The sequence below is a fragment of the Lentzea kentuckyensis genome (assembly GCF_002150765.1).
GTDB classification, from domain to species: domain Bacteria; phylum Actinomycetota; class Actinomycetes; order Mycobacteriales; family Pseudonocardiaceae; genus Lentzea; species Lentzea kentuckyensis.
In genome coordinates this window covers 1-53,790 of sequence record NZ_MUYM01000042.1, presented here as the reverse complement: position 1 = coordinate 53,790, position 53,790 = coordinate 1, and the positions used below count along the sequence as shown (strand labels likewise).

Sequence of the window (53,790 nt, the reverse complement as noted above, 5' to 3'; positions counted from 1 at the left end):
AAGTTGTGTCCGTTACTCGTCTGGCGCTCTGCCCTGGGCTCTCATGGCGTCTGCAAGTACCACCAACTCAACATCAACAGGCGTGTTTCTACACCCAACAGGGGTCGCTTCCCTCTGAGAACACCGCAGCGGCTCGACAGGCGGCGACGAGATCGGGTGTAGTTGACGGCGATTCGATCAAGAGTTGGTGGTACTTGCAGGACACTGTGGGCACCCAGCGAGGCCAGAGGTTTCGGATACCACTTTCGGCCAGGTGCTTAGCGGCGGCGTCCGCGTGGACCGATCCGACGCCCGTTGGCCAGGTCGAAGAAGTGCAGCTGTTCCAGGCACAGGTGCACGCCGACGTGTTCGCCGTGCACGGGCCGCACGTCCGGACGCACGCGCAACACAAGTTCGCCGGTCCGCAGCTCGTGCAGCCCACACGGCTCCACGCCGGACGCACCGACGTCGACCGACACCAGCGTTTCGTGGCCGTGGTGTTCCAGGTGCCGCACCTGGCCGGTCAGCACCGGGCCGGGCGAACCGGCGGCGGCCGGGCGCAGGGCCTCGGTCCGGGCGCCCACTGCGATGTCCTCGCCGTCGTAGTGGGCGACGGCACGGGCGCGCATGTCCGGCCACGGCAGGTCGACGGTCTGGCCGCCGATGTGCAGCGCCACATGGCTGTCGACGACGACCTGCACATACGCCTTCAGCAGGCTCATGCGAGGGCTGCCGAGGAACGCCGCCACGTGCATGGTCGCGGGGTGCCGGTAGACCTCGTCGGGCAGGCCCTCGTCTTCCAGGACGCCGTCGCGCAGCACCGCGATGCGGTCGGCCATCGTCTGCGCCTCGATCTGGTCGTGCGTCACGTACAACACGGTCAGTCCCAACGAACGCGCCAGACCGACGATCTCCGCGCGCAGGCCGGAGCGGAGCACCGCGTCCAGATTGGACAGAGGTTCGTCCATCAGCAGCACGCGCGGACCACGCACGATCGCCCGTGCCATCGCCGCGCGCTGACGCTGGCCGCCGGACAGTTCGGCGGGGCGGCGGGACAGCAGGTCGCCGATGCCGAACGCCGACGCCACCCCGGCGATCCGTTCCGTCCGCTCGGCCCGCGAACACCCGCCGACGTCCAGCGGAAAGCCGATGTTGTCCGCCACGGTCAGGTGCGGGTACAGCGCGAAGTCCTGGAACACCATCGACACACCCCGGGAGCGGGCCGGCACGTCGTCCGCCGCCACCCCGCCCAGCACCACGTGGCCGGACGAGGGGCGTTGCAGGCCCGCCACCATGCGCAGGATGCTCGACTTGCCGCAACCTGACGGGCCCAGCAACACCACGAACTCCCCGTCCGCGACGGAAAGGCTGACGTCTCTCACCGCGACCGTGCCGCCTGGGTAGACCAGGCTCACGTCCCGCAGTGCGACGGCGGTCATTTCGTCGACCCTGCCAGCACGCCCTGCACGAAGTACTTCTGGAACACCAGGAACACCGCCAGCGGCACGATCATCGACAGGAACGCGCCGGTCGCGAGCAGGTCGATGTTGGTGCCGAACTGGCGCAGCTGGGCCCGCAGCGCCACGGTGATCGGCGCCGAGTCCTGGTCCGCGAACACCAGCGCCACCAGCATGTCGTTCCACACCCAGAGGAACTGGAAGATCGTCAGCGACGCGATCGCCGGCTTGGCCACCGGCAGCACGACCCGTTTGAAGATCACCCACTCCGTCGCGCCGTCCATCCGCGCGGCCTCGATCAGGTCGCGCGGGATGCCGGTGAAGAAGTTGCGCAGCAGGAAGATGGCGAACGGCAGGCCGAAGGCGACGTGGAACAGCACCACGCCGGTGATCGTGCCGAACAGGCCGAACGCGCCGAACAGCTTCGCCACCGGGATCAGCGCGACCTGGATCGGCATCACCAGCAACCCGACCACGACCACCGTCAGGGTCTCGCGGCCGGGGAACTCGATCCACGACAACGCGTACGACGCCAGCGACGCCATCACGACGACCAGGACCGTTGCGGGCACGGCGATGTAGAAGGTGTTGAGGAACGACTGCCACACCGCCTGGTTCGCGACCAGCTCGGCGTAGTTGGCCAGGGTCAGCTCGGCCGGCTTGGTGAACACGGTCCACCAGCCGCTCCCGGTGTTGGCCGACTCGTCGCGCAACGACGCGATCAGCAGGCCGAACACCGGAACCAGCCAGAACACCGCGACGAGCGCGAGCAGCACCTGCACGAACCCGTCGCCGAGCCGCCCGAACACGCGGGACAGCACGCCCCGGCGAGGTGCGCCGGACACCGGCACGTCGATGCGGACCTCTTCGGCCACCAGGGTCATGACCGCTCCCGTCGGAATCTGCGGATGTTGAACAGCATCGCCGGGGCCACCAGCAGGAACAGGATCACGGCCAACGCACTGCCCGCACCCTGGTCGCCGCCCGTGCCGAACGACACCTGCCACATCTGCAGGGCCAGCACGTTGGCCTCGGACTGCACCGAACCCGGCGCGATGACGAACACCAGCTCGAAGATCTTCAGCACGTTGATCACCAGCGTCACGAAGACCACCAGCAACACCGGGGACAGCAACGGGATCGTGACGCGGCGGAACACCTGCCACTCCGTCGCGCCGTCCACCCGCGCGGCCTCCAGCGCGTCCCGCGGGATCGCCGACAGTCCCGCCGCGATGAACGTGATCGCGAACCCGGTCATGATCCAGATCCAGGACGAGATGATCACCGGCGTGATCAGCGCCGGACCCAGCCAGGTCAGGCCGCGGAACGGCAGCTGGAAGTTCGTCCGCGGCAACCGCACGGTGACCTCGCCGGCGGTCAGGTCCGGGAACGTGAACCTGCCGTCGTCGCCCGTGGTCGTGTGCGCCACGACTTTCCCGTCCCGCACGGCTTCCACCGCGATGCCGGGCAGTCCGCGCTCGATCGGATCGACCTTGCCCGCGTTGCCGTTCGCCGACACGTCGAGCCACACGAGGCCGCGCAGTTCTCCGGCACCCGCCTGAGGCGCGGACGCCGGCAGTGCCTGCGCCGGCACCTGCTGCGGACTGAACCCGATGAGCGGCAACATGACCGTGTCGCCCGCCCGCACCGGCCTGGTCGCGCTGAAGCCCGCTTCCGTTGCGGTGTAACCCTCACGCGGTCGCGCACCGGGATACTGCGAGGAAGGGCTGAACATGTCGTGCACGCCGACCAGGGCCGCGTTCACCACGCCCTGGTTCGGCTCCTCCGCGTAGACGAGCCGGAAGATGATGCCCGAGGCGAACAACGAGATCGCCATCGGCATGAACAGCACCAGCCGGAACGCCGTCGCCCACCTGATGCGCTCGGTGAGCACGGCGAGGATCAGGCCGAGCCCGGTGACGGCCGCGGGGGCGACCACCACCCAGATCACGTTGTTGCGGAACGCGGTCAGCGTCCGCGGGTCGGTGAACGTGTCGACGTAGTTGCGCAGGCCGACGAACTCGTCACCCGTGGCGTCGAAGAAGCTGCGGATCAGCGAGAACACCAACGGGTAAAGCACGAGCGCCGCGAGCACGACCAGCGCGGGCAGCAGGAACGGGATCGCCTGCCGGGGCGAGCGCCCCGGCGCGACGTCCACGCTCGTCCGAAGTTTCATTTGCCGTAAGCCTTCGCCGCGTTGGCCTCCAGGCGCTGCATGATCCCGTCGACGTTCTTCGGGTCGGCCAGGAAGTCCTGCAGGTCCTTCCACTCCCCCGCGCCCTTCGTGCCGCCGAACGCGGCCGGGGCGAGGTCGGACATGTCGAACCGGACGTTGTCGCCCGCGTCGACGATCCGCTTGGCGAGGTCCTGGGTCACGTCGTCCGGGTAGGACGACTCCGGGATGTCCTTGTTGGGCGAGAGGAAACCGCCGAGCTCCGCCCAGATCTTCCCCGAGTCCGGCGAGGCGAGGAACTTCATCAGCTCGGTGGTCGCCTTGTCCTCCTTGAACTGCACGGCCATGTCACCGCCGGCGACGACCGCGTCCTTGCTGCCCGCGACCGACGGGAACGGGAAGAACTTCGCGTCCTGGCCGACCTTCGCCTTGGTGTTCGTGCTGATCACGCTCGCCACGAAGTCAGCCTCGAAGACCATCGCGGCACCGGCCGGCTCGCCGAAGACGTTGATCACGGACTTGGGGAACTCGGTCTGCAGCGCGCCACCGGCGATCAGCGTCGGCTCGCCCCACAGCTTCGCCAGTTCCTCCAACGCCTTGCGGACCGTCGGATCGGTCCACGGGATCTCGTGCTTCGCGAGCTTGTCGTAGTTCTCCGGGCCCGCCGTGCGCAGGTAGACGTTCTCGAACCAGTCGGTGAGCGTCCAGCCGTCCGCGCCGCCGACCGACACCGCGGCCAGGCCCGTCTCGGCGATCGCCTTGCTGGTCTTGACCAGGTCGTCCCACGTCGCCGGCGGCGTCGCGCCGACCTGCTGGAAGGCCTTCTCGCTGTACCAGAACGCCGACTTGTTGGCGGTCTTGAAGGTGAAGCCGTAGAGCTTGCCGTCGACACTCGCGAACTGCTTCCACACGGCCGCGTTGTGGTCGGTGACGGCCTTCTCGACGTCGGCGTTCACCGGCTTCAACGCGCCGGCCTTGGCGAACTGCGCGACGAGGCCGGGCTGGGCGATCAGCGCCACGTTCGGTGGTGTGCCGCCCGAGATTCTCGTCTGCAGCACGGTCGGGAGCTCGTCACCGGCGGGCGTGTACTTCACCTCCGCGCCGGTCTTGGTCTTGAACTCGTCCAGCACCTTCTCGAAGTTCTTCTGCTCGTCACCGGTCCACGGCCCGACGACCTCGACGGTCTGGCCCTTGAGGTCCTCCGTGGTGCCGTTGGTCCCCGCGGCACCTCCCGTGCACGCGGCGAGTCCCGAGGTGGCGAGCGCGAGCAGAGCGATCAACTGCTTCTTCATTGAAGCCCTCTACTTCCAGATGGAGGACCCGGTGGCCGGGTCGAAGAAATGCAGCCGGGAGGTGTCCACCCAGGCGGCGACGGGTTGTCCTTCGTAGATGCGGGTGCGGGGACTGAACCGTCCGACCAGGACGGTGCCCTTGCCGGAGGGGTTGGGCAGGTCGTCGGTGCCGGCGTCGCGCGCCAGCTCACGGGTGTCGTCGGTGACGACGGGCGGGACGTCGACCGGGAAGTGCACGAGGACGTCCGACCCCATGGCCTCCACCAGGTCCGCGACGGAGTGCAGGATCTCGCCTTCGCGGGCGTCTGCGAGAGCGGTGTCCTCCATGTCCTCGGGCCGGATGCCGACCACGACCTCGCGGCCGACGTACTCGCGCAGCGCAGGCCGTTGCCGCAGCACGGATTCCGGCAGCAACAGGGCGTCGGAGTTGAGCGAGACCCAAAAGCGGCCGTCGTTCTCGTCGAGCCGCGCGGACACGAGGTTCATGCCCGGCGAACCGATGAAGCCGGCGACGAACAGGTTCACCGGCCGGTCGTAGAGCTCCTGCGGTGGCCCGACCTGCTGCAGCACGCCGCGTCGCATGACGGCGACGCGATCGCCCAAAGTCATGGCCTCGGTCTGGTCGTGCGTGACGTACACGGTCGTCACGCCGATCTCGCGCTGGATCCGGGCGATCTGCGCCCGCATCTGCACGCGCAGCTTGGCGTCCAGATTGGACAGTGGCTCGTCCATCAGGAACGCCTGGGGTGCCCGCACGATCGCCCGGCCCATGGCCACGCGCTGGCGCTGGCCGCCGGAGAGGTTGCGGGGCTTGCGGTCGAGGTGCTCGGTCAGTTCGAGGACCTCGGCGACCTCGCGGACCCGGTGGTCGATCTCGGTCTTGGCGAGCTTGCGCAACGTGAGCCCGAAAGCGATGTTGTCGTACACGTTCAGGTGCGGGTAGAGCGCGTACGACTGGAACACCATCGCCACGTCGCGGTCACGCGACGGCACGTCGTTGACGACCTGCTCGCCGATGCGGATGGTGCCCTCGGTGATCTGCTCCAGCCCGGCGATCATCCGCAGCGCCGTCGTCTTGCCGCAGCCCGACGGACCGACGAGCACCAGGAACTCACCGTCGCGGATCTCCAGGTTGAGGTTGGTGACCGCAAGGGTGCCGTCACCGTAGGCCTTGCCCAGACCCGTCAGAACGACTTCTGCCACGCCAACTCCCTGGTTCGGTGTGATTGCAGACCGTAGGCCCGCGCGCCCTAAGGGAGATTTAAGGACGAAACACGATCTCGATAAGTGAGTGGCGTAGCCCGAACGTGGGCGGGGCATTCACGCTCAGCAGGACGCCTCGTGGCACCGCCCCCGCGCCCCCATACGTCCAGTATGAAGGCGCGGGGGCGGCACCACGATGCACCCGTCTGACCGCGAATGCCCCGGCAACGTTCGGGCCACACCACTCAAAACACCTCTCCCAATCGGCGGGTTCGCTGCTTACGCTGCGTGTATGTCGAAGGTGCTGGTGGTCGAGGACGACCCGGTGGTCCAGGCGGCGCTCGTGCACGCGCTGACCGACCTCGGGCACGTCGTGCAGGCCGTCGGCACCGCCGTGGCCGCGTTGCGCGAAGCGAGCACGAACGAGCTCGACCTGGTGATTCTCGATCTCGGACTGCCTGATCTGGACGGTGTCGCGGCCCTGCGGATGCTGCGCGGGGTGAGCAACGTGCCGGTCATCGTGGCCACCGCCCGTGGGGCCGAGCACTCGGTCGTGAGCACGTTGAACGCCGGCGCGGACGACTACATCGTGAAGCCGTTCTCGTCCGAACACCTGGCCGCGCGGATCAACGCGCTGCTGCGGCGAACGGGTGGTTCTGCCGTGGTTTCCACATCGGACGTCATGGTGCTGGGCGAGTTGTCGGTCGATCTCGGTCAGCGGATCGCCACGCTCGGTGACTGCGCGCTCTCGTTGAGCAGGCGGGAGTTCGACCTGCTCTCCTACCTGGCGGCACGGCCGGGCCGGGTGATCTCACGGCGGGAGCTCATCCAGGCCGTGTGGGGACATCCGTACGTCGGTGACGACAAGACGATCGACGTGCACGCGTCGTGGTTGCGGCGCAAGCTCGGCGAGACGGCCGCGCACCCCCGTTATCTGCACACGATCCGGGGCGTGGGGTTCAAGCTGGCGGCGCCCGAATGAGGTCGGTCATCACCCGTGCGCTGCTGCTGGCGGCAGGACTGGTGACGGTGGTTTTCCTGGCCACGGCTGGGTTTCTGCTGCACGAACGGGCTGTTTCGGCTGCGGCGGGGGCTGATCAGCGCGACGTGGCCGTCGTCGCGGCGGTCCTCGCGGTGTCCGCGGACCCCGACGCCGTCCGGGGGACGATCGCGCGTACGTCCGCCGGGGCCGAGGGGCGGTTGTCCGTGGTGCTCGCGGACGGCACACGGCTCGGCGCCGGCGGCGGTTCCGCGACGGTTTCCGTTGGCGGAGCGGTGGTTTCGGTGGTGCCCGCCGCTGTGCCGGTTCCGTTCGAGGCGGCGCTGGTGGTCGCCGGAGTCGCGGGTCTGGCGTTGGCCGGTGGAATTTTCCTGGGACATCGGCCTTTCACGCCGGTGATCGCCGCTTTGCGGGCGCTGGCCTCGTCTTCCGGGCGGCGGGTCCGGCTGACCGGGCCCCGGGAACTGGAGGCGCTGGCTGAGTCGATCAACGAGGCTTCGACGCGGACCTCGCAGCTGGTCGCGAAGGAGCGGGAGATGATCGCGGACGTCTCGCACCGGTTGCGGACCCCGTTGGCCGCCTTGCGACTGGACGCCGACGCGGTGGGGACCGGGCCCGTCGCCGGCCGGATTCGCAGCGCGGTCAGCACCCTGGGACACGACGTCGACCGGATCATCCAGGAACTGCAACCGGTGGAAAGCGAGTCGCCGAGCACCTGCGACGTGGCATCGGTCGTCGAGGCGCGCATGAAGTTCTGGTCGGCGCACGCGGACGACCAGGGGCGGCTGTGCGAGATCGACGTCGGTGAGCCGGCCTGGGTGCCGTTGTCGCCCGACGCCCTGGCGGCCGTGGTGGACGCGTTGCTGGAGAACGTCTTCCGGCACACTTCCCCGGCCGCGCCGGTCGGGGTGTCGGTGGTGCGGCACGCGGGCTGGGTGACGCTGGTGGTCGAGGACGGCGGAACGGGCGTCGCCGATCCGTCCTCCGCGCTGCACCGGGGCATCAGCGGCGGCGGGTCCACCGGGCTCGGCCTGGACATCGCCCGCGCCGCCGCGGAGGCCACCGGTGGCACGATCCACCTGGAACGCGGACGGCTGGGCGGCGCGAGGGTGCGGTTGCGGTTCGGGGAGGCCAACAGCCACCACGCCCCGGCGAGCCCGCGGGCGTGGCGGCTGTGGCGCGGACACCCCTGAATCAGGCCGCGTCCAGCTTGAACGGGTCGTGCTCGGCCAGCAGCTTGTCCAGCCTCGCTCTGTCCACCCGGCTGCTGATGGACGTGTCGTCCTGCCGGTCCCTGATCACCTTGGCCAGCGTGAACGCCGAGGTGATCGAGTAGAGCATCGCTATGCCCAGAAACGCGCGCACCCATCCGTCGACGGGCAGGAACACGACTCCGAGGCCGACGGCGGTCAGCGAGAGCCCGAACGAGAGGACCGCCTGCACGTAGAAGGCAGCGGTCGTCGGCGTGTGCGAGGGCGTGGTGGAAGTCATGATCCTGAGAGTCCTGGGTCAGGAGTCGGGCTGTCATGAGTACGGCTACTCAGGTTCTGGTCACAGGTCGAGCAACCGGGCGCACCGGATGAGTCCCAGGTGGGAGTAGGCCTGCGGATGGTTGCCCAGCGACTGTTCCGCGACCGGGTCGTACTCCTCCGGCAGCAACCCGGTCGGTCCGCACAGCGCGACGAAGCTCTCGAACAACTCCTCGGCGTCGGCGCGGCGGCCGACCTTGAGGTAGGCCTCGATCAACCACGTCGCGCACAGATGGAAGCCGCCCTCGTCACCGGGCAGGCCGTCGTTGCGCAGATAGCGGTACACGGTCGGGCCGCTGCGCAGGACCTCCTCGATCGCGACGACCGTGGAACGGAACCGTTCGTCCGCCGGATCCAGCAGACCGGACAGGCCGACGTGCAGCGAGGCCGCGTCCAGATCCGTGCCGTCGTACGCGGTGCTGAAGGCGCCGACGTCCGGGTTCCAGCCGTGGTCGAGCACGTCGTGGGCGATGGTGTCGCGCAGCACCGGCCAGTCGGGGTCGAGCGGCCGGCCGAACGCGCGGGCGAGCGCGATGGCGCGGTCGAGGGTCTGCCAGCACATCACGCGGGAGTAGACGCGATGGCGTGGCACGTGCCGTTCCTCCCAGATGCCGTGGTCCGCCCACGACCAGCGGCGCGTCACGGCCTGGACCATCGCGGTGACCACGTCCCAGTCGCGGTCGGCCAGGGTGCCGCGGGCCAGTGCCAGGTCGTGCACGAGATCGCTGATCGGGCCGAAGACGTCGAGCTGCACCTGCTGGTCGGCGAGGTTGCCGACGCGGACCGGGCCCGAGCCCGCGTAGCCGGGGAGGCTGGAGATGACCTGTTCCGGGCCCAGTGCGGTGCCGTGGACCGTGTAGAGCGGGTTCAGGTGTTCCGGGCCTCCGACCGTGGCCAGCACGCGGTGCAGCCAGCCGAGGAAGGCCTCCGCCTCGGACAGGGAACCCAGTGACACCAACGCCTGCACGGTGAGGGCGGCGTCGCGCAGCCAGCAGTAGCGGTAGTCCCAGTTGCGGATGCCGCCGATCTGCTCGGGCAACGAGGTCGTGGCGGCGGCGAGCACGGCGCCGGTGTCGCGGTGGCACAGGGCGCGCAGCGTGAGAGCGGATCTCCGGACCAGGTCGCGCCGGGTCGCGGGCAACCGCAGCGCGTCCGACCAGGAGATCCAGTCCTCTGTGGACGGTCGCGCGCCCCAGCGCAGTTCGAGCACGAGCGGTGGGCTGATCACAGCGGTGGCCGTACCGCCGGCGATCTGCCAGTCCACGCCAGGGGAACACAACTCGATCGGGGTGCCCGCCACGCGTAGACCGTCGGCGGTTCGTTCGAGCCGCACGGAAACCTGGCCGAAATCGGGTCGTGGCGCGAACTCCACGATCGCGGGCGCCCTGCCTTCGACGACGCGCGTCAAGCCGCCGGCGAGATCGTCAGTGACTCGCAAGCTGGTCCAACGGGTCTGCACGGTCATGGTGCCGGATGCATACCGTTGGCCGATCGGCAGTTGCTCCTTTTGGGGCCTGATCGAGAAATGTCCTTCGCCGCCGAGCAGTTTGGCGAACAATGCCGGTGAGTCCGGCGCGGGGTGGCACAACCACGTCACGTCGGCATCCGGCGTGACCAGTGCCAGGGCACGGCGGTCGGAGAGCAGGCTGTGCCGTTCGATCGGTACGGCCGTGCGCACCAACGGCAACTGGGTCAGGAAGTCCGTCACGAGCGGGAACGTAAGTTCGCACCAGGGCCTTCGGACCTGTGTTGGTCAAGACTTAGGGCCGTCCTAAAGCTCTTTTATTACATCAAGTTCGTATGCGTGGATTGTTCGCGTTGAGTCATCTCGATAGGGTCCGCGTATCAGTCCGGGGTTGACGTGAGGCGGCATTCTTTGATCGGGCAGCGTGGTCGGGTGCCGTCGGACGCCGACCTGATCGACGCCGTGCGTGACGGCAAGGTCGAGGCCTACGGCCAGCTGTACGAACGCCATGTGCGATCAGCCAACATCCTGGCGATGCAGCTCTCGACGTCCTCCGCGGACGCCGACGACCTGGTGTCGGACGCGTTCGCCAAAGTCCTCGCCGCGCTGCGGTCCGGTGGCGGGCCGGGAGCGGCGTTCCGGCCGTACCTGCTGACGGCGGTGCGGCACGCGGCGTACGACCGGACGCGCAAGGAGAAGCGGCTCGAACTGGCCGGGGACATCGAGGAAGTTCCCGGTGCCACCAGGGCGACCAGCGTGCCGTTCCGCGACAAGGCGGTGGAGGACCTCGACCAGGCGATGGCCGCCACGGCGTTCGCCACGCTGCCCGAACGGTGGCAGACGGTGTTGTGGCACACCGCGATCGAGGGCCAGTCGCCCGGCGAGATCGCGCCGCTGCTGGGACTGACCGCGAACGGCGTGTCCGCGATGGCGTTCCGCGCCCGCGAAGGACTGCGCAAGGCGTTCCTGCAGGCGCACGTCAACCAGGAGCCGGCCGAGAAGTGCCGCGCCACCGTCACCAAACTCGGTGCCTGGACGCGTGGCGGACTCAAGGGACGCGAAGCCGTCCAGCTCGACGCGCACATGGACGAATGCGCCGAATGCCGCAAGCTCGCCAGCGAACTGTCCGACGTCAACGGCGCGCTGCGCGGCATGATCGCGCCGATCGTGCTCGGCACGGGCACCGCCGGTTACCTGGCCGCCGCCGCGACCAAGGGCGCGGCCGTGTCCCTCACCGCGACCTCCTGGCTCGGTGTGGCCGCCTCAGCCGCGGCGGTCGTGGTCGTCGCCGCGTCCGGCGTGGTCAGCACGGACAGTTCCTCAACGCCCCAGGCCGCCCCGCCGGTCACCTCGTCGAGCGGTTCCGTGCAGCAGACGAGCCGGCCCGGCTCCACCCCCAGCTCCGGCACCATCGTCGTGCCGGGCAGCACCGCCGGTTCCGCCACGCCGGCCACCGAGGAGAACGTGGTCACGCCCACGGGACCGACGACGAGCACGTCCTTCGCCCCCGCGGCCGGTGGGACGCCCAGTCTCGCCGCGGAGGCGCCCGCCGCGATCGCGATGACGACCGATGGCCCGCCCAACGAGCTGAACATCGCCATCACCAACAACGGCTCGGTCCCCACGACCCTGCCAACGTTGACGCTGACGATGCCCGACAAGATCAAAACGGTCGGCCCCGGCAAGACCTCCGCGGGGTTCGTCGGCTGCCCGGCGGGCAAGGACACCGTCACGTGCGAGGGCGGGCAAACGCTCGCGCCGGGCCAGACGATCACCTTCCGGGCGCGGCTGCAGGCCGGGCCGAAGGCAGGGGACGGCGCCATCACGGGTGTCGCGGGCCAGCTGCGGGTGAGCATCGCGATCACGATCTCGTAGGTATTCCAGGTCGGACAGCGAAAACCGGCGCGACGACGCACCATGAGCCGGTGGAAGAGCTCACGGCGGCGCTCACCGAGCTGGAGGCGCCGTTCCGCACGCTCGTCGACGACTCGCAGTGGGCGCACGCGAGCGTCGAGGGGCTGGTCCTCGACGCCGGCCGGTGGTGGACCGCCGGCGCCGAGACCCGCCTCCAGCCGCAGGTGACGTTCAGCGACGCGTTCAGCGAAGCCGCACGTCACCGTGGCGGGGTGTACGTCGAGGGATACATCTGGGCGAACGGCACCGCGGTCGCCGCCGCGTGGTGCGGGCAGGGCGACAGCGTCGTGTACGGACCGCGGGCCGAGAGCTACCTGGGAGTGCCGCTGTCACCGCATTTCTGCCGCCGGATCCAGCAGCGCAACGGCACCGCAGCGGTGCTGATGAGCAAGCACCCCAAACTGTTGCCGTTGCTGCGGGACGGACTGCCGCGCGGTGCGGTCCTCACCGGGGGACGGCCCGGACCGCGGTCACTCGGTGCCTAGCGCCGCGAACCTCTCCTCTGCCTCCCGCGCGTGCCGCGCTGCCTCCACACGATCCGTGACCACCTTGGCGAGGTGTTTGTGCGCGTTCGCGGCCTCACGCTTGTCGTCGATCCGTTCCGCGAGGTCCAACGCCTCACGCAACAGCGCCTCGGCTTCAGCGGGACGCCCGGCCGCGGTGAGCACGTCGCCCAGGTAGTTCAGCACGACGGTTTCGGTGGTGACGTCGCCGATCGCGCGCACGGCCGCCAGCGCCGAGGTCAACGCGTCGAGTGCCTCGTCATGCCTGCCCATGGCGTGCAGGATCATGCCCAGCGCGCTCTGGGTGTCCGCCTCGTCGCGACGGCTGCCCATCTCGCGCATCAGGGTCAGCGCCGACGTGCACGCCTCCAGCGCCTCGTCGTAGCGGCCGAGTGCGCTGTAGATGTTGCTGACGTTGCTCATCGCCTGCGACTCGAGGTGCCGGTCGCCGAGCTGACGGGCCACCGTGATGGCCTGTTCGAGCAGCTCAGCGGCCTCGGCGTGACGTTCGAGGGTCCGGTAGACCAGCGACAGGTTGTTCAGCGTGCCCGCCACGCCCTGCAGGTCGCCCTGCTCGCGGAGCATCTCGATCGCACGCTCGTTGTAGTAGATCGCGTCCTGATACCGGCCGGTCTGCCAGAACACCATCGCGTAGTTCTTCGTCGTGATCGCGAACGCGGCCGGATCGTCCTTCGCCGCTTCCAGCGCCAGTTCGTTGATCGTGGCCCAGTCACGCGTGTGCCCGCGCACCATGCAGAAGTACGTCATCGCGCGCGCGAGTTGCCACGTGTGTGTGCGCCAGTCACCGTCGAGTGACAGCGCGGCGGCGGCGACGAGCGTCTGCCGTTCGGTCTCCATCCACTCCACGGCGTGGTCGTAGTCGCGCAGCACGAGCCGCGACGCCGGCCGGTAGGTGATGTCGACCTCGTATTTGCGGGCCGCGGGCGACATCAGCCGCATCGCCTGGTTCGTGGTGTCCAGAAAGTGGTCGAGCAGCCGGGTCAGCGGCTCGCGCGACGACTCCACCTGGGACTGCGCGTACTGCCGCAGCAGGTCGTGCATCCGGTACCGGCCGAGCGTGGCCGCCTCTAGCAGGTGCACGTCGACGAGGTCTTCGAGCATCCCGTCGCACTCCAGCGGGTCGAGATCGCCCAGCGCCGCGGCCTGGTCGACGTCGAAGTCCGTGCCGTGGTGCAGGCCCAGCAGCCCGAACAGCCGCTGGTGCCCGGCCGGGAGCTGGCCGAACGACAACGCGAAGACAGCGTCCAGTTCGGATAATCGTCCCTCGCGCAACCGCGTCGCGAGATGGGCGGTCGTCCAGGTCGGCCGGCTGCGCAACCGGCCGGCGGCCAGGCGCACGGCCAACGGCAGCCGGCCGCACAGTTCGACGACCTCGCGGGCCGCCTCGTCGGCGCCGCGTTCGTCACCGACGATCGTGGCGAACAACTGCAGCGCCTCCGCCTCGGACAGCACGTCCAGCGTGAGCGTCGACGTGCCCTCCAGCTCGACCAGCCGCGCCCGTGACGTGACCAGCACCAGCGATCCCGGCACACCCGGCAGCAACGGCCGCACCTGGTCCGCGCTCGCCGCGTTGTCCAGCACGACCAGCAGCCGCCGCCGGGACAGCTCCGCCCGCCACACCGCCGCCCGTTCGTCCTGGCTGACCGGGATCTCGTCGAGGCCGAGCGCGCGCAGCAGCACGTCCAGCGCGTCCGTTGGTTCGACGGGCGCACGTCCGGCCGTGTGTGCGTGCAGGTCGATGAACAGCTGACCGTCCGGATACTCCAGCCGGTGCGCCAAGTGCACGGCCAGCGTCGTCTTGCCGACGCCCGGCATGCCGTCGATCGCGGAGATCACCACCGCCGACCGTCCGGTGACGGCCCTGGTCAGCCGTTCCATCTCGGCCTCGCGGCCGGTGAAGTCCGCGACGTCGCGCGGCAGCGTGTTCAGGGCGGGCCGGGGTTCGTCGCCCCGCAGCAGCCGGGCGTGCAGCTCCCGCAGTTCGGAGCCCGGATCGGTGCCCAGTTCCTCGGCCAGCAGCACCCGCACGTCCTCGAACGCCTGCAACGCCTCGGCGGACCGGTTCGCCCGGTGCAGCGCGTGCATGAGCTGCAGCCACAGCTGTTCCCTGAGCGGGAACTGCTTGGTCAGCCGGCGCAGCTCGCCGATCAGCCGCTCGCCCTGCCCCAGCTCGATCGCGAGCCTGGCGTGCTGCTCCGCGACGGTGAGCCTGCGTTCCTGCAACAGCGTCAGCTCGGCTTCCAGCCGTGGCCCGATCGCGAGCCCGTCCAGCGCCGGGCCCCGCCACAACGCCAGCGCCTCTTCGTACTTTCCCGCCGCGGCACGGTGATCGCCCTGTTTCAACGCCTCGTCACCGGCCGCGCACAGCTGTTGGAAGACGGTGACGTCGACCTCGTCGCCGGGCACCTTCAACCGGTAGCCGCCAGGCATGGTCACGAGGTCGTCCAGCACGAGCTTGCGCAACGCCGCGACGTACGTCCGAATGTTCGATTCCGGTGCCGCGGGTGGAGATTCCCACACCGCTTCACTCAAGTGTTCAAAACTGACCGTCTCGTTGGCGTGCAAGGCCAACGCTGCCAGCAACGCACGTTGCCGGGGCCCACCCAGCCGCAGTTCAACGCCCCCACGCCAGATCTGCAGCGGCCCAAGAAGCCGATACCGCACTCACCCTCCTCGGGGGCATGGTGCCAGAACTCCGGGTGGCTGTGCGGAATTTGTGCGGACGATCTTCGAAACTCTCCTCACGCCGCTGCGAAGGGGGATCTCCGGGATGGACAGAAGCTGGTGGCCGGTGTGGACGATCAGGCCGCGGCCGAGCTGGGCAGGTCAAGCCACCTAGAAACATCGGACCTCACCGCCGCCGTCACCAGAACGCGAAACTCCTTCCTCGGGCTGCGGAAAGACCTGATCAAGACCTCCTTCACCCCTTCGGTGGGCGACGACACGCGGGGTGACTGAACTCGACTGAGGTCCGATGTTCAACCAAAGCCCTACGATGACCGTCATGACCGAGACGGCGAAACGGCGCCCAGGGCCGCGGATCGAAGAGGTCGCGCGCGTCGCAGGGGTATCCAAGTCGACCGTTTCGCGCGTGATCAACGACGAGCAGTACGTCAGCGCGAAGGCCCGCGAGGCCGTGCACGCCGCGATCGCCGAGCTGGGATACGCACCCAACCAGGCCGCGCGAGCGCTGGCCGGCAATCGGGCGAACGCGATCGCCCTGGTGGTCTCGGAGCCGACCGGCCGAGTGCTGTCCGACCCGTTCTTCGCGGGCGTGCTGCGCGGGATCCACGCCGAGCTCGCCGGGCGGCACATGCAGCTGTTGCTGATGATGAGCCAGCCGTCGGACACCAGCGACCTGGTCACGTACCTGAGCAGCGGACACGTCGACGGCGCGCTGCTGGTGAGCCTGCACGGTGACGACCCGCTGGTGCCGATGCTGGCCGAGCTCGGCCTGCCGGTGGTGTCCGGCGGACGGCCGCTCGGGACCACCTCCGTGCCGTTCGTGGACTCGGACAACTTCACCGGCGCCCTGGAAGCCACCCGGCACCTGGTCTCGCTGGGTCGCAAGCGGATCGGCACCGTCGCGGGCCCGAAGGACATGGCCGTCGGCGCGGACCGGCTCAGCGGCTTCAAACGCGGTCTGACCGAGGCCAGGCTCGCCTCCGACCTCGTGACGCACGGCGACTTCACGCCGGAGGGCGGCGCGCGGGCCATGGAGCGGCTGCTGCAGAAGTCTCCCGATCTCGACGCGGTGTTCGTCGCGGCGGACATCATGGCGCTCGGCGCCCTGCAGGTGCTGCACGCGCAGGGCAAGCGCGTGCCGGAGGACGTCGCGGTGATCGGGTTCGACGACTCGGTGTTCGCGACGACCGCGACGCCGCCGCTGACGACGATCCGCCAGGACGTCGAGGAGCTGGGCCGCACCATGACGTGGCGACTGCTGGCGGAGCTGGCCGGCGAGGCGGGACTGCCCCCGTCGTTGCTGCTGCCCACTTCGCTCATCAAGCGCACAAGCGCTTAGGACACCTGCTCGACTCTCTTAGGCCGCGTCACCCCCTTGCGTAACAAACTGGGAGCGTTCCCAGAATCCAGGTACTGAACCCATTGACAGCCCCATGTCGTGCGGTTAACACTCTCGAAAACTTCTGGGAGCGCTCCCAGAAACCGCCGCAGAGACCGAGGGAGTTCTCCCGTGCGACACCGCAGTTGGGTCAGCGTGCTCCTGCTTTTAACCGCCGCAACAGCTTGTTCGTCCGGTGGGGCGACCGAGGGCGGCAAGACCGAGCTGACCATCGCAACCTTCAACGAGTTCGGCTACGAGGACCTGTTCAAGGAGTACGAAGCGGCGCATCCGGACGTCAAGATCACTCAGCGCAAGACCGGACAGGGCGCACCGCACCACCAGAACCTGTTCACCAAGCTGGGCGCCGGCTCCGGGCTCGCCGACATCGAGGCGGTCGAGGAGGGCTTCCTCGCCCAGGTGATGGCGAAGTCCGGGCAGTTCAACGATCTCAAGGAGATCGGGCCGAAGATCGAGGACAACCGCTGGCTGAAGTGGAAGACCGACGCGGTCACCACCAAGGACGGCAAGCTGATCGGCTACGGCACCGACATCGGCCCGCTGGCCATGTGCTACCGCAAGGACCTCTTCGAGAAGGCGGGCCTTCCGTCGGACCCCGAGGCCGTGAAGTCGCTCTTCGCGTCCTGGGACAGCTACTTCGCCGCCGGTGACCAGTTCATCGCGAAGTCCGGCGGGGTCGCGTGGTTCGACAGCGCCGCACAGGTCTTCAACGCGATGCACAACCAGCACGAGGTCGGCTACTTCGACAAGTCCGACAAGCTCGTCGTCGACACCAACCCCGCGATCAAGGCCGACTGGGACACCGTGACGAAGGCGGTCGCGAAGGGCCAGTCCGCGAAGCTCGTGGCGTGGAGCAACGAGTGGAACTCGGGCTTCAAGGCCGGCGCGTTCGCCACGAAGACGTGCCCGTCGTGGATGCTCGGCGTGGTCGAGGGTCAGGCCGGGCCGGAGAACAAGGGCAAGTGGGCGGTCACCGAGGCGTTCCCGAACGGTGGCGGCAACTGGGGCGGTTCGTACCTGACCGTGCCGAAGCAGGGCAAGAACGCGAAGAAGGCCGCCGAGCTCGCCGCCTGGCTGACCGCGCCCGACCAGCAGGTCAAGGCGTTCCAGGCCAAGGGCACGTTCCCGAGCCAGGTCGAGGCGCTGAAGTCCCCCGCGCTGCTGGAGAAGACCAACGCCTACTTCGGTGACATCAAGGCGGGCGCGCTCTTCGCCGCGCAGGCGCAGAAGGTCACGGCGGCCCAGTACAAGGGTCCGACCGACGGCCAGATCCAGGACAACGTGTTCAGCCCGGCGCTGCAGTCGGTCGAGGGTGGCAAGAGCGCTGAGGAAGGTTGGAAGACCGCGGTCGCGGAGGCCCAGAAGGTCGCTAAGTGACCGCCGTGCTCACCAAGGTGGACCGCGAGCGGGCGCAGGAGCCCCGCTCGCGGCCACCGCGCCATCGTCTGTCCGCTTTGGACGCCAAGTTCTCGCCGTACCTGTTCGTCGCGCCGTTCTTCGTGTTGTTCGGCGCGATCGGACTCTTCCCGTTGCTCTACACGGCTTACGTGTCGCTGTTCGACTGGGAGCTCGGCGCTGACGAGACGCCGTTCGTCGGGCTCGAGAACTACACGACGTTGTTCAGCGACGGCCAGTTCTGGAACGCGCTCTTCAACACCTTCAGCATCTTCCTGCTGTCGAGCGTGCCGCAGGTGATCGTCGCGGTCGTGCTCGCCGCGTTGCTGAGCGCGAACCTCCGTGCGCGGACGACGTGGCGGATGGGCGTGCTGCTGCCCTACGTCGCGTCGCTGGTCGCGTTGGCGATCATCTTCGGCAACCTGTTCGGACCGCAGTACGGCCTGGTCAACGGCTTCCTGTCGGCCGTGGGCATCCCGCCGATCGACTGGCAGGCCAACACGTTCGGCAGCCACGTCGCGATCGCGTCGATGGTCAACTGGCGGTGGACGGGCTACAACGCGTTGATCGTGCTGGCCGCGATGCTGGCGATCCCGCGCGAGGTGCACGAGGCGGCCACGGTCGACGGCGCCGGTCCGTTGCGCAGGTTCTTCAGCATCACGTTGCCGATGCTGAAGCCCACGCTGATCTTCGTGATCGTCACGTCGACGATCGGCGGACTGCAGATCTTCACCGAACCGAAGCTGTACGACCCGGCCGGTGGTAGCGGTGGCGGTGCGGAGCACCAGTACCAGACGGTCGTGCTCTATCTGTACCAGTCCGGGTTCCAGCAACTGGACCTCGGCTACGCGTCCGCGATCGCGTGGACGCTGTTCCTGATCGTGATCGCGGTCGCGGGGCTCAACTTCCTTCTCACCAGGAGGGCCGTGCGATGAAGCGTCCGTCCTTTGTGGTCTACGGCGTGCTGGCCGCGTTCGTGCTGGGCTCGGCGTTCCCGTTCTACTGGTCGTTCCTGGTGGCGAGCCGGGACAACTCGGTGCTCAACGGGGACTTCACGCTGATCCCCGGCGGTAACTTCTTCTCCAACGCCGCGCGGGTGTTCGACACGATCCCGTTCTGGAAGGCGCTGGGCAACAGCTTCATCGTGTCCGGGACCGTGACGCTGTCGGTGGTGCTGCTGTCCTCGCTCGCCGGGTTCGCGTTCGCCAAGCTGCGGTTCCGCGGCCGCGGGCTGATGTTCCTGTTCGTCGTCGCGACGCTCGCCGTGCCGACGCAGCTCGGGATCATCCCGCTGTACATGGCGATGGCGGAGTTCGGCTGGGCGGGTGAGCTGGAAGCGGTGATCGTGCCGAACCTCGTCACCGCGTTCGGGGTGTTCTGGATGCGGCAGTACCTGGTCGACGCCATCCCGGACGAGCTCGTCGAGGCGGCGCGGATGGACGGCTGCAGCCTGTGGCGGACGTTCTGGCACGTCGCGCTGCCGGCCGCGCGACCGGCCGCCGCCATGCTCGGCGTGTTCACGTTCATGCAGTCCTGGAACGACTTCCTGTGGCCGTTGGTCGTGCTGAACGCCGACAACCCGACGATGCAGGTCGCGCTGGAGAAGCTGCAGAGCGGTTACTACGTCGACTACTCGCTCGTGCTCGCCGGGACAACGTTGGCGACCGTCCCGGTCTTGATCGTGTTCATCGTGCTCGGGCGGCAGATCGTCGCGGGTGTCATGCAGGGTGCTGTGAAGGGGTGAAGGTGGAGAACATCGCTTTCCCGGAAGGTTTTTTGTGGGGCGCTGCCACGGCCGCGTTCCAGGTGGAGGGTGCGACCGATGTCGACGGCCGCACCGACTCGATCTGGGACGCGTTCTGCCGCGTTCCCGGCAACGTTGTCGGCGGCCACACCGGTGAACCGGGTGCCGACCACTACCGGCGGGTGGACCAGGACGTCGCGATGATGGCCGAACTCGGCCTGGGCGCGTACCGGTTCTCGATCGCCTGGCCGCGGGTGCGGCCGGACGCCGGGGCGGTCAACCAGGCCGGGCTGGACTTCTACAAGCGGCTCGTGGACACGTTGCTGGAACACGACATCAAGCCGTGGCCCACGCTCTACCACTGGGACCTGCCGCAGAAGCTGGAGGAGACCGGCGGCTGGGCGAACCGGGACACCGCCTACCGGTTCGCCGAGTACGCCGAGACCATCGTCGACGCGCTGGGCGACCGGATCGAGTCGTGGACGACGCTGAACGAGCCCTGGTGCGCGGCCTTCCTCGGCTACGCCGCGGGAATCCACGCGCCAGGACGGGCAGAGCCCGACGCCGCGGTCGCCGCGGTGCACCACCTGCTGCTGGCCCACGGGCTCGCCGGAGAGGTGATCCGCAGCCGCGACAAGCAGCTGGGCATCACGCTCAACATGTACCCGATCATCCCGGCCGATCCGGACTCCGCGGCCGACCGGGACGTGGCACGCCGGCTCGACGGGCTGCAGCAGCGGATCTTCCTGGACCCGTTGCTGTGCGGGTACTACCCGGCCGACATCGTGCAGGACCTGGAGCCGTTCGGGTTCTCGTCGGTGATCCAGGACGGCGACCTCAAGATCATCTCGGCGCCGCTCGACATGCTCGGCGTGAACTACTACACCGAGCACTACGTCAGCGCCGAACCCGGTGACGAGGGCCCGTCGCCGTGGGTGGGCGTCGAGCAGCTGTCGTTCCCCAAGCGGGACGCGCCGGTCACCGACATGGGCTGGGAGGTGCGCCCCGACGGCCTCACCTCGGTGTTGCTGCGCGTGCACAACGACTACCCGAAGGTCCCGCTGTACATCACCGAGAACGGTGCGGCGTTCCCGGACCTGCACGACGGTGACGGGGTCGAGGACGTCGACCGCACCGGTTACCTGGAGTCCCACCTGCGGGCCGCACACGCCGCCATCGCCGCCGGCGTGGACCTGCGCGGGTACTTCTGCTGGTCGTTGATGGACAACTTCGAGTGGGCAGAGGGCTACGCGAAGCGGTTCGGCATCGTGCACGTCGACTACGACACGCAGGTGCGCACGCCGAAGAGGAGTGCGCGCTGGTACTCCGCTGTGGCGCGCAGCAACGCAGTCGCGTCATGACCCGACGCCCCGGTATCGACGAGGTCGCCCGGTTGGCCGGGGTGTCGAAGTCCACCGTGTCCCGAGTGCTCAACGGTGCGCCGCACGTGAGCACTCGGGCCCGGGACGCGGTACGCCGGGCGGTGATCCAGCTCGACTACACGCCGAACCAGGCCGCACGGTCGTTGGCGGGACATCGGGCGAACGCGATCGCTTTGGTGGTATCGGAACCGAGCGGCCGGGTGCTGGCGGACCCGTTCTTCGCCGGCGTGATGCGCGGGGTGCACGCCGAACTGACCGGGCATCGCACACAGCTGGTGCTGATGATGAGCCAGCCAGGCGACGTGGGCTCCTACCTGACCGGCGGGCACGTGGACGGGGCGTTGGTGATCAGCCTGCACGGCCACGACCCGCTGCTGTCGTTGTTGCACGACAACGGCCTGCCGGTCGTGGCCGGCGGGCGCCCGCTCGCCGGCGGCCCGGTGCCGTACGTCGACTCGGACAACTTCACCGGCGCGATCGACGCGACCCAGCACCTCATCTCGCTGGGCTGCGAGCGAATCGGGACCATCGCCGGCCCGACGGACATGGCGGTGGGCCTCGACCGGCTGTCCGGGTGGCGGCGGGCGATGTCCGGCCGGCGGACGGACCTGGTGGCGTACGGCGACTTCACGCCCCAGGGCGGCGCGTCCGCGATGACGGCGTTGCTGACCCGCGAACCCGAACTGGACGCGGTGTTCGTGGCCGCGGACATCATGGCGCTCGGGGCGTTGCAGGTGCTGAACGCGCACGGCCGCCGGGTGCCGGAGGACGTGGCCGTGGTGGGGTTCGACGACTCCGTGCCCGCGGTGCCGCCGTTGACGACGGTGCGGCAGGACGTGGAACGGTTCGGGCGCATGCTGACGTGGCGCCTCCTCGCCGAGATCGAGGGCGAGGAGGGCCTGCCGCCGTCGGTGCTGCTGCCCACCTCGCTGGTGGTGCGGACAAGCGCCTGATCAGCCGGATGCCGCGAAAAGAGTTACATCGGTGATCATCGACGCTCCGTGACACCAGCGGGCTGTTTTCACCCGTTCGACCCAACCTCGCGGCACTCTCGGTAACGCCTGGGGTGGTCTCTCGATGGTCCTGCCGTACGAACCCCACCCTGAGGGAGTGCGACAGTGATCGAGAACTCGGCTGCCGGTCTGGTGATGGTGCCCGGCGAGGTGACGGTGACCGTCACCGGCGAGGAGCACCACCAGGACGTGCTGGCCCGGTATGCCGTGCCGGACGGTGTGACGCGGCAGGTCGCCGTGCACCTCACGTGGTGCATGATCGCCGCCGGCAGGTACCGCGGTCAGCGCGGCGTCGAGGTGCGGCTCGACGGGCAGCGGGTCGGTGAGCTGACTTTCCTGATGTCGCAACGGTATGCGCCGGTGCTGATGCACGTGGAGGCCGGTGGCGGTTCGACCGGGTCGGTGGCGTTGATCCAGCGGGGCAAGAACGGCCTGCTGCAGATCGTGCTGCGGATGCCGCGCGAGATTCCCCGTGGCGCGGTGGTGCCGGTCGCGTCGAAGCCCAAGTCGTGGGCGACACCGGTAGCGGTCGGGGTCGGTGGCCTGTTCGCGTTCTTCGTCGTGATGGCTCTTATCGGAGCGGCGATCGGTGGTCCGACCTCCGTGAACAAGGCGTCGGGACTGTCGACGACGGCAGCGCCCACCACTACGACCACGACCACGACGCCTGCCAGCACGACGACGTCGACCACCACTTCCACCACCACGACAACGACTACGACGACCACCACCACTCCCGCGGCGGTCGCGCAGCCGAAGCCGCAACCCCAGCCCCAGCCGGCTCCGCAGCCCAACCCTCAGCCCCAGCCGGCTCCGCAGCCGCAGCCGGCTCCGCAGCCGAGTTGCCACGCGAGCTACCAACCGTGCGTCCCGATCGCGTCCGATGTGGACTGTGCGGGTGGAAGCGGTGACGGGCCTCAGTACGTGCGAGGCCCGATCACCGTGATTGGTCCCGACGTCTACAAGCTGGACAACGACGGAGATGGCGTCGGGTGTGAGGGCTAACGCTGGATGAAGACGCTGCCCGCCTGGAAAGTGATGTCGGGCTGGCCGGTCTTGCCGCCGATCGGGTAAGGCTGGCCAGTGCAGTCGTCGCTCGCGAACAGCGACGCGGTCTTGGTGCTGTTGTTGTAGGCCGAGCGAATCCTGTTTCCCCAGCCGTGTTCGACGAGGTCAACGCACGCCGACGAGCCAAGTGGCACGACGTTGAACCTGTTGCCCTCGTAGTTGGTCTGGTCCCACGCGCAGAACGCGTCGGTGAACGTGCAGTCCGGCACGGCGGCCTGGGCTGCTGGCGTGATGGCGAGACCGGCTAACGCGCACAGGACAACGGCGAACTTCTTCATGATTCCTCCCCAGTTTCCCCTTGTCCTGCACCCTTCCCGCCATCGCGTTGCCACGTCAAGGATTTGCGGTACCGAAAACCTGGTTGCCCAGCACCGAACTAGCCTCGTTCGTAGGGCGTCTTCTCCCCTGCCTCGACACCGAACGGCAGGTGGTTGCCCGCCGGCGGCAACGGGCAGGTGGCGAAGTCGGTGAACGCGCACGGCAGGTTCGTCGCACGGTTGAAGTCGAGCACGACCTTGCCGTCGCGCGGGGTGGCCGCGAGCGACCGGTTGGCGGCATAGGTGGTGACACCGCTCGTGGCGTCGGTGAAGAGGATGTTCAACCCGCCGTCACGGCCGTTGAACGCCGTCAGTGTGTACTCGGCGCCATCGTGCGTGAACCGCACACGGCCCGGTGCCTCGTACACGTGGCTGAGACCCTCCACGACCGCACCGACCGTCGTGGGGATTGGAGCGTCGAACGGTTCGTAGACGCCCTCCAACACCCACTGCTCCTGTGGTTCGTACGAGGGCACACCACGGAAGTTCTGGAGCACCAGAGCCTTCGGGTCGTGCACACGGATCAGGTACCCGCCGCGCCGCGCGACTTCGACCTCGAGGTCGCCGACCTCGATGCGTGCGCCTGGACCGCTCTGCACGAGTTCGAACCGCTGCGGTTCTCCGTCGTTGCGCCAATACGCCGCGTCGTCGTCTTGCCACCAGACGCCCGGTAGGCCGTCATAGGCGCGTGGGGACGCTTCCAGCCAATCGAGCGAGACGAGCGCGAGCCACCCATAGGGGTCGGCCAGGCTCTTCTCCCGGTCCGTCTTCCAGGTCTGCCAGTCCTCCGCGAAGCCGCTCATGTCCATGCCAACGGGCCTGCGGTGGCGGGACTTCCCCGTTCCAAAGGATGGGAAGCGGTAGTCGCGCGTCCTGGTGTCGAACCAGGCACCCCAGGCTTATGAGGCCTGGGTGATCGCCGGATCCCGCGCGTTGGGGTGACCGACCGGACTCGCACCGGCTTCGACCAGGACCACAACCTGGCGCCTCGACTGCTTCGGCTTCGGTCACAGCTGCCCGTCGAGGACTCGAACCTCGATCTCCGCGTCCAGAGCGCGGCGTCCGTGCCAATTGGACCAACGGGCATCAAAAAAGCCGCCTCGTCGCGATGTGCGACGGGACGGCTCCCCGGAGTCATGAGTCAGCTCATGCCGAGGAGCACCAGACGTGCTGATGGCACATGTGTTGCATCACGGCTGGCTCCCTTCCTCCGGTTCGTCGAGATCCACTCTGACGGATGACACCGCAGCGCCGCAACGCATTATCCGCACTGCAAAAGTTTGCAGATCTTGAAGGTTCACTCCACTGATCCTCAAGCAGACTTGCGGAAAACTTTTGCAACGTCTTTCCTGGAGCGCTGACACACCCCGTCGGAAGGCAAGGACATGTCCCAGGACTGGTGGCGGCACGCCGTCATCTATCAGGTCTACGTGCGCAGTTTCGCCGACTCGAACGGCGACGGCATCGGTGACCTGCCCGGCATCCGCTCGCGCCTGCCCCACCTCCGTGACCTCGGCGTCGACGCGGTCTGGATCACGCCGTTCTACGCCTCGCCGATGGCCGACGGCGGCTACGACGTAGCGGACTACCGCGCGGTGGACCCGCAGTTCGGCGACCTCGACGACGTGCGCGCGTTGGTCGCGGACGCGCATGCGATGGGCATCCGCGTGATCGTCGACATCGTGCCGAACCACAGCTCGGACCAGCACGCGTGGTTCCAGGAAGCGCTGGCCGGGCGCAACCGTGAGCGCTACGTCTTCCGCGAGGGCGTCGGCGACCAGCCGCCGAACGACTGGGAGTCGGTGTTCGGCGGGCCGGCCTGGACGCGGGTAGAGGACGGTTCCTGGTACCTGCACCTGTTCGCGCCGGAGCAGCCGGACCTGAACTGGGACCTGCCGGAGGTGCGGGCGGAGTTCCGCGACGTGCTGCGGTTCTGGCTGGACCTGGGCGTGGACGGGTTCCGGGTGGACGTGGCGCACGGGATGATCAAGGCGCCGGGCCTGCCCGACATCGGGCACACCGACCAGCTCAAGCTGCTGGGCACCGAGCCGTTGCCGTTCTTCGACCAAGACGGCGTGCACGAGATCCACCGCGAATGGCGCACCATCGTGGACTCGTACGACGGTGAACGCGTGCTGGTCGCCGAGGCGTGGACGCCCTCTGCCGAGCGGACGGCGTTGTACCTGCGTGACGACGAGATGCACCAGGCGTTCAACTTCCACTACCTGACCGCGGAGTGGACGTTCGAGGCGCTGCGATCGGTGATCGACTCGTCGCTGGCGGCCGTCGCACCTGTTGGCGCGCCGACGACTTGGGTGCTGTCGAACCATGACGTGCAACGGCACGTGACGCGGTACGGCGGCGGCGAGACCGGTACGCGGCGAGCGCGCGCTGCCTTGGCGTTGATGCTGGCGCTGCCCGGATCGGTGTACCTGTACCAGGGCGAGGAACTAGGACTGCCCGAGGTGCTGGACCTGCCGGAAGAGGTGCTGCAGGACCCGATGTGGGAGCGGTCAGGCCACACCGAACGCGGCCGCGACGGCTGCCGAGTGCCACTGCCCTGGTCCTCCACCGGCCCGTCACTGGGCTTCGGCTCCGGCGGGTCGTGGCTGCCGCAGCCGGCCGACTGGGCGAAGCTCAGCGTGGAGGCGCAGACCGGCGACCAGGACTCGATGTTGTCCTTCTATCGCACCGCTTTGCGCATTCGCCGCGAGCACCCGGCCCTCGGCGCGGGCGACGGCGTCACGTGGATCGACGGCCCCACCGACGTGCTGTGGTTCCAACGCGACGACTTCGCCTGCGCGGTCAACCTGTCCGGCGAGGTCGTCTCACTGCCGGATCCGGGCAAGGTCCTGCTGGCCTCGTCGTACTACGGCGTGCGCGACGGCCAACTCCTCCTGCCGCCGGACACCGCGCTCTGGTGGGAACTCTGACCAGCGATTTCCCCTGATCGACCAAAACTGTCAGACCCCCTGAGTACGGTCCGTTCCTGTCAGCTTCGGGCCCGGCTCAGGGGGTACGGCAGTGCGCAGGTGGGAGCTCGTCGCGGACGGTTCCGCGAAGTTCTGGGAGGTCGAGCGGGACGGCTCCGCGGTGACCGTCCGGTTCGGACGGCTGGGGACGGCAGGCCAGACCAGGACGAAGGAGCTGGCCACCGCCGAGGCCGCGACCGCACACGTCGCGAAACTGGTGGCGGAGAAGGAGAAGAAGGGCTACCGCACCGTCACCGACGACGCTGCGACGCCATCGGCCATCCCCGCCGCGGCGTCGGCTTCCGCAACGCTCTCAACTACCGACGCGTCGGAGGTTTCCGCCGCCACCACACCGCCAGCTCAGGCCACGCCGCAGACCACCGCCATCCCACCAGCTCCCACCGCACCCCCTGCCGCGCCCGCACTCCTTCCCACCAAGGCTGATCCCACCGAACCTCCTCCCGACGAGGAAACCTGGATCATGCCCGCCGACTGGCTCCGGCAGGCGTTGCGCCGAAGAGACGTGAGACCGTGGCCGAAGTTCGAGGTCGACCCCGCCAAAGCGCAGACTCTGCGCGACGAGATCGCCAAGTACGCCGACCGGGTCGCCGAAGTGCTGTCCCATCCGGACTCGGACCAGGACCTGGTGCGCGCGCTGCGGGACCACCTCGCCGGTCGGCCCGACCCGCTGGGTGCCGCGGTGCTCGCGAGCGTGCCGATCAGTTCCACCTCGCCCGCGCACTGGTTCATCGAGGAGTTCGGTCTGCCGTTCGCCGCGGCGGCGGCCGTGCACTACGCGATGACGGTGATCCAGAACTGGAAGGACTGGCAGACCGGGGACTGGTACGGCCACCACCTGAAGGTGTCCCTGCCGCACCATCTCGGCGACCAGGCCTACGAGGCCATCACCCTGATCGACGTTCGCACGGCGCTGGCGGTCGCCGACGACGCCACCTACGAGGCGGCGCTGGCCGAGCTCGACAAGGTCGGCACCACGACGTTCGGGCAGGTCGCGCGGGCCTTTCTCGCCCCGACGCGGCGCGACTGGTTCGAGGAGGCGAACCTCGTCCAGTCGGGCTCGTACTGGATGGTGCACAGCGCCGCCAGCACGGTGGAGCAGCTCAGCCGTCTGGGCCACGGGCACCTGATCTGGTCGCCACGCGGCATTTACACCGCGCTGTACGTCCTGGGGCCCGACCTCGCACCGGTGCTCGACGCGGAGCTGCGCGCGAAGGTCGAGTGGTCGTCCGAGTGCCGGAAGCTGGCGCTCGAGGTGCTCGCGGCGCTGCCGACCGACGAGGCGTTCCTGATGCTGCTGAACAGGGTGCGGGAACGGTACGTGCGTCCCGCGCTGCTGTCCGCGATGGAGGCGTTCCCGGCGCGAGCCGTCCGGCTGATGGCGCCGCGCGTGGACAGCGACCCGGACGTCCGCCATCTGCTGCGCGTGCACCTGATGACGCACCCGCATCTCCAGCTGCCACCGAACCTCCAGTTGCCCGGCCCGCTGCCGGACGCGCCGGCCGAGGCCCTGCCGGGGGTGCTCGCCCGGCCGCCCTGGGAGCACCGCCGCCCGCAGCCGAAACCCGTGGTGCTGAAGGACGTTCCGGTGCCGCCCGCCCAGCTCGCGTGGCTGCCCGGCGAACGGGAGGAGTGGCGGGAGCTCAGGGGCTGGTGGTCCGGGCAGGTCCAGAACTGGAAGGCGCTGGCAGCCGCGATCAAGGCCCGGGACGGCCGCTACCACGACCACCGGCTGTTCGAGGCCGGCCCGGAGGCGCTCGCGCGGCCGCTGCTCGCCGACTGGGTGCCCAGCGACACCTGGGGCAGCGAGAGCTGGGGCAGGCGGATCACGGCGCGGTTCGGGATGGACGCCCTGCCCGCGATGCTGCGGCTGGCCGCGAGCAACCCGCACGTGTCCGGTGTGGTGCTGCTCCCGTTCGCCACGCCCGAGGTGGCCGCGCTGATGGCGGACTGGTTGGTGCGCCTCAAAACGGCCCGCGCGTTCGCCGTCTCCTGGCTGGCCCGCCACGGCGAGACCGCCGCTCGCCTGCTCCTGCCGCCCGCGCTGGGACCGGCGGGCCCCAGGCGTCACAACGCCGAGGCGGCGCTTCGTCACCTCCACCTGGAGACCGGCGTCGACGTCGTCGCGATCGCCGCGTCGCACAGCGCCGAGGCGGGCGCGGCGATCCGCGCGCTGATCGAGATCGACCCGCTCGACGTCCTGCCCGCGAAGCTGCCGGTGATCGGCGCCTGGGCCGACTCGCGCCTGCTTCCCCAGGTGCTGCTCGCGGACCGCGCCACCGCGTTGCCGGTGGACGCCGCCAAGAACCTCCTGATGACGGCCGCACTGTCCAAACAGGACGCCGTCTATCCCGGTCTTGCGCTGGCCGTCGAGGCGTGCGACCGCGCGTCGCTGGCGGAGTTCGCCTGGGCGGTCTTCGGTCGCTGGCAGGACGTCGACGCGCCGGCCAAGGACTCCTGGGTCCTCACCGCCCTCGGCTGGTTCGGCGACGACGACACGGTGCGCCGGCTCGCCCCGCTGATCCGCGCGTGGCCGGGCGAGAGCCAGCACGCCAGAGCCGTCGCCGGGCTGGACGTGCTCGCGCAGATCGGCACCGAGGTGGCCCTGACCCACCTGAACAGCATCGCGGAACGGGTGAAGTTCAAGGGGCTCAAGGCCCGCGCGCAGGAGAAGGTGTCCGACATCGCCGCGGCCCTGGGCCTGAGCCGCGACCAGCTGTCCGATCGCCTCGTCCCCCGTCTCGGCCTGGACGACGCCGCCGCCTTGGTGATCGACTACGGGCCCCGCCAGTTCACCGTCGGCTTCGACGAACAGCTCAAGCCCTACGTCCTCGACGCCGACGGCAAGCACCGCAAGGACCTCCCGAAACCGGGCGCGAAGGACGACCAGACGCTGGCCCCGGCGGAACACAAACGCTTCGCCACGGTGAAGAAGGACGTCCGCACGGTCGCCGCAGACCAGATCCACCGGCTGGAACGCTCGATGGTCGACCAACGCACCTGGACCACCGAGGAGTTCACCACGGTGCTGGTGGCCCATCCCCTGCTCTGGCACCTGGTCCGCCGCCTCGTCTGGATCACCGACGCGGGCCTGACCTTCCGCCTCGCCGAGGACCGCACGCTGGCCGGCCCCGAGGACGACGAGGTGACGTTGCCCGCGGACGCCACCATCCGGGTGGCCCACCCGGTGGACCTGGCCGCGACGCTGCCGCTGTGGGGCGAGCTGTTCGCGGACTACGAGATCCTGCAACCCTTCCCGCAGCTCAGCCGTCCGACGTTCGCCTTCACCCCCGGCGAGGACAACGTCGCGCAGCTGCGGAAGTACGTCGGTCACACCGTGGCGGTGGGCAAGGTCCTCGGTCTCACGAAGCGGGGCTGGGTGCGCGGCGAACCCCAGGACAACGGGTGCGAAGCGTGGATCACCCGTCCTCTCCCCGGCGGCGGCGCCCTGGTCGCCTCCCTGGATCCCGGGATCACGGTGGGCATGGTCGACCTGTCCCCCGAACTCTCGTTCGCCGACATCTGGTACTCGCCGAGTGGCGAAGGCGACTGGAGCGCGCCTCGGGGAGGCGGCCCTGCCCACTTCGACGTGGACGCCGTCACCGCCTCCGAGCTCCTCTCGGAACTGGAATCGCTGCACTCGTGAACCCGCGACCGAAAGACTCAGGAGGTACGGCGGTGCTGGTGGCCGACGAGGACACGTGGGTCATGCCCAGGACGTGGCTGCGGGACGTGGTGCGGCAGCGCGGTTTCGATCCGGCGCCGGTCTTCTCGGTCGACCCGGAGCTGGCCGGCCAGGCGCGGCAACGCGCGGTCCAGCAGGTCGCCACGCTCGACCGGCTGCTGGCCGAGCCGGACTCCGATCCCGACCTGGTGCATGCCGTGCGGGAACACCTCGCCGGTCAGGCGAATCCCGTTGGTGTGGCGGCGATCGCCGTCATGACCAGGTGCGACCTGGCGTCGGTGCACCAGTGGATCGCCGACCACGGCCTGGCGTTCGCAACGGAAGCGTTGGTCGAGTCCATGGGCATCAGCGCCTCCGCGATGTGGGACTCCAGGACGGGCGGGTGGTGCGATCCGCGCCTGCACCGGCACGGCACCGCCGTGCACATCACCTCCGCGAGCACGCAGGGCCAGATGCTCATGGCACTGCGATACGCCCTGGCCGTCGCCGACGACGCCGAGCGCGAGGCGGCGGAGGCAGTCCTGGACGCGCGGACCGACGCCCGGATGACGCGGGCGTACCTGGTGCCTTCGCGTACCGACTGGTTCGACGAGGCGTGCGCACAGCCGGACTACGCGATGCGGTGGTGGATGCTTCCCTGCAGCGCCAGCACTTACGACGAGTTCGTACGTGCCGATGCGGGCGTTGTCGGAGGAACGTATGTCCTGCACACCGCCGTGTACGTGCTGGGGCCGGCGGTCGCGCCGTTGCTGGCCTTGGAGCTGGACGGCAAGTATCAGCGCGCGGACGTGCGCAAGCAGGTCCTGAAGGTCCTCGCGGCTCTGCCGACGGACGAGGCGTTCACGATTCTCCTCGACCGGATCGACACCAAGTACGTGCGTCCCGCGCTGCTGTCCGCGATGGCCGCGTTCCCGGCGCGGGCCGCACGGCTGCTCGGCGAACGCGCTTCCCGCAACGCCGAGGTGCGACAGCTGCTGACCGTGCACCTGAAGAGCCGGCCAGACCTCGAAGCGCCCGCCGGGTTCACCGCGATCGAGACCACGGTGCTGCCGGAGGCTCCCGAGAACGCGCTGCCACCGTTGCTGGCAAACCCTCCGTGGCTCGACCGGCGGCCGCCGGAGAAGCCGGTGGTGATCGACGGCGTGCCTGTGCCCGCGCCGTCGCTCGTGTGGGAGCCCGGTGAGCGGGAGGAGTGGCTGAGGCCGGGCCACTGGAGCACTCGCGAGACGTGGCAGCAGCTGCTGGAGGAGTTCAAGAAGGGCCGGGCCGGGCATCGCTTGCCCGAGCTGTTCGCGCTGGCACCCGAGGACGAGGTGCGGCCTCTGCTCGCCGACTGGGATCCGCGGCTGGGCTGGAGGGCCGAAGCCACCGGCAAGCTGCTGGCCGCGCGCTTCGGCCTCGACGCGCTGCCGCCGTTGTTGCGGCTGGTGGAGGGGAATTCGAGCTTCGCCGTGATCCTGCTTCCCTTCGCCACACCCGAGGTCGCCACGCTGATGGCGGACTGGCTGGTGCGGCTCAAGCAGGTGCGCAAGATCGCGCTGGGCTGGCTGGACCGGCACCGCGACACAGCCGCCCGCTTTCTCCTCCCCGCCGCACTGGGCAAGCCCGGCCCCGATCGTCGCAACGCCGAGGCCGCGATCCGGCACCTGCACGGACTGGGTGTTGACGTGGTGGCCCTCGCACCCACACCGGAGGCAGCGGCCGGCGCGCAGGCGCTGCTGTCCGTCGACCCGGTCGACGTGCTGCCCGCCAAGCTGCCGATGATCGGCGACTGGGCCGACACCCGGCTGCTCCCTCAGGTGTTGCTGAACGGCCGCAAGCACGCGCTGTCCCCGGAAGCCGCTCGCCACCTGCTGATGACCGCGGCGCTGTCCAAGCCCGGCGACCTCTACGCCGGACTGCCGATCGTCCGCGACGCGCTCGACCGCGCGTCGCTGGCGGAGTTCGCGTGGGCGGTCTTCCAGCGCTGGCAGGACGCCGGCGCGCCGGCGAAGGAGAGCTGGGCGCTCACCGCGCTCGGCTGGTTCGGCGACGACTCGACGGTCCGCGCGCTGTCGCCGTTGATCCGCGCCTGGCCGGGCGAGAGCCAGCACGCCAGGGCCGTGACGGGCCTGGACGTGCTGGCCGGCATCGGCACCGAGGTGGCGCTGTTCCACCTGAACAGCATCGCCGAGAAGGTGAAGTTCAAGGGGCTCAAGACCCGTGCCCAGGAAAAGGTCTCGCAGATCGCCGCGGAGCTGAACCTGTCCCGCGACCAGCTCGCGGACCGGCTGGTCCCGCGCCTCGGCCTGGACGACGAAGCATCGCTGATGATCGACTACGGCCCGCGCAGGTTCACCGTCGGCTTCGACGAGCAACTGAAGCCGTTCGTCGTCGACCCGGACGGCAAGCGCCGCAAGGACCTCCCGATGCCCAGTGCGAAGGACGACGACGAGCGCGCACCGCTGGAGCACAAGCGGTTCATGGCGTTGAAGAAGGACGTCCGCACGGTCGCCGCCGACCAGATCCACCGCCTCGAACGCGCGATGGTCGACCAGCGCACCTGGACGGCCGAGGAGTTCCACACCGTCCTGGCGGGTCACCCGTTGCTCTGGCACATCGTGCGCCGGCTGGTGTGGATCACCGACGAAGGCTCGTCCTTCCGCGTCGCCGAAGACCGCACGCTCGCCGATCCGAGCGACGACGAGTTCACACTCCCCGGCGACGCCACCGTCCGGGTGGCGCACCCGGTGGACCTCCAGGCGGTGCTGGAGGCGTGGGGTGAGGTGTTCGCCGACTACGAGATCCTGCAGCCCTTCCCGCAACTGGGCCGGCCGCTGCACGTCCTTCCGCAGGGCGCGGATCTCCTCACCCACCTGAAGAAGTACTGCGGCGTCGACCACCCGGTCGGCAGGATCCTCGGCCTGACCAAGAGGGGCTGGGTCCGCGGCGAACCCCAGGACGCCGGCATCGAGTGGTGGATCACCCGCCCGCTCCCCGGCGGCAGCGCACTCGTCGCCTCGCTCGACCCCGGTATCGCGGCGGGCGCCATCGACGCCTTCCCCGAGCTCAGGTTCACCGACCTCAGCTACTCCGCCAACGGCCGGTCCACCGTCGACCCGATCACCACGTCGGAGCTGCTGTCCGAACTGGAATCTCTCCACCCGTGACGCCGCCGCAGGGGGTCTGATCAGTTCTTTAAGCCGACCGCAAAGAATTGTCAGACCCCCTGAGTAACGTCCGTGCACACACATCAACTCCCTTTCCGGTCCCAGGAGGTACGGCAGTGCGCAGGTGGGAACTCGTGTCGGGCGGCTCGGCGAAGTTCTGGGAGATCGAGCAGGACGGTGTCCGGGTGACCGTCCGGTTCGGACGACTGGACACGCACGGCCAGACCCAGACCAAGGAGCTCGCCTCCCCGGAGGCAGCCGAGGCCCACGTCGCGAAACTGGTGGCGGAGAAGGAGAAGAAGGGCTACCGCGCGGTCGGCTCGGCCGACGCTCCGGCGGTGCTCCAGCCGGAAACCACTTCCGTCGCCGAAGCACCCGAGGCCGCTGTCGCCGACGAGGACACCTGGGTGATGCCCAGAGCGTGGTTGAGAGACGTGGTGCGGCAGCGCGGTTTCGACCCGGCACCGGAGTTCTCGGTGGACACCGCCAGAGCCGCCGAGGCGCGGCAGCAGGTGGTCGACCAGGCCGAGGCGATCGAGAGCGCGTTGTCCCTGAAGGGCTCCGCGGCCGATCTGGTCGGCGCGGCCCGTGAACACCTCGCCGGACAGGCGAACCCCGTTGGGGCGGCGGCGATCGCGGCCATCACGAAGTCGGTCCTGCCCTCCGTGCACGCGTGGATCGCCGACCACGGGCTCGCGTTCGCCGCTACCGCGGCCGTCCAGTACATGGGCCTGACGTACTCGGAACAGTGGGACGAGCGACGCGGCAGGTTGACCGGCGTCCGCCTGCATTACGTCCGCGACGGCTTCCAGACCTCGCCGAACGAGCCAGAAGGCCAGATGCTCACGACGGTCCGGTACGCGATCGCGGTCGCGGACGACGAGGAGCGGGCGGCCGCCGAAGCCGCTCTGGAAGAGCTCGGCAAGACGAAGGAACACCAGGAAGTGCGGTCGTATCTGCTGCCGGAGCGGACGGACTGGTTCGCCTGGCTCTGCAAGCAGGGCTACACCCGGAGCAAGTGGTGGATGCTGCCGAGCAGCGCCCGCGACGTCGACGACTTCAAGAAGGCCGAGCAGTCGATCACCGCCTCGGCTTCCCTGCTGTACACGGCCGTGTACGTGCTGGGGCCGGCCGTCGCGCCGATGCTCGCCGAAGAGCTCGACAGCGACATCTACTACCAGCGCGCGGATGGCCGCAAGCAAGCGCTGAAGGTGTTGGCGGCGCTGCCCACCGACGAGGCGTTCACGATCCTGCTCGACCGGCTGGACCAGAAGTACGTTCGCCCGGCGGTGCTGTCCGCGATGGCCGCGTTCCCCGCCCGCGCGGCACGGTTGCTGGCGGAGCGCGTGTCGAACGACGACATGCGGCGGCTGCTGAGCGCGCACCTGATGTCGAACCCGTCGCTCGAGGTGCCTGCGGAGGCCGCTGCGGTGCTGGCCGAGTCCGCGGCGGACGTCGTGCCGGTGGCGAGCGCGGACCAGCTGCCGCCGCTGCTGGCGTCGCCGCCGTGGCTGAACCGCAAGCGGCAGGTGAAGCCCGTGGTGCTGAAGGACCTGCGGGTGCCGCAGGGGTCCGTGCGGTGGGAGGAGGGCGAACGCGAGCAGTGGCTGAAGTGCGGCGCCGAGTGGCTGCAGGACCACCACGACTGGAGGAAGCTGCTCGCGCGGTACCAGGCGGGCACGATCGGCTACTGCGACAACGACCTGTTCCTCCTCGCCCCTGATGACGAGGTGCGGCACCTGCTCGCGGACTGGCAGCCGGCCTACAGCTACGGCGTCGAGGAGTGGGGCAAGAACATCGCCGCCCGGTTCGGCGTCGACGCGGTGCCCGCGCTCCTGCGGCACGTCCAGACCTCCCCCGGAGGAACGGGCGTGGTGCTGCTGCCCTTCGCGACGCCCGACGTGGCGGCGGTGATGGCCGACTGGTTCGCGAGGACCAAGCAGCCCCGGCGCTGGGGCGTCGAGTGGCTGGCCCGGCACCGCGAGGAGGCCGCCCGCCTGCTCGTCCCCGCGGCCGCCGGCAAACCGGGCATCGCCCGCCGCAACGCCGAAACAGCGCTGCGCCACCTGCACAACCTCGGCGTGGACGTGGCCGCGATCGCCGAGGAGTGCGGTGCCAGGGCGGCGATCGACGTCGTGCTGTCGGTCGATCCGCTCGACGTGCTGCCCGCCAAGTTGCCGGTGATCGGCGAGTGGGCCGACACCCGGCTGCTGCCTCAGGTCCTGCTCGCGGACCGCAAACACGCGCTGTCCTCCGAGGCCGCCGGCCACCTGCTGATGACGGCCGCGTTGTCCAAGCCGGGCGACCTCTACGCCGGACTGCCGATCGCCCGCGAGGCGCTCGACCCCGCGTCGCTGGCGGCGTTCGCGTGGGCGGTGTTCGAGCAGTGGCAGAAGGCGGGCGGCCCGTCGAAGGAGAACTGGGCGCTGACCGCGCTCGGCTGGTTCGGCAACGACGACACGGTCCGCGCCCTGGCCCCGGTGATCCGCACCTGGCCGGGCGAGAGCCAGCACGCCAGGGCCGTCACGGGCCTGGACGTGCTCGCGGACATCGGCACCGAGGTCGCGCTGTCCCACCTGAACAGCATCGCGGACAAGGTGCCGTTCAAGGGGCTGCAGACCCGCGCCCAGGAGAAGGTCGCCCAGATCGCCGCCGAACTGGGCCTGAGCCGCGACCAGCTGTCCGACCGCCTCGTCCCGCGGCTCGGTCTCGACGACGCGGCGACCCTGGTGATCGACTACGGCCCGCGCAGGTTCACCGTCGGCTTCGACGAGCAGCTCAAGCCGTTCGTCCTCGACCCGGACGGCAAGCGCCGCAAGGACCTCCCGAAGCCCGGCGCCAAGGACGACCAGGACCTGGCGCCCCTGGAGCACAAGCGGTTCACGGCGCTGAAGAAGGACGTCCGCTCCATCGCGTCGGACCAGATCCAGCGCCTCGAACGCGCCATGGTCGACCAGCGCACCTGGACGGCCGAGGAGTTCCGGACCGTGCTGGCCGCGCACCCGTTGCTGTGGCACCTGGTCCGCCGCCTGGTCTGGATCACCGCCGAGGGCGAGTCGTTCCGCCTGGCCGAGGACCGCACGCTGGCCAACGCCGAGGACGACGAGTTCACGTTGCCGGAGAACGCAGTAGTTCGTGTGGCCCACCCGGTCGACCTCCAGGACACCGCGCACGCCTGGGGTGAGGTGTTCGCGGACTACGAGATCCTGCAACCCTTCCCGCAGCTGGGCCGGCCGGTACACCTGGTGGCGTCCGCGGCCGACCTGCTCCCCCACCTGAAGAAGTACTGCGACGTCGCCCACCCGATCGGCAAGATCCTCGGCCTCACCAAGAAGGGCTGGGTCCGCGGCGAACCCCAGGACGCGGGCGTCGAGTGCTGGATCACCCGCCCGTTCCCCGGCGGCGGCGCGCTCGTCGCCCGCCTCGACCCCGGCATCGCCGTCGGCGCGATGGACGTCTTCCCCGAGGTCAGCTTCACCGACGTGTGGTTCTCGCCCAGCGGCCACGGCGCGTGGTCCGCACCCCAGGACGCGCCGAGCACCTTCGACGTCGGCCCGATCACCGTCTCCGAGCTCCTCTCCGAACTGGAGTCCCTGCAGTCATGACCAGCACCCAGACGATGCAGCGCCCACCCGCCGAGGTGCGCTACGCCGACGAGCTCGCCCGGCTGCGCGACGGCGACAGCGCGCCCAAGCCGCCGGGCTGGGCGTTGAGCCTCGACGCTGCCCGCAGGTTCGTGGTGGGCGACGAGAAACGCGGTATCACCAAGAAGTTCGTGGGCGATCCGTCCCTTGTGGACAGAGCGTTGGTCACACTGGCCACCAGCCGGGGCCTGATGCTCGTCGGTGAGCCCGGAACGGCGAAGTCGCTGCTGTCCGAGCTGATCGCGGCGGCGGTCTGCGGCGAGTCGACGCTGACCATCCAGGGTGGCGCGGCCACCACCGAGGATCAGATCAAATACTCGTGGAACTACGCGCTGCTGGTGGCGGAGGGGCCGTCGCCGCGGTCGCTCGTGCCGGCACCGATGCTGCGAGGCATGGCCGAGGGCAAGATCGTGCGGTTCGAGGAGATCACCCGCTGTCCGCTGGAGGTGCAGGACTGCATGCTGTCGATGCTGTCCGACCGCGTGATGGCGATCGGGGAGCTGAACGGCCCGGACGGCATGGTGTTCGCGCAGGACGGGTTCAACGTGATCGCCACGGCGAACACGCGCGACCGCGGCGTCAACGAGATGAGCGCCGCGCTCAAGCGGCGGTTCAACTTCGAGACGGTGTTCCCGATCGCGGACTTCGACACCGAGCTCGCGCTGGTCGAGCAGGAGGCGGCGAAGCTGCTGGAACGCTCCGGGGTGGAGCTCGCCCCGAAGCGGGACGTGCTGGAGGTCCTCGTCAGGACGTTCCGCGACCTGCGGGAGGGCAACGACCGGCTCACCACCGTCATGAGCACGGCGGAGGCGGTGTCGGTGGCGCACGCGGTCGGGCTGCGCGGCTGGTTCCTGCGCGGTGAGGCCGGATCGGCCGCGGACGTCGTCGAGTGCCTGGCGGGTACGGCGGCCAAGGACAACGCGGAGGACCTGGCCCGCCTCCGCCGGTACCTGGAGCAGCACGCGCCGCGCCGCAAGGGAAAGCAGTGGCAGGAGCTGCACCGGGCCCGCCACCTGCTGCCCGGCTGATGGGCGCCGTGTTCGTCGGCGTCCGGCACCACAGTCCCGCCTGTGCCCGGCTGGTCGCCGACAACATCCAGACCCAGCAGCCCGCGTACGTGCTGATCGAGGGACCGGCCGACTTCAACGAGCGCATCGACGAGTTGTTGCTGGGCCACGAGCTGCCGGTGGCGTTGTTCAGCTACTCGGACGAGCACGCGTCGTGGTCGCCGTTCTGCGACTACTCGCCGGAGTGGGTGGCGATCACCGAGGGGCGCCGCTGCGGGGCGGAGGTCAGGTTCATCGACCTGCCCGCGTGGCACGAGGCGTTCCGGGACGTCAGCAACCGCTACGCCGACGCGGAACTGCGCTACGCCGAGGTGGTCGAGCGGTTGTGCCGGGAGTTCGCGGTCGACAACGTGGACGTGCTGTGGGACCACCTCTTCGAGTGCGAGGACGAGCCGCGGGGCATGGCCGAGTACTTCGACCTGCTCCGCGGCACGGCCACGGCCGACGACGGCGACTCGGCGCGTGAGGAGTACATGGCGCGCTGGGTGCGGGCAGCGGTGCGGCACGCGGGCGACCGGCCGGTCGTCGTGGTGACCGGTGGTTTCCACACGGCCGCGCTCAAGGCCAGACTCGACGGCGGCACCGACTGGCCGGAGGTGCCGGAACGCGACAGGGGTGCGAGCTACCTGGTGCCGTATTCGCACGCACGGCTGGACGCGTTCACCGGCTACCAGTCGGGCATGCCGTCCCCCGGCTACTACCAGCAGGTCTGGGAGAAAGGGGCGCAGCGCGCGGCGGACTGGCTGGTGGAGTCGGTCGCCACGCGGCTGCGCAGGCGGCAGCAGCCGGTGTCCACGGCGGACCTGATCGCGGCGCACACCCAGGCCGGCGCGCTGGCACGGTTGCGCGGGCACGAGAACCTGGCGCGCACGGACGTGCTGGACGGGCTGACCAGCGCGTTGATCTCCGAGGACCTGACGCAGCCACCGCCGTGGACGCGGCGCGGCACGCTGCAGCCCGGCGCGCATCCCGCGTTGATCGAGATGATCGGGGCGTTGCGGGGCGCCAAGGTCGGCCGGCTGCACCCGGACACGCCGGCGCCACCGCTGGTCAACGCCGTGCAGGAGCTGCTGCGGGCGCACGGCCTCGATCAGGAGGGCAAGATCGCGCTCGACCTGACGGACCCGGAGGCGTTGGAGCGCAGCAGGATCCTGCACCGGCTGCGGGTGCTGCGGATCCCCGGCTTCGAGCGCACGAGCGGGCCGGCGGAGGGCGCGCAACCACAGCTGGAAGAGCAGTGGGTGCTCCGCCCGACCGACGAACGGCTGGCGGCGTTGATCGAGGCCGCCGAGAACGGTGCCACGCTGGAGGAAGCGGCCGGGGTGGCGCTGGAACGCCGGTCGCGGGACGCCCAGTTGCAGCAGCTCGCCGCGATCCTGTTCGACGTGGTGCTCTGCGGCATCTCGACACTGTCCAGCCGGGTCAAGCGGTCCCTCAACGAGGGCGTCGGGCAGACCGGCGACCTCGCGGTGCTGGGTCAGGTGCTCAGCGGGGTGCTGGGCCTGTGGCGGCACGACAGGTTGTTCGGCACGAGGAAGGATCCGTTGCTGGGCAGCGTGATCGACGCGGGGACGGCCAGGGTGCTGTGGCTGATCGAGGGACTGCACGGCGGCCCGGCGCCGGCCGATCCGCAGCGGCTCAAGGCCATGGCGGCGACCAGGGACGCGGTGCTGCACGCGAAGTCCGCGCTGTCACTGGACACCGCGGACGTCACGGGCGTGGCGACCCGCGTGAGCAACGACGTGCAGGCGCCGCCGGATCTGCGCGGTGCCGCGCTCGGGCTCGCGTGGACGCTGGGCTCCCAGCCGGACGTGCGGAAGGTCCGGAACATCGAGGCGCTGGGCGACTGGCTGGCCGGGTTGTTCGCGGTGGCCCGCGAAGAGGTGCTGGCGAGCCCCGATCTGGTCGGGGTGCTGGACGAACTGGTCAGCGCGATGACCGAGGAGGAGTTCCTGGTGGCGCTGCCCTCGTTGCGGCTCGCCTTCAGCTACTTCCCGCCCAGGGAACGAGAGACCATCGCGGCCACCGTTCTCGACCACCGCGGCGTCGAGGGCGACGCGCGTGGTCTCACCAAGCTCAACGTTGATCCGATGATCGTGGCGGAGGCACTGGCCGTGGAACGACGCGTCGACGCGCTGCTCGTCAAGGGCGGGCTGGCATGACGGATCTGGAACGCTGGCGGCTGATCCTCGGCGACCCCGCCGCGCGCTGCACCGGCGGCCTGCAGGGCGCGGCGGCACGCCAGGACGCCGCGCTGGAGTGGCTCTACGGGCGCGATCCCGATCTCGCCGAACGCGGCGTGCGCAAGGGCGGCAGCGAGGACTCGGTGCTGCAGACCGTGGACTGGCTGGACGAGGTGCACACGCTGTTCCCGAAGGAGACGATCGAACGGCTGGAACGCGACGCCGTCGAGCGGTACGAGATCACCGACATCGTCACGGATCCCGATGTGCTGCAACGCATCGAGCCGAACCCAGCCCTGTTGCGCGCGGTGCTGCGGACCAAGCACCTGATGAACCCGGACGTGCTCGTGATGGCCCGCCGGATCGTCGAGGCGGTGGTGAAGCAGCTGATGGAGAAGCTGAAGACCGAGGTGCGCACGGCGTTCAGCGGCACGCGGTCGCGGCGGCCGAGCATCCACAAGAACTCGCGCAACTTCGACTTCCGTTCCACCATCAGGGCAAACCTCCAGCGCTACCAGCCGGAGGAGCGCAAGCTCGCGATCGAGCACCCGAAGTTCGTCTCGCGCACCAGGCGGCACGTCGAGCAGTGGCAGGTAGTGCTGCTGGTCGACCAGTCGGGGTCGATGACCAGCTCGGTGATCCACTCCGCGGTCACCGCGGCCTGCCTGTGGGGACTGCCGGGCCTGCGGACACACCTCGTCGCCTTCGACACCAACGTGGTCGACCTGACCTCCGACGTCACCGACCCGGTCGAGCTGCTGATGAAGGTGCAGCTCGGCGGCGGCACGGACATCGCCAAGGCCGTGGCGTACGGGGCCGGGCTCGTCGACAGCCCGCGCCGGGCGATCGTCGCGATCATCAGCGACTTCTACGAGGGCGGCAACGAGGCGCACCTCGTCCGCACGGTGAAGGGCATGTGCGAGCAGGGCACCCACGTCCTGTGCCTGGCCGCGCTGGACGGGGAAGCGAACCCGGCCTACGACAAAGCACTGGGGCAACGCCTGGCGAACGTCGGCGCCCACGTCGGCGCGATGACTCCAGGTGAGCTCGCCGAATTCGTCGCGGAGAAACTCAGGTGACCAGACCCGACCTGCTGGCGCTCACCCCGGACGCGCTCGCGGCGCTGGCCAACCGCGGGTTGGTGAAGCGCGCCACCAAGGAGCTCGACGCGGGTGTGGTCCCGGCGCTCGACACCGACCCGGCCGGTGCCGTTGCGGGCAAGTTCCCGGACGGCACCACGACCACGTTGCCGCCGAACACCACCCTCGACGCGGCGCGGTGCAGTTGCGGCGCGGCGGGCGTGTGCCGGCATCGCATCGCGGTTGTCCTTGCGTACCAACGCACTGCGGAAGCCGATACACCGGTCGAACTGTGGTCGCCGGCCGCCGTCACCGACGACGACCTGACGGCGTTGATGGGCGAACGCACGCTGCGCCGGGCCCGCAGAGCGATGCAGGCCGGCTACCGCGCCAAGCTCCGCCATCCGACCGCGGCAGACCAGACCGCCCAGGCGGAACTCCCGACGTGCACGGTGACGTTCCTGGTGCCCGGCGATCTCTCCTACGTCCACACCGACGCGGTGCACAAGGACGAGGCGACGGCGCTGGCGGTGTGGGCGTTCCGCGCGGCCGACGCTCAGGGCGGTGACACCAAGGACACCGTGAACGTGGGTGGATCTCCCACCACCGCAACGGATCTGACCGCCGTCACCGACCTGCTCGACCAGTTGCTGCTCGACGGCGCGACCAACGCGAGCGAGGTGCTGGACGTCGCGTGGCAGCGCCTGCACCGCGACCTCACCGCCCTGCGCCTGCACTGGCCGGCCGCCGTGATCACCGACCTGCTCGCCCAGCTGACCGCGTATCGCCGGCGCAGCGCCGGCTACGAGGCCGAACGGTTCGCCGCACTGCTGACCGAACTGCACGCGCGCACCACCGCGATCGGACCGCGCGCCGAAGTCCTCGGTCCTGACGAACCCGCCGAAACGCCGCTCAAGCGGGTCCGGCTCACCGCGCTCGGCGCCCGGCTGCGCACCGCCACCACCGCCGACGTCTACTTCGCGTCCGGTGACGTGGTGCTGGTGCAGCGGGACACGGTCCTGCGCACCGGTCAGCGCCTGGCCGCGGCGAACGTCGTCTCCGAGTCGGCGACGCGCAGCGCGAGCCGCGCGGTGACGCTCAAGACCAGCCGGGTCGCCAAGACCTCGATCACCCCGGTCGGCACGGCCTGGGACCACCTGCCGCAGGCGCTGGTCATCAGCGACTACGAGGCGGCGGCCGCACACCTGGCCGAACTGCCGCCACGGCAGGTGCGGGCGCGGGTCGAGGCGGAACTGGTCCGCGCGGTCCGCGTCACCGAGGTGTCCGATGTGGCCTACGACCCCGCCGCACAACGCCTGACAGCGACCCTCCACCACGCCGACGCCACCTGCGTCCTGGAAGCGACCCACCGGGCGGTGGCACCGAACGCGCTCGACGCACTGGTGACGGCGTTGCGGGCCGGCCCGACGACGATCACCGGCGCCGTGCGCCGCCACCGCGGCACGCTCGTGGTGGAACCGCTCGGCGTGCACACTGCCGCCGGTGTCGTGGTGCTGGACCTGGCGACGGACACGTCACCGCAGCCGTTGCCGCCCGGCGTCACGACGGCCGATCCGCTGACCGCGGCCGTCGACAACGCGCTGGCGGTCTTAGCCGAGGCCGTTCATCGAGGCCTGGACCACCTCACGAACGGCCTGCTCGCCCGCACGCGCGAGGTCGCCGCGCACCTGCACCGCACGGGGCTGCGCACGGCGGCGGCCCAGCTCACGGCGTTCGCCGACGCCCCGGCCTCGACCACCTGGCTCAGCGCGTACCTGAGACTGCTGGTCACCGCCGATGCCCGGTGACACGACCGAGAAGGTCGGGTCGATGCGTTGCGACAGCACGTAGTACTCGGCGGCCTCGGACACCCGCCCGAGCCGTTCCAGCACGAACCCACGGAGGTAAGCCGCTCGCGCCGCACCACAACCACCCAATGACACCCCACGGCCGTAGGCCTCCAGGGCGTCCTCCAGCTGTCCGCTCGCCGCCAGCGCGTCGCCGAGCAGTGCCCACGTCCTGTCGTCACCGGGACTGAGTTCGACGAGTTCCTCGGCGTACCCGACCGCGCGCTGTCCCAGGCCGACGGTCAGGTGGGTCTGCACGAGGAAGCAGTAGAGGGCATACGCCTCGTCGGCCCACGCCAGCCGATCGATCTCGGCGGAGCCCGGCGTGATCGCGGTCAGGCCGTCCAGCGCCCGCCCGAGCAACCGGTGCGCCTCCACGATGTCCCGGCGCACGAAGGGAACGGCGGCGATCGCCCGGTGCAGCCGCACCTGCTGGAGCGCCCCGGTGAACCCGGCCGTCGGCAGTTCCGACGCCGCCTTCATCGCGAGCGCGGCGGCGGCCCGCAGCGAGGTGGAGTCGGCACCGCGGGCGGCGTTGCGGAACACCACCAGCAACGCCAGATCCCGTCGCGTCTCGGCCGGCAGCCCCGACCGGGCGCCGTGCAACGCCATGGCCTCCACCGCGGACGCCGGGAGGTGGCAGCGCAGCACGGCGAGCTCCTCCATCGCGAGTTCGGGCGAGAGCACGTGCTTGCGCGGGTCGATCACCGACAGTCCGATCACCGTGGCGGCGCGCTGGGGGTATCCCAGGCGCAGCAACAGATCGCAGGCGACGCGGCGTTCGGCCATGCGCAACGAACCGAGCGTGCGCTCGTGGACCCGCCACCACAGTTCGGAGGCCAGGTCGACGGGGAACGTCGTCATGTCGGCACCGACGCCGTCGAGCCGGCCCCAGCTCGCCGCCGTGAGCAGCCGGAGCTGGGCGGACGGTGGAGATTCGAAGCGCGGCACGCCCGCCGACGCGCCCACGACGAACGCCGACGCCATCGCGTGGGTGATCCGCGCGTGCAACGCGGAGGTGGGGCCGGGACTGGAAAGGCCCGCGTAGACGCCGCAGGCGACGGGAACCTGGGCGGTGCGCAGGGCACGCAGCCGGGCGGCCAGCGCACGGGGACTCGGGTCGGTGCGGTACCGCGGCATCGCGGTCATGCGGGCCTCCCAGCTTGGGTCGTATCCGACAAGTCCGTTCGTTGAGAGTCACTGCCGAAGTGATCTGGTTCAGAGGCCGGGAGGCGGCTGTCGCGGACGGACTTGCCGGACACGAGCTAGTTCAACAGTTCCCAGCCGCGTCTGGTCAGGCGGTGGCGGACCGACCTCCCGTTGCGGTGGGTTGAGACGAATCCCGCGGTGCGCAGCGCGGTCGCGTGCTGCGACGCCGTCGGCAGGCTGATGCCCACGTGCTTGGCGAGTTCGGTGGTGGTGCGTTCGGACGTCAGCGCGCGCAGCACCAGCGTGCGGGTGCGTCCGAGGGCCAGTTCGAGGCTGGCGCCGCTCGGCTGCGGTGTCGCCACCGGGTAGAACAGCAGCGGCTGCGGTTCGGCGAACATCGACACCGCCGGGCGGGTCAGCCCGTTGAGCACCGGCACGATGAGCATCCCCGAGCCGCGCAACGAGATCTCGGTGTCCCAGCCCAGCTCGACGTGCAGCGCGGGCGAGGTCCACGAGATCGACGGGTGCAGGTTACCGAGCAACTCCCCCAGCCCTCGGGTCACCGCCTGCGACGACCGCAGCCGCACCTCGGCGTCGAACGCCTGGCGCGTCTCGGGCCAGTTGGCGCCCAGCAGGTCGCGGAAGCCCGAGTTGAACGCCGACCGCAGGTCCTGGCGCGAGGTCGGAGTGCCCGCCGCGAACGACCTCAGCCACGGCGACGTCGTGCCCAGCATGCTCGCGATCTGGTCGCGCACCCGGTTCGAGGGCACGTCGAGCACCTGGCGCACGGCCTCGTCGAAGTCGGGGCGCGCGGAGTTGAAGAAGTCGGGGATGAACCGGCCCGGCCGGACCAGTTCGGCGAGCGGGCGGATCTGCGGCAGCAGCAGGCGGTCCCAGTTACCGCTGTGCACCGTGAACACCAGTTCGTACATCGGCATCGGCGCCGACGCGAACCGGGTGCGGGCGAGATCTTCCAACTCGAAGAGAATCGTCAGCCCGCGGCCCTTGGGCGCGGGTTCGGACAACACGATCGGCATTTGCTTCCCCCCGGAGTGCAACCACTTCCGACGGTACGCAGATCTCGTTGTCCGGTGTCAGCGTTGTTCCACTTGACAACGTTCGGCGGACAAACTCAAACAACCGGCCCGGTCTGCTCGGTGAGCTTCAGCAGCAGGTCACGGGTCTGTGCGCGTTCCTCGGGCGTCTCCTGGTCCCGCCACAGCAGATCGGCGAGCGTCACCCCATCGAGTGCGCGTGAAATGAGATCGGCACGCTGCGGATGCAACCCGTCGGAATCGGTTTGCTGCCGCCAGCGGGTCGCGGCGACGTCCATCCGCTGCTGCAGTTCCGGAACGCCGAGCAGCGCCGTTACGACAGACGGGTGAGACCACAGGCCGGCCGGTTCGAACGTCGCGCGGATGTGCGCGCGCGTCCACCGGCCGGGGATGGCCTCCGGTTCGAGCAGGCGCTCGACCGTCGCGTCGTAGTGCTCGAACCACTCGTCGATCAGGCCGACGATCAATGCCTGCTTGGTGCGGAAGTGGTGCAGCAGGCCGCCCTTGGACACGCCGGCTTCCTTGGCCACCGCGTCGAGGCTGACACCAGGGCCGTGCGCGATCAACGCGCGCGCGGCCGCCTCGATCACTTCACGGCGGGTACGGGGCGCGTTGCGCTGTTCTCCGGGCACGTGATCAACCTATCCGTTTGGCGAACCGACCGTCTGGACGGTACGTTACTTTGCAGACCATATGGTCGGCAAAGGGAGATGGTCATGCGGAAGTGGGCAGCACTGGGCGTGCTGGCACTCGCGTTGTTGTTGATCGCCGTCGACGGCACGGTGCTGGCTCTGGCGTTGCCGAAGCTCCAGCACGACCTGGCGCCGTCCGCCGCGCAGGTGCTGTGGATCGGCGACATCTACTCGTTCGTGCTCGGCGGCCTGCTCGTCACGATGGGCACGCTGGGCGACCGCATCGGGCGCAAGAAGCTGCTCCTGACCGGCGCCGCCGCCTTCGGCGCGGCCTCCCTGCTGGCCGCCTTCGCCCCGACGGCCGAGTGGCTGATCGTGGCCCGCGCCCTGCTCGGAGTGGCCGGCGCGACGATCATGCCGTCGACGCTGTCGATCATCCGCAACCTGTTCACCGACCCGGCCGAGCGCACGCGGGCGGTGGCGGTGTGGGCGGCGACGGCCACGGCGGGCGCCGCGCTGGGCCCGTTGATCGGCGGCGCGCTGCTGGAGCACTTCTGGTGGGGCTCGGTGTTCATCATCAACCTGCCGGTGATGGCACTGCTGCTCGTGTTCGGCGCGTGGTGGCTGCCGGAGTCGCGCGACCCGTCCCCCGGCCCCTTCGACCTCGTGTCCGCCCTGTTGTCGGCCGTCGGCGTGGTGCCGCTGGTGTACGCGATCAAGGAGGTCGCGCTGGGCGGCCCGACGTGGTCCGCGCTGCTGACCGGACTGGTCGGCGTGGCCGGGCTGTGGCTGTTCGTGCGGCGGCAGCGGGCGTCCGCGCACCCGATGATCGACGTCGCCCTGTTCCGCAAGCCCGCGTTCAGCGGTGCCGTCGGCGCGACCATGATCGCGGTGTTCGCGCTGACCGGCCTGGTGTTCTTCCTGTCGCAGTACTTCCAGAACGTGCTGGGCTACTCGCCTTTGGAAGCCGGACTGCGAGAGCTTCCACTCGGCCTCGCCGGCATGGCCGTGATCGCATTGATCGGCCCGGTGGTGCGCCTGCTCGGCACCGGCCGCGCGATCGCGGCGGGCCTGCTGGTCAGCGCCGGCGGCCTCACGCTCGTCGGCTTCTCCTCGGGATACGGCGCGATCGCGGTGGCGCTGGTGGTGCTGGGCGCCGGCGTCGGGCTCGCGCTGACGCTGACGACGGACGCGGTGGTCTCGGCGGTGCCCGCGGACAAGGCCGGTGCGGCGTCGGCGGTGTCGGAGACGGCCTACGAACTGGGCGCGGCTCTGGGTATCGCGGTGCTCGGGACGGTGCTGTCGGCCTGGGCCCGCGCGGGCACGTTCACCGAGGCGATGCAGGGCACGGCGCTGGTGGCGGCGGCACTGCTGGCTCTCGCCGCGTTCGTGGCGTACCGGCTCATCCCGAACGAGGTCAGGGAGGTCGTCAGCCGGTAGGCATGCCGATCCGGTCGCGTTCCAGGGCAGCGCGCAGGAGCGCCAGGACCTCGGCGCCGGCCGCCGCCCTGGTGCGGCCGAGTGCCCCTTCGAGCAGTTCGGTCACCCGCTCGGCGAAGGTCTGTTCGGCGGCGTCGACCAGGCGCACGCCGTCATCGGTCAGGACCAGCAAGGACGAACGGCGGTCAGCCGGGTTGGGGCGACGTGCCACCCAGCCGAGCCGTTCCAGGCGGTCGATCCCCTTGCTGGTCGCCCCGATCCCGATCGCGAACTCGGCCGCCAGGTCGGCGACCCTGGCCTCCGGGTGCTCCCGCAGGAACTCGTAGGAATCAGGACCGCGGACACCACGCTCGGGTCACGACGGGCCCTGCTGGTCGAACCGGCGGACCGGCAACGCGCCGGCACGATCCTGTACTTCCACGGCGGCTCCTATGTCGTCGGTTCGCCGGAGACCGCACTGTCGCTGACCGGGAACCTGGTGAGCAGGACCGGGTTGCGGGCGTTCTCGCTGGACTACCGGCTCGCGCCCGAGCACCCGTTCCCGGCCGCGATCGACGACGCCGTGGCCGGCATCCCGCCGATGTTGCTCCAGGCCGGCACCAACGAGGTGCTGCTGGACGACTCCACTCGGATGGCCGCCCGCGCCAGGGCGGCGGGGGTGGACGTCGTCCTCGATGTCACCGCCGACGTGCCACACGTGTTCCAGGCGTTCGCCGACGTCCTCGACGAAGCGGACGACGCGCTCGACCGCGCGGCGCTCTTCCTCACCCAGAACGTTCGGGCGAAGCCTCGGCCAGCCGTTGGTGCAGACGCTCCCTGATCTGGTCCGGGGTGTAGGCGGCGCGGCGGCGCTGGTTGCGGGCCACGACCACGCCGCTCGCCGCGACACCCGCGAAAGCGGCGATGCCGAGCAGCTTCCAGAGCTTCATGTGCCTAGGCTATCGGGCTATGCCGACCTCCCTGGACCGAGCCGTCGAGATGACCCGTACCGGTGACGTGTGGGTGTTCCGCGGGCGCAGTCCCGCGGACCGGGCGATCCAGGCCATGACGAACAGCCCGGTCAACCACGTGGGCATGGCGATCGTGCTGGACGACCTGCCGCCGCTGATGTGGCACGCCGAGCTCGGCAAGTCGCTCAAGGACATCTGGACCGGCACGCACCAGCGCGGTGCGCAGCTGCACGACCTGCGCGACGCCGTCGTGACGTGGCACGACAAGTACGGGCAGCGCGTGTGGGTACGGCAGCTCGACCACGCCGTCACGCGCGAGATGGAGGACGCGGCGCTGCGGACGGTCGCGCGGCTCGACGGCACCCCGTTCCCCTCGACCGCGAAACTCGCCTCGCGCTGGGTGCGCGGGCGGGTTCCGTTGCGGCACAAGGACGACGTGACGATCGAGAGCGCGTTCTGCGCCGAGATCGTGGCGGTCACGTACGAGGAGATGGGGCTGCTGCCCAAGCGCAGGCCCAACTGGTACGACCCCGGTCGCTTCTGGAGCGGTGACGACCTGGAGTTGTTGGAAGGCGCCAAGCTCGGCGAGGAGGTCGCGGTCATCGTGTGAGGGCCGCGCCGACCAGCAGCAGCCGCAACGTGCGCTCGGTCGCGTCGGTCAGCAGCTCCGCGGCTGTGGCGATGGCGGTGTCCAGCTCGACCGGCGCGGCGATGATGCTGGTGTAGGCGTCGATGCCGACGTCGTGGTTCACACGGGCGTCGGCGCCGATCGTGCCGGCCAGCGCGATGACGGGCTTGCCGTACTTCTTCGCGCGGCGTGCGACCTCGGACGGCACCTTGCCGTGCGGGGTCTGGCCGTCGATGGCGCCCTCCGCGGTGATGACGAGGTCGGCGTACGGGAGGCGTGCGTCCAGATCGGAGTGTTCGAGGATCACGTCGAAACGCGGCACCAGCGTCGCGTTCAGCGCGTGCAGGCCCGCGCCCAGCCCGCCGGACGCGCCGCCGCCGGGAATGGTCCGGACGTCACCGAGCAGGTCCGCCCAGTTGTCGAGGGCCCGCGAGAGCTGCTCGACCTGGTTCGGCGTCGCGCCTTTCTGCGGGCCGAACACCCTGGCCACACCGCGCTCGCCGCACAACACGTTGTGCGGGTTGCACGCGACCGTGATCTCGGCCTTGCCCAGGCGTGGGTCCACTTCGGACAGATCGAGCCGCCTCGCCGCGGCCAGTGCCGCTCCCCCTCTGCCGATCTCGCGCCCGTGTTCATCGGTGATCCGCGCGCCGAGCGCCTGCAACGCGCCCGCACCGCCGTCGGACGTGCCGGAGTCGCCGCAGCCGACGAGGATCCGGTCGACGCCGAGATCGAGCGCAGCCTTGATCAGCTCGCCGACGCCGTACGTGGTGGTGCTCGCCGGGTCGCGGTGGTTCTTCGGCACGAGCCTGAGCCCGGCGGCCGCCGCCATCTCGACGACGGCGGTGCGCGGCCCGGGACCGCCGAGCAACGCGAAGTGCGACGGCACGGGCTCGCCGATCGGGCCGGTGACGAGTGCGGGGATCAGCGTGCCGCCGGTCGCTTCGGCGAGCGCCTTGGCCGAACCCTCGCCACCGTCGACCAGTGGCACCTGGTCCACGACCGCACCGGGAACGACCCGGTGGATGCCCGCCGCGATGGCGTCGGCGACGGCACAGGCGTCGAGTGATTCCTTGAACCCGCTGGGAGCAACGAGAAAACGCATGATCGGTCTCATTTCAGTGGCAGGCCCAGCGAGGGCCAGAGGAAGACGGCCGCCGCGTACACGAGCAGGCCGGTGACCGGGGCGAGAACCGCGGACAGCTTGAGCAGGTCTTTCGGTGCGTAGGCGTCGGCGAACAGCGCGACGGGTTTCGCCGACGACGTGAGGGTGTGGCAGAACCCGGCTGCCGCGGTGGAGGCGAAGGCGAGCGCGGCGGGGTTCAGGCCGGCGGCCACGGCCAGTGGGATGACGATCGGGATGAGAACGCTCGACCGGGCCGAGCGCGACTGGATCACGAGGTGCGCCAGCAGGCTGACCACGATCACCGTCGGGAGGAGGTGGGCGGGGTTGACCAGGCCGGCGAGGAGGTTTCCCGCGCCGGAGGTGATGAGGGCGGTGCCGAGCATCGTGGTGGCGGCCATGAACAGCAGGAGCGACCACGGGATGTCGGCGAACGCCTGCTTGATCGTCGTGGTGCCGAGGCGCGGGGCGGTGATCAGGAGGGCGCCGGCGAGGGCGGCGACTTCGGGGGCGATGCCGTGCCACGGCTCAGTGAGCCAGGTGAGGGACACGGCGAGGACCACGGCCAGTGCGGTCCACTCGGGCCTGGTGAGAGGCTGGGGCGCGGTCGGCGCGGTCCGCTCGCTCGTGATCGCGGCCGAGGCGGTCCGCCCAGGCCCGCTGAACGGCTGGGTCGCGCCCGGCCCGGTCCGCTCAGTCGTGATCGCGGCCGACGCGGTCCGCCCAGGCCCGCTGAACGGCTGGGTCGCGGCCGACGCGGTCCGCTCGGGCCTGAGCCCTGCCGAGCTCGTGGCCGGCGCGAGTTCGAGCGTCCGAAATTGTCGGTGCTGTCTGGGAGAATTAGAACAGGGGACCCCTGGAGGGGGACCCTCGCTCCGCGCTGCCACGGGTTGTTTGCGGTCCGCGCGCGTTGTGAACAGCCAAAGCACGATCTCGGCCGTCACGAACGCGCTCACCACCGCCAGCGGCACCCCGAGCACCAGCCACCACCCGAACCCGATTCCCTGCCCGGTCGCGGCCTCCAGCAGCGAGTTCGTGATCAGGTGCGCCCCCGCCCCCACCGCGGTGGCCACCGCGGTCAACAGGATCACCGACGGGAACAGCACCCCGAAAGCCTTCGCGACGCGGTCGTTCAACCGCCCGCGCAACTCCGTGTAGACCGGCAGGCTCAACGCGGCGCGGCCCGACGTGGACGGCACGAAGAACGCCGTGATCAGCAATGCGAGTGCCGTCAGGTGGGCCAGGCCGCGCACGGTTCGGGCACGGCCCAGCAGCCAGGTCGCGAGGCGGGCGGGCAACCCGGACGCCGTCACCCCCGCCGCGAGCACGAAAGCCGCGATGAGCAGCCAGGTCGTCGCGCTGCCGAGCGCCGCCAGCGACGAAGCGGGCAGGACGCCGAACAGCAGCAACGCCGCCACCGCCGCGAGCGCGACGAACGTGTCGTCCAGCGGCGTGCACACCCAGAGGAGCACCGCCGCCCCGAAGACCACCAACGTCAGAATCACAAGAACCAGCCTGCGGGCGCATGCTGATCCACACGTGAGACGACGATGAAAGAGCCTTCATCTAAGCAGGCTGCCAGAANNGGTTTCGGACAAGACTTCTGGGCAGGTGCTTAGACGAGCCGGTAACCCATCCCCCGCACCGTTTCCACGCGTTCAGGGCCGATCTTTCGCCGCAGCGAGCGCACGTAGACGTCGACCACGTTGGACCCGGGGTCGAAGTCGTAGCCCCACACGTGGGACAGGATCTGTTCGCGCACCAGCACCTGGCCCGGATGCCGCAGGAACAACTCCAGCAGCGCGAACTCCCGCGCGGTCAGGTCGACCGGGCCCGACGGGAGCATCGCCTGGCGGGTGCGCAGGTCCAGCGACAGCGAGCCGGACGACAGCACGGTGGCCTCGGGCACGCCGGGCGGGCGCAACCGCAACCGCACGCGGGCCAGCAGTTCCTCGAACCGGAACGGCTTGGTCATGTAGTCGTCGGCGCCGCCGGACAACCCCGCCACGGTGTCGTGCACCGAGTCACGAGCGGTCAGGATGATCACCGGGGTCGCCACGCCCTGCGCACGCAGCGAGCGCAGCACCGAGAAGCCGTCGACGTCGGGCAGGCCCAGGTCCAGCACGATCAGGTCGAAGGACGCGGCCCACGACAGGGCGTCCGCGCCGGACGACACGACCGAGGTCGTGAAACCGTTGGCGCGCAGTCCCTTCTCCACGAACGAGGCGATGCGTTCCTCGTCCTCGACGATCAGGATCCGGCCGGTCATCGCGGTACCTCCACCACGAAGGTCGCTCCCTCTCCTGGGATCGAACGCACTCGGACCGCGCCGCCGTGGGCGTCCGCGATGGCTTTCACGATCGGCAGGCCGAGGCCGGTCGAGCGGGAGAAGAGCAGTGACTCGTCGCGCACGCCCGGCCCGGAGTCGGCCACCCAGAAGGACACCACGTCGTCCACAGAGGACCCGAAGCGGATCGTGGAGCCCGCCGACGTGTGCCGCACCGCGTTGGAGGCGAGCTGCACGAGGGCCTGCGTGACGCGTTGCGGGTCGAGCACCGCCTCCCCTTCCGCGATCGACTCGAGCACCCAGCGGCGCTCGCCCAGTGTGCGCAGTTTGGCATCGATGTCGCTGGTCAGCTCGGGCAGGCTGGTCGCGACGGGACGCAGGAAGTCCGGGCGTTCGGCCTTGACCAGCAGCAACAGGTCCTCCACCAGACGGGCCATGCGGTCCAGTTCGTCGGTGCACAGGCGCACCACCTCGGCGCGCTCGGCCGGCGAGTCGCCCATCAGTTCCAGGTGGCCGCGGACGATGGTGATCGGGGTGCGTAGCTCGTGGGAGGCGTCGTCGAGGAACTGGCGTTGCAGCCGGAAAGAGCGTTCCAGGCGGTCGAGCATCGAGTTGAACTGCCGTGCCAGCGCGGCGACGTCGTCGTTGCCGGACACCGGGATGCGGCGGGTGAGGTCGTCCTCGGTGATCTCGGCGGCGGCCTGCCGGACCATCCGCACCGGCGCGAGGATCACGCCCGCCACGAACCACGCGATGAGCGCGGCGATCAGCAGGCCCGCCAGCGACACCAGCACGAGCACCCGCACGGTCGAGTGCACCGGGGCGTGCACGCCGTCCTCGAAGTAGCCGGTCACGAACCACATCTCCGACCCACCGACGGCGTGCACCTTCGCCCAGCGGAACGGACCGGCGGGCGTGGCCACCACTCCCCAGGTCGCCGCGGACGACGTGATCACCCCCAGCACCGCGCGATCGTTCTCCAGCGCGTACGTCACGTCCGAGCGCTGCACCAGCACCTTGCCCGCGGGCGGCACCGCGAGGTGGGCCTCGTACTCGTCCGGGTACTGCAGGCGCATGTGCGCCTCGGCCACCGCTCGCGCGTCACCGGCGTGGGTTTCGGCGTAGGAGCTGAACTCTCTCGTTTCCTGCTCCAGGGCGCGGTTCATCCGGTCGTCGACGTCGACGAGCAGGAAGCGCCACACCACGACCACGACGGTCGTGAGGACGAGCGTCATCAGGCCGAGGAGCCAGCACATGATCTTCACGCGTGCGGGCACGTCAGTCGTCCTCGTCGTCGTCTTCGACCGGCGGTGGTGGCGGCAGCACGGTGATGGGGGCGGGGG

39 protein-coding genes, 2 tRNA genes and 2 pseudogenes are annotated in these 53,790 nt (G+C 69.8%); 22 read left to right on the top strand and 21 right to left on the bottom strand.

The genetic code is table 11. The features are described from left to right. Positions 1-257 precede the first annotated feature (257 nt). Genes B0F77_RS21075 through B0F77_RS21055 form a run of 5 tightly spaced genes read right to left on the bottom strand, consistent with a single transcriptional unit; the run spans position 258 to position 6,104 of the window. Entirely contained in the window at positions 258-1,418 is a 1,161-nt protein-coding gene (locus tag B0F77_RS21075) for an ABC transporter ATP-binding protein (RefSeq protein ID WP_086664664.1), read from the bottom strand. Then, entirely contained in the window at positions 1,415-2,320 is a 906-nt protein-coding gene (locus tag B0F77_RS21070; RefSeq protein WP_086664663.1) for a carbohydrate ABC transporter permease, read from the bottom strand. Before B0F77_RS21070 ends, B0F77_RS21075 begins: the two co-directional genes overlap by 4 nt. Beyond that, complete coding sequence (locus tag B0F77_RS21065; RefSeq protein WP_086664662.1) at positions 2,317-3,612, bottom strand: ABC transporter permease; 1,296 nt, start codon at positions 3,610-3,612, stop codon at positions 2,317-2,319. The genes B0F77_RS21070 and B0F77_RS21065 overlap by 4 nt, the downstream gene beginning before the upstream one ends. Continuing rightward, a complete protein-coding gene (locus B0F77_RS21060; protein WP_086664661.1) occupies positions 3,609-4,901 on the bottom strand; it encodes an ABC transporter substrate-binding protein in 1,293 nt (430 codons plus the stop codon). Before B0F77_RS21060 ends, B0F77_RS21065 begins: the two co-directional genes overlap by 4 nt. A 9-nt stretch (positions 4,902-4,910) precedes the next feature. Next, on the bottom strand, positions 4,911-6,104 hold the full coding sequence (locus B0F77_RS21055) for an ABC transporter ATP-binding protein (RefSeq protein WP_086664660.1): 1,194 nt from the start codon (positions 6,102-6,104) through the stop codon (positions 4,911-4,913). Positions 6,105-6,396: 292 nt separating this feature from the next. On the opposite strand from B0F77_RS21055, the gene B0F77_RS21050 reads away from it, so the two are divergent. Together B0F77_RS21050 and B0F77_RS21045 are read left to right on the top strand one after the other, a co-directional pair. Beyond that, positions 6,397-7,086: a response regulator transcription factor gene (locus B0F77_RS21050; RefSeq protein WP_086664659.1), complete on the top strand. Its 690-nt coding sequence runs from the start codon at positions 6,397-6,399 to the stop codon at positions 7,084-7,086. After that, positions 7,083-8,297 (top strand): sensor histidine kinase, encoded by a 1,215-nt coding sequence (locus B0F77_RS21045; RefSeq protein WP_086664658.1) that lies wholly within the window; start codon positions 7,083-7,085, stop codon positions 8,295-8,297. Before B0F77_RS21050 ends, B0F77_RS21045 begins: the two co-directional genes overlap by 4 nt. A gap of 1 nt (position 8,298) precedes the next feature. Here B0F77_RS21045 and B0F77_RS21040 read toward each other — a convergent pair whose 3' ends face one another. Both B0F77_RS21040 and B0F77_RS21035 read right to left on the bottom strand, forming a co-directional pair. Then, on the bottom strand, positions 8,299-8,595 hold the full coding sequence (locus tag B0F77_RS21040) for a YiaA/YiaB family inner membrane protein (protein WP_086664657.1): 297 nt from the start codon (positions 8,593-8,595) through the stop codon (positions 8,299-8,301). A gap of 60 nt (positions 8,596-8,655) precedes the next feature. Beyond that, a pseudogene (locus tag B0F77_RS21035) lies at positions 8,656-10,302 on the bottom strand (glycoside hydrolase family 15 protein); the annotation flags it as partial. A gap of 228 nt (positions 10,303-10,530) precedes the next feature. Here B0F77_RS21035 and B0F77_RS21030 point away from each other — a divergent pair. Together B0F77_RS21030 and B0F77_RS21025 are read left to right on the top strand one after the other, a co-directional pair. Further along, positions 10,531-11,973: a sigma-70 family RNA polymerase sigma factor gene (locus tag B0F77_RS21030; RefSeq protein WP_143466839.1), complete on the top strand. Its 1,443-nt coding sequence runs from the start codon at positions 10,531-10,533 to the stop codon at positions 11,971-11,973. 50 nt (positions 11,974-12,023) lie between these two features. Further along, on the top strand, positions 12,024-12,497 hold the full coding sequence (locus B0F77_RS21025) for a hypothetical protein (protein WP_086664654.1): 474 nt from the start codon (positions 12,024-12,026) through the stop codon (positions 12,495-12,497). Here B0F77_RS21025 and B0F77_RS21020 read toward each other — a convergent pair. Continuing rightward, complete coding sequence (locus B0F77_RS21020; RefSeq protein WP_086664653.1) at positions 12,483-15,200, bottom strand: AfsR/SARP family transcriptional regulator; 2,718 nt, start codon at positions 15,198-15,200, stop codon at positions 12,483-12,485. The two genes, B0F77_RS21025 and B0F77_RS21020, sit on opposite strands and share 15 nt — an antisense overlap. Positions 15,201-15,540: 340 nt before the next feature. Here B0F77_RS21020 and B0F77_RS21015 point away from each other — a divergent pair, with 340 nt between their 5' ends. The 7 genes from B0F77_RS21015 to B0F77_RS48010 all read left to right on the top strand — a co-directional run bounded on the left by B0F77_RS21015 (position 15,541) and on the right by B0F77_RS48010 (position 23,159). Next, positions 15,541-16,560 carry a LacI family DNA-binding transcriptional regulator gene (locus B0F77_RS21015; RefSeq protein ID WP_086664669.1) on the top strand — a complete coding sequence of 340 codons (1,020 nt, stop codon included), beginning with the start codon at positions 15,541-15,543 and terminating at the stop codon, positions 16,558-16,560. A gap of 171 nt (positions 16,561-16,731) precedes the next feature. After that, entirely contained in the window at positions 16,732-17,997 is a 1,266-nt protein-coding gene (locus B0F77_RS21010) for an ABC transporter substrate-binding protein (RefSeq protein WP_086664652.1), read from the top strand. 5 nt (positions 17,998-18,002) lie between these two features. Continuing rightward, complete coding sequence (locus B0F77_RS21005) at positions 18,003-18,950, top strand: carbohydrate ABC transporter permease (RefSeq protein WP_245848486.1); 948 nt, start codon at positions 18,003-18,005, stop codon at positions 18,948-18,950. After that, positions 18,947-19,759 (top strand): carbohydrate ABC transporter permease, encoded by an 813-nt coding sequence (locus B0F77_RS21000; protein WP_086664650.1) that lies wholly within the window; start codon positions 18,947-18,949, stop codon positions 19,757-19,759. The genes B0F77_RS21005 and B0F77_RS21000 overlap by 4 nt, the downstream gene beginning before the upstream one ends. An 11-nt stretch (positions 19,760-19,770) precedes the next feature. Further along, a complete protein-coding gene (locus B0F77_RS20995) occupies positions 19,771-21,120 on the top strand; it encodes a GH1 family beta-glucosidase (protein ID WP_086664668.1) in 1,350 nt (449 codons plus the stop codon). Continuing rightward, positions 21,117-22,094, top strand: a complete 978-nt coding sequence (locus B0F77_RS20990) for a LacI family DNA-binding transcriptional regulator (RefSeq protein ID WP_086664649.1) — start codon at positions 21,117-21,119, stop codon at positions 22,092-22,094. The genes B0F77_RS20995 and B0F77_RS20990 overlap by 4 nt, the downstream gene beginning before the upstream one ends. Before the next feature lie 165 nt (positions 22,095-22,259). Beyond that, positions 22,260-23,159, top strand: a complete 900-nt coding sequence (locus B0F77_RS48010) for a hypothetical protein (protein ID WP_086664648.1) — start codon at positions 22,260-22,262, stop codon at positions 23,157-23,159. On the opposite strand, the gene B0F77_RS20980 is transcribed toward B0F77_RS48010, so the two are convergent. The 4 genes from B0F77_RS20980 to B0F77_RS20970 all read right to left on the bottom strand — a co-directional run bounded on the left by B0F77_RS20980 (position 23,156) and on the right by B0F77_RS20970 (position 24,625). Then, a complete protein-coding gene (locus B0F77_RS20980) occupies positions 23,156-23,500 on the bottom strand; it encodes a peptidase inhibitor family I36 protein (RefSeq protein WP_086664647.1) in 345 nt (114 codons plus the stop codon). The genes B0F77_RS48010 and B0F77_RS20980 overlap by 4 nt on opposite strands. Positions 23,501-23,598: 98 nt before the next feature. After that, a complete protein-coding gene (locus B0F77_RS20975) occupies positions 23,599-24,342 on the bottom strand; it encodes a DUF1684 domain-containing protein (RefSeq protein ID WP_086664667.1) in 744 nt (247 codons plus the stop codon). Between the two features lie 131 nt (positions 24,343-24,473). Further along, positions 24,474-24,550 (bottom strand) — tRNA-His (locus tag B0F77_RS48005). Between the two features lie 2 nt (positions 24,551-24,552). Next, a tRNA-Gln gene (locus B0F77_RS20970) sits at positions 24,553-24,625 on the bottom strand. A 299-nt stretch (positions 24,626-24,924) separates the two neighbouring features. Here B0F77_RS20970 and B0F77_RS20965 point away from each other — a divergent pair. The 8 genes from B0F77_RS20965 to B0F77_RS20930 all read left to right on the top strand — a co-directional run bounded on the left by B0F77_RS20965 (position 24,925) and on the right by B0F77_RS20930 (position 43,144). Next, a complete protein-coding gene (locus B0F77_RS20965) occupies positions 24,925-26,472 on the top strand; it encodes a glycoside hydrolase family 13 protein (protein ID WP_086664646.1) in 1,548 nt (515 codons plus the stop codon). Positions 26,473-26,563: 91 nt separating this feature from the next. Beyond that, a complete protein-coding gene (locus B0F77_RS20960) occupies positions 26,564-30,175 on the top strand; it encodes a DUF4132 domain-containing protein (RefSeq protein ID WP_086664645.1) in 3,612 nt (1,203 codons plus the stop codon). Positions 30,176-30,207: 32 nt separating this feature from the next. Then, positions 30,208-33,363, top strand: coding sequence for a DUF4132 domain-containing protein (locus B0F77_RS20955; protein ID WP_086664644.1), 3,156 nt, complete (start codon positions 30,208-30,210; stop codon positions 33,361-33,363). Positions 33,364-33,479: 116 nt separating this feature from the next. Then, complete coding sequence (locus B0F77_RS20950) at positions 33,480-36,968, top strand: WGR and DUF4132 domain-containing protein (RefSeq protein WP_158102781.1); 3,489 nt, start codon at positions 33,480-33,482, stop codon at positions 36,966-36,968. Next, entirely contained in the window at positions 36,965-38,035 is a 1,071-nt protein-coding gene (locus B0F77_RS20945) for an ATP-binding protein (protein WP_211293906.1), read from the top strand. The genes B0F77_RS20950 and B0F77_RS20945 overlap by 4 nt, the downstream gene beginning before the upstream one ends. Continuing rightward, the gene (locus B0F77_RS20940; protein ID WP_245848484.1) at positions 37,993-40,236 is read left to right on the top strand and encodes a DUF5682 family protein; all 2,244 of its coding nucleotides are present in this window, start codon (positions 37,993-37,995) and stop codon (positions 40,234-40,236) included. Before B0F77_RS20945 ends, B0F77_RS20940 begins: the two co-directional genes overlap by 43 nt. Beyond that, positions 40,233-41,336, top strand: a complete 1,104-nt coding sequence (locus B0F77_RS20935; protein WP_086664641.1) for a VWA domain-containing protein — start codon at positions 40,233-40,235, stop codon at positions 41,334-41,336. The genes B0F77_RS20940 and B0F77_RS20935 overlap by 4 nt, the downstream gene beginning before the upstream one ends. Next, positions 41,333-43,144, top strand: a complete 1,812-nt coding sequence (locus B0F77_RS20930) for an SWIM zinc finger family protein (RefSeq protein WP_086664640.1) — start codon at positions 41,333-41,335, stop codon at positions 43,142-43,144. The genes B0F77_RS20935 and B0F77_RS20930 overlap by 4 nt, the downstream gene beginning before the upstream one ends. A gap of 147 nt (positions 43,145-43,291) precedes the next feature. On the opposite strand, the pseudogene B0F77_RS49905 reads toward B0F77_RS20930, so the two are convergent. The 3 genes and pseudogenes from B0F77_RS49905 to B0F77_RS20915 all read right to left on the bottom strand — a co-directional run. Continuing rightward, a pseudogene (locus B0F77_RS49905) lies at positions 43,292-43,666 on the bottom strand (BTAD domain-containing putative transcriptional regulator); the annotation flags it as partial. A 782-nt stretch (positions 43,667-44,448) separates the two neighbouring features. Beyond that, positions 44,449-45,369 carry an ArsR/SmtB family transcription factor gene (locus tag B0F77_RS20920; RefSeq protein WP_086664638.1) on the bottom strand — a complete coding sequence of 307 codons (921 nt, stop codon included), beginning with the start codon at positions 45,367-45,369 and terminating at the stop codon, positions 44,449-44,451. A 95-nt stretch (positions 45,370-45,464) separates the two neighbouring features. Continuing rightward, on the bottom strand, positions 45,465-46,019 hold the full coding sequence (locus tag B0F77_RS20915; protein WP_086664637.1) for a TetR/AcrR family transcriptional regulator: 555 nt from the start codon (positions 46,017-46,019) through the stop codon (positions 45,465-45,467). A gap of 84 nt (positions 46,020-46,103) precedes the next feature. Here B0F77_RS20915 and B0F77_RS20910 point away from each other — a divergent pair, with 84 nt between their 5' ends. Then, positions 46,104-47,459, top strand: a complete 1,356-nt coding sequence (locus tag B0F77_RS20910; protein ID WP_245848482.1) for an MFS transporter — start codon at positions 46,104-46,106, stop codon at positions 47,457-47,459. Here the strand turns inward: B0F77_RS20910 and B0F77_RS20905 are convergent. After that, entirely contained in the window at positions 47,449-47,718 is a 270-nt protein-coding gene (locus B0F77_RS20905; protein WP_245848485.1) for a MarR family transcriptional regulator, read from the bottom strand. The genes B0F77_RS20910 and B0F77_RS20905 overlap by 11 nt on opposite strands. A gap of 45 nt (positions 47,719-47,763) precedes the next feature. Here B0F77_RS20905 and B0F77_RS20900 point away from each other — a divergent pair, with 45 nt between their 5' ends. Then, positions 47,764-48,279, top strand: a complete 516-nt coding sequence (locus tag B0F77_RS20900; protein WP_086664634.1) for an alpha/beta hydrolase — start codon at positions 47,764-47,766, stop codon at positions 48,277-48,279. On the opposite strand, the gene B0F77_RS48715 is transcribed toward B0F77_RS20900, so the two are convergent. Continuing rightward, on the bottom strand, positions 48,224-48,388 hold the full coding sequence (locus B0F77_RS48715) for a hypothetical protein (RefSeq protein WP_169730958.1): 165 nt from the start codon (positions 48,386-48,388) through the stop codon (positions 48,224-48,226). The two genes, B0F77_RS20900 and B0F77_RS48715, sit on opposite strands and share 56 nt — an antisense overlap. Positions 48,389-48,407: 19 nt before the next feature. Here B0F77_RS48715 and B0F77_RS20895 point away from each other — a divergent pair, with 19 nt between their 5' ends. Next, positions 48,408-49,019, top strand: coding sequence for a hypothetical protein (locus B0F77_RS20895; RefSeq protein WP_086664633.1), 612 nt, complete (start codon positions 48,408-48,410; stop codon positions 49,017-49,019). Here B0F77_RS20895 and B0F77_RS20890 read toward each other — a convergent pair. From B0F77_RS20890 to B0F77_RS20875, 4 genes are all read right to left on the bottom strand, one after another. Further along, positions 49,009-50,142: a glycerate kinase family protein gene (locus tag B0F77_RS20890; RefSeq protein ID WP_086664632.1), complete on the bottom strand. Its 1,134-nt coding sequence runs from the start codon at positions 50,140-50,142 to the stop codon at positions 49,009-49,011. The two genes, B0F77_RS20895 and B0F77_RS20890, sit on opposite strands and share 11 nt — an antisense overlap. Positions 50,143-50,150: 8 nt before the next feature. After that, positions 50,151-51,665, bottom strand: coding sequence for an SLC13 family permease (locus tag B0F77_RS20885; protein WP_158102780.1), 1,515 nt, complete (start codon positions 51,663-51,665; stop codon positions 50,151-50,153). A 110-nt stretch (positions 51,666-51,775) separates the two neighbouring features. Continuing rightward, a complete protein-coding gene (locus tag B0F77_RS20880; RefSeq protein ID WP_086664631.1) occupies positions 51,776-52,429 on the bottom strand; it encodes a response regulator transcription factor in 654 nt (217 codons plus the stop codon). Continuing rightward, positions 52,426-53,724, bottom strand: coding sequence for a sensor histidine kinase (locus B0F77_RS20875; protein ID WP_245848480.1), 1,299 nt, complete (start codon positions 53,722-53,724; stop codon positions 52,426-52,428). Before B0F77_RS20875 ends, B0F77_RS20880 begins: the two co-directional genes overlap by 4 nt. Positions 53,725-53,790 lie beyond the last annotated feature (66 nt).

Bases quoted from the DNA above. Each gene is read 5' to 3' on its own strand.
- B0F77_RS21075 (WP_086664664.1), bottom strand. From the start codon at position 1,418: ATGACCGCCGTCGCACTGCGGGACGTGAGCCTGGTCTACCCAGGCGGC.
- B0F77_RS21070 (WP_086664663.1), bottom strand. From the start codon at position 2,320: ATGACCCTGGTGGCCGAAGAGGTCCGCATCGACGTGCCGGTGTCCGGC.
- B0F77_RS21065 (WP_086664662.1), bottom strand. From the start codon at position 3,612: ATGAAACTTCGGACGAGCGTGGACGTCGCGCCGGGGCGCTCGCCCCGG.
- B0F77_RS21060 (WP_086664661.1), bottom strand. From the start codon at position 4,901: ATGAAGAAGCAGTTGATCGCTCTGCTCGCGCTCGCCACCTCGGGACTC.
- B0F77_RS21050 (WP_086664659.1), top strand. From the start codon at position 6,397: ATGTCGAAGGTGCTGGTGGTCGAGGACGACCCGGTGGTCCAGGCGGCG.
- B0F77_RS21045 (WP_086664658.1), top strand. From the start codon at position 7,083: ATGAGGTCGGTCATCACCCGTGCGCTGCTGCTGGCGGCAGGACTGGTG.
- B0F77_RS21040 (WP_086664657.1), bottom strand. From the start codon at position 8,595: ATGACTTCCACCACGCCCTCGCACACGCCGACGACCGCTGCCTTCTAC.
- B0F77_RS21015 (WP_086664669.1), top strand. From the start codon at position 15,541: ATGACCGAGACGGCGAAACGGCGCCCAGGGCCGCGGATCGAAGAGGTC.
- B0F77_RS21000 (WP_086664650.1), top strand. From the start codon at position 18,947: ATGAAGCGTCCGTCCTTTGTGGTCTACGGCGTGCTGGCCGCGTTCGTG.
- B0F77_RS20990 (WP_086664649.1), top strand. From the start codon at position 21,117: ATGACCCGACGCCCCGGTATCGACGAGGTCGCCCGGTTGGCCGGGGTG.
- B0F77_RS20980 (WP_086664647.1), bottom strand. From the start codon at position 23,500: ATGAAGAAGTTCGCCGTTGTCCTGTGCGCGTTAGCCGGTCTCGCCATC.
- B0F77_RS20975 (WP_086664667.1), bottom strand. From the start codon at position 24,342: ATGAGCGGCTTCGCGGAGGACTGGCAGACCTGGAAGACGGACCGGGAG.
- B0F77_RS20965 (WP_086664646.1), top strand. From the start codon at position 24,925: ATGTCCCAGGACTGGTGGCGGCACGCCGTCATCTATCAGGTCTACGTG.
- B0F77_RS20945 (WP_211293906.1), top strand. From the start codon at position 36,965: ATGACCAGCACCCAGACGATGCAGCGCCCACCCGCCGAGGTGCGCTAC.
- B0F77_RS20935 (WP_086664641.1), top strand. From the start codon at position 40,233: ATGACGGATCTGGAACGCTGGCGGCTGATCCTCGGCGACCCCGCCGCG.
- B0F77_RS20920 (WP_086664638.1), bottom strand. From the start codon at position 45,369: ATGCCGATCGTGTTGTCCGAACCCGCGCCCAAGGGCCGCGGGCTGACG.
- B0F77_RS20910 (WP_245848482.1), top strand. From the start codon at position 46,104: ATGCGGAAGTGGGCAGCACTGGGCGTGCTGGCACTCGCGTTGTTGTTG.
- B0F77_RS48715 (WP_169730958.1), bottom strand. From the start codon at position 48,388: ATGAAGCTCTGGAAGCTGCTCGGCATCGCCGCTTTCGCGGGTGTCGCG.
- B0F77_RS20895 (WP_086664633.1), top strand. From the start codon at position 48,408: ATGCCGACCTCCCTGGACCGAGCCGTCGAGATGACCCGTACCGGTGAC.
- B0F77_RS20890 (WP_086664632.1), bottom strand. From the start codon at position 50,142: ATGCGTTTTCTCGTTGCTCCCAGCGGGTTCAAGGAATCACTCGACGCC.
- B0F77_RS20880 (WP_086664631.1), bottom strand. From the start codon at position 52,429: ATGACCGGCCGGATCCTGATCGTCGAGGACGAGGAACGCATCGCCTCG.